This is a genomic window from Streptomyces sp. NPDC093109, assembly GCF_040701725.1.
GTDB lineage: Bacteria > Actinomycetota > Actinomycetes > Streptomycetales > Streptomycetaceae > Streptomyces.
This window is the reverse complement of sequence record NZ_JBFBEZ010000019.1, coordinates 1-57,671: the sequence shown is the minus strand read 5'-3', so window position 1 is coordinate 57,671 and position 57,671 is coordinate 1. Positions and strand designations below refer to the sequence as shown.

General features: G+C 71.6%; 47 protein-coding genes and 1 tRNA gene (1 of these 48 running past the window's edge). 17 read left to right on the top strand and 31 right to left on the bottom strand.

The features are described 5' to 3' along the window. Both pruA and AB0389_RS19710 read right to left on the bottom strand, forming a co-directional pair. On the bottom strand, positions 1-1,599 hold the 5' portion of the coding sequence (pruA, locus tag AB0389_RS19715) for an L-glutamate gamma-semialdehyde dehydrogenase (protein WP_366396796.1). It extends 3 nt beyond the left edge of the window; 1,599 of the gene's 1,602 nt are visible here — the first part of the coding sequence; the start codon lies at positions 1,597-1,599; its stop codon lies beyond the left edge, outside the window. Between the two features lie 203 nt (positions 1,600-1,802). Next, positions 1,803-2,543, bottom strand: coding sequence for a FadR/GntR family transcriptional regulator (locus tag AB0389_RS19710; RefSeq protein ID WP_366396706.1), 741 nt, complete (start codon positions 2,541-2,543; stop codon positions 1,803-1,805). 210 nt (positions 2,544-2,753) lie between these two features. On the opposite strand from AB0389_RS19710, the gene AB0389_RS19705 reads away from it, so the two are divergent. After that, the gene (locus AB0389_RS19705) at positions 2,754-3,641 is read left to right on the top strand and encodes a helix-turn-helix domain-containing protein (RefSeq protein ID WP_366396705.1); all 888 of its coding nucleotides are present in this window, start codon (positions 2,754-2,756) and stop codon (positions 3,639-3,641) included. 245 nt (positions 3,642-3,886) lie between these two features. Here the strand turns inward: AB0389_RS19705 and AB0389_RS19700 are convergent, their stop codons facing one another. Continuing rightward, entirely contained in the window at positions 3,887-5,284 is a 1,398-nt protein-coding gene (locus AB0389_RS19700; RefSeq protein WP_366396704.1) for a serine hydrolase domain-containing protein, read from the bottom strand. Positions 5,285-5,544: 260 nt separating this feature from the next. On the opposite strand from AB0389_RS19700, the gene AB0389_RS19695 reads away from it, so the two are divergent. After that, positions 5,545-6,972, top strand: a complete 1,428-nt coding sequence (locus AB0389_RS19695; protein ID WP_366396703.1) for a sensor domain-containing protein — start codon at positions 5,545-5,547, stop codon at positions 6,970-6,972. After that, the gene (locus AB0389_RS19690) at positions 6,957-7,601 is read left to right on the top strand and encodes a response regulator transcription factor (protein WP_366396702.1); all 645 of its coding nucleotides are present in this window, start codon (positions 6,957-6,959) and stop codon (positions 7,599-7,601) included. Before AB0389_RS19695 ends, AB0389_RS19690 begins: the two co-directional genes overlap by 16 nt. 75 nt (positions 7,602-7,676) lie before the next feature. On the opposite strand, the gene AB0389_RS19685 is transcribed toward AB0389_RS19690, so the two are convergent. From AB0389_RS19685 to bldG, 11 genes are all read right to left on the bottom strand, one after another. Beyond that, positions 7,677-7,750: transfer RNA gene (locus AB0389_RS19685), tRNA-Thr, on the bottom strand. A 120-nt stretch (positions 7,751-7,870) separates the two neighbouring features. Further along, positions 7,871-9,442, bottom strand: a complete 1,572-nt coding sequence (locus AB0389_RS19680; RefSeq protein WP_366396701.1) for an alpha/beta hydrolase — start codon at positions 9,440-9,442, stop codon at positions 7,871-7,873. Between the two features lie 145 nt (positions 9,443-9,587). Beyond that, positions 9,588-10,793, bottom strand: a complete 1,206-nt coding sequence (locus AB0389_RS19675) for a DNA polymerase III subunit delta' (RefSeq protein ID WP_366396700.1) — start codon at positions 10,791-10,793, stop codon at positions 9,588-9,590. 189 nt (positions 10,794-10,982) lie between these two features. After that, complete coding sequence (tmk, locus tag AB0389_RS19670; RefSeq protein ID WP_366396699.1) at positions 10,983-14,426, bottom strand: dTMP kinase; 3,444 nt, start codon at positions 14,424-14,426, stop codon at positions 10,983-10,985. A gap of 131 nt (positions 14,427-14,557) precedes the next feature. Further along, positions 14,558-17,413: a type I DNA topoisomerase gene (gene topA / locus AB0389_RS19665; RefSeq protein WP_366396698.1), complete on the bottom strand. Its 2,856-nt coding sequence runs from the start codon at positions 17,411-17,413 to the stop codon at positions 14,558-14,560. A gap of 400 nt (positions 17,414-17,813) precedes the next feature. Further along, on the bottom strand, positions 17,814-18,011 hold the full coding sequence (locus AB0389_RS19660; protein WP_114665113.1) for a hypothetical protein: 198 nt from the start codon (positions 18,009-18,011) through the stop codon (positions 17,814-17,816). A gap of 141 nt (positions 18,012-18,152) precedes the next feature. Next, positions 18,153-19,688, bottom strand: a complete 1,536-nt coding sequence (locus tag AB0389_RS19655; protein ID WP_366396697.1) for a methyltransferase — start codon at positions 19,686-19,688, stop codon at positions 18,153-18,155. 95 nt (positions 19,689-19,783) lie between these two features. Next, positions 19,784-20,380 carry a small secreted protein gene (locus tag AB0389_RS19650; RefSeq protein ID WP_366396696.1) on the bottom strand — a complete coding sequence of 199 codons (597 nt, stop codon included), beginning with the start codon at positions 20,378-20,380 and terminating at the stop codon, positions 19,784-19,786. Positions 20,381-20,562: 182 nt separating this feature from the next. After that, a complete protein-coding gene (locus AB0389_RS19645; protein WP_366396695.1) occupies positions 20,563-22,875 on the bottom strand; it encodes a sodium-translocating pyrophosphatase in 2,313 nt (770 codons plus the stop codon). Between the two features lie 162 nt (positions 22,876-23,037). Then, positions 23,038-23,484: an ATP-binding protein gene (locus AB0389_RS19640; protein ID WP_366396694.1), complete on the bottom strand. Its 447-nt coding sequence runs from the start codon at positions 23,482-23,484 to the stop codon at positions 23,038-23,040. Positions 23,485-23,581: 97 nt separating this feature from the next. Then, positions 23,582-23,923, bottom strand: a complete 342-nt coding sequence (gene bldG / locus AB0389_RS19635; RefSeq protein ID WP_366396693.1) for an anti-sigma factor antagonist BldG — start codon at positions 23,921-23,923, stop codon at positions 23,582-23,584. A gap of 79 nt (positions 23,924-24,002) precedes the next feature. Between bldG and AB0389_RS19630 the strand changes: the two genes are divergently transcribed. Beyond that, the gene (locus AB0389_RS19630) at positions 24,003-26,501 is read left to right on the top strand and encodes a DEAD/DEAH box helicase (protein ID WP_366396692.1); all 2,499 of its coding nucleotides are present in this window, start codon (positions 24,003-24,005) and stop codon (positions 26,499-26,501) included. Here AB0389_RS19630 and AB0389_RS19625 read toward each other — a convergent pair. The 7 genes from AB0389_RS19625 to ssd form a co-directional block, all read right to left on the bottom strand. After that, positions 26,434-26,814 carry an Rv3654c family TadE-like protein gene (locus AB0389_RS19625; protein WP_366396691.1) on the bottom strand — a complete coding sequence of 127 codons (381 nt, stop codon included), beginning with the start codon at positions 26,812-26,814 and terminating at the stop codon, positions 26,434-26,436. The two genes, AB0389_RS19630 and AB0389_RS19625, sit on opposite strands and share 68 nt — an antisense overlap. Beyond that, on the bottom strand, positions 26,799-27,197 hold the full coding sequence (locus AB0389_RS19620; RefSeq protein ID WP_366396690.1) for a TadE family type IV pilus minor pilin: 399 nt from the start codon (positions 27,195-27,197) through the stop codon (positions 26,799-26,801). Before AB0389_RS19620 ends, AB0389_RS19625 begins: the two co-directional genes overlap by 16 nt. After that, positions 27,184-27,396 carry a DUF4244 domain-containing protein gene (locus AB0389_RS19615; RefSeq protein ID WP_366396795.1) on the bottom strand — a complete coding sequence of 71 codons (213 nt, stop codon included), beginning with the start codon at positions 27,394-27,396 and terminating at the stop codon, positions 27,184-27,186. The genes AB0389_RS19620 and AB0389_RS19615 overlap by 14 nt, the downstream gene beginning before the upstream one ends. A 56-nt stretch (positions 27,397-27,452) precedes the next feature. After that, the gene (locus tag AB0389_RS19610) at positions 27,453-28,235 is read right to left on the bottom strand and encodes a type II secretion system F family protein (protein ID WP_366396689.1); all 783 of its coding nucleotides are present in this window, start codon (positions 28,233-28,235) and stop codon (positions 27,453-27,455) included. After that, positions 28,232-29,059 (bottom strand): type II secretion system F family protein, encoded by an 828-nt coding sequence (locus AB0389_RS19605; protein ID WP_366396794.1) that lies wholly within the window; start codon positions 29,057-29,059, stop codon positions 28,232-28,234. The genes AB0389_RS19610 and AB0389_RS19605 overlap by 4 nt, the downstream gene beginning before the upstream one ends. A 62-nt stretch (positions 29,060-29,121) precedes the next feature. Then, positions 29,122-30,285, bottom strand: a complete 1,164-nt coding sequence (locus AB0389_RS19600; protein ID WP_366396688.1) for a TadA family conjugal transfer-associated ATPase — start codon at positions 30,283-30,285, stop codon at positions 29,122-29,124. Next, a complete protein-coding gene (gene ssd, locus AB0389_RS19595; protein WP_366396687.1) occupies positions 30,282-31,379 on the bottom strand; it encodes a septum site-determining protein Ssd in 1,098 nt (365 codons plus the stop codon). The genes AB0389_RS19600 and ssd overlap by 4 nt, the downstream gene beginning before the upstream one ends. Positions 31,380-31,883: 504 nt before the next feature. On the opposite strand from ssd, the gene AB0389_RS19590 reads away from it, so the two are divergent. Then, the gene (locus AB0389_RS19590; RefSeq protein WP_366396686.1) at positions 31,884-32,732 is read left to right on the top strand and encodes an HAD-IB family hydrolase; all 849 of its coding nucleotides are present in this window, start codon (positions 31,884-31,886) and stop codon (positions 32,730-32,732) included. A gap of 188 nt (positions 32,733-32,920) precedes the next feature. After that, a complete protein-coding gene (locus tag AB0389_RS19585) occupies positions 32,921-33,109 on the top strand; it encodes a hypothetical protein (RefSeq protein WP_366396685.1) in 189 nt (62 codons plus the stop codon). Here the strand turns inward: AB0389_RS19585 and AB0389_RS19580 are convergent. After that, complete coding sequence (locus AB0389_RS19580) at positions 33,091-33,972, bottom strand: oxidoreductase (protein WP_366396684.1); 882 nt, start codon at positions 33,970-33,972, stop codon at positions 33,091-33,093. The two genes, AB0389_RS19585 and AB0389_RS19580, sit on opposite strands and share 19 nt — an antisense overlap. A gap of 102 nt (positions 33,973-34,074) precedes the next feature. Here AB0389_RS19580 and AB0389_RS19575 point away from each other — a divergent pair, with 102 nt between their 5' ends. Next, positions 34,075-35,061, top strand: a complete 987-nt coding sequence (locus tag AB0389_RS19575; RefSeq protein ID WP_366396683.1) for an ATP-binding protein — start codon at positions 34,075-34,077, stop codon at positions 35,059-35,061. 43 nt (positions 35,062-35,104) lie between these two features. On the opposite strand, the gene AB0389_RS19570 is transcribed toward AB0389_RS19575, so the two are convergent. Then, positions 35,105-36,364: a hypothetical protein gene (locus AB0389_RS19570; RefSeq protein WP_366396682.1), complete on the bottom strand. Its 1,260-nt coding sequence runs from the start codon at positions 36,362-36,364 to the stop codon at positions 35,105-35,107. Positions 36,365-36,669: 305 nt separating this feature from the next. Here AB0389_RS19570 and AB0389_RS19565 point away from each other — a divergent pair, with 305 nt between their 5' ends. From AB0389_RS19565 to AB0389_RS19540, 6 genes are all read left to right on the top strand, one after another. Then, positions 36,670-39,225 (top strand): SulP family inorganic anion transporter, encoded by a 2,556-nt coding sequence (locus AB0389_RS19565; protein ID WP_366396681.1) that lies wholly within the window; start codon positions 36,670-36,672, stop codon positions 39,223-39,225. A gap of 187 nt (positions 39,226-39,412) precedes the next feature. Next, on the top strand, positions 39,413-41,368 hold the full coding sequence (acs, locus tag AB0389_RS19560; RefSeq protein ID WP_366396680.1) for an acetate--CoA ligase: 1,956 nt from the start codon (positions 39,413-39,415) through the stop codon (positions 41,366-41,368). Between the two features lie 201 nt (positions 41,369-41,569). Next, entirely contained in the window at positions 41,570-42,994 is a 1,425-nt protein-coding gene (gene nhaA, locus AB0389_RS19555) for a Na+/H+ antiporter NhaA (RefSeq protein ID WP_366396679.1), read from the top strand. A 71-nt stretch (positions 42,995-43,065) separates the two neighbouring features. Further along, positions 43,066-43,560, top strand: coding sequence for a phage holin family protein (locus AB0389_RS19550; protein ID WP_366396678.1), 495 nt, complete (start codon positions 43,066-43,068; stop codon positions 43,558-43,560). Continuing rightward, on the top strand, positions 43,557-44,519 hold the full coding sequence (locus AB0389_RS19545; protein WP_366396677.1) for an alpha/beta hydrolase: 963 nt from the start codon (positions 43,557-43,559) through the stop codon (positions 44,517-44,519). Before AB0389_RS19550 ends, AB0389_RS19545 begins: the two co-directional genes overlap by 4 nt. Positions 44,520-44,635: 116 nt before the next feature. Further along, on the top strand, positions 44,636-44,815 hold the full coding sequence (locus AB0389_RS19540) for a hypothetical protein (RefSeq protein WP_366396676.1): 180 nt from the start codon (positions 44,636-44,638) through the stop codon (positions 44,813-44,815). Between the two features lie 226 nt (positions 44,816-45,041). Here AB0389_RS19540 and AB0389_RS19535 read toward each other — a convergent pair whose 3' ends face one another. From AB0389_RS19535 to nth, 3 genes are all read right to left on the bottom strand, one after another. Further along, positions 45,042-46,241 (bottom strand): MarP family serine protease, encoded by a 1,200-nt coding sequence (locus tag AB0389_RS19535; RefSeq protein ID WP_366396675.1) that lies wholly within the window; start codon positions 46,239-46,241, stop codon positions 45,042-45,044. Between the two features lie 97 nt (positions 46,242-46,338). Beyond that, entirely contained in the window at positions 46,339-47,043 is a 705-nt protein-coding gene (locus AB0389_RS19530; RefSeq protein ID WP_366396674.1) for a CoA pyrophosphatase, read from the bottom strand. A 135-nt stretch (positions 47,044-47,178) separates the two neighbouring features. Continuing rightward, entirely contained in the window at positions 47,179-47,988 is an 810-nt protein-coding gene (nth, locus tag AB0389_RS19525) for an endonuclease III (RefSeq protein ID WP_366396673.1), read from the bottom strand. 359 nt (positions 47,989-48,347) lie between these two features. On the opposite strand from nth, the gene AB0389_RS19520 reads away from it, so the two are divergent. Further along, positions 48,348-49,022: a Crp/Fnr family transcriptional regulator gene (locus tag AB0389_RS19520; RefSeq protein ID WP_015034542.1), complete on the top strand. Its 675-nt coding sequence runs from the start codon at positions 48,348-48,350 to the stop codon at positions 49,020-49,022. A 141-nt stretch (positions 49,023-49,163) separates the two neighbouring features. Here AB0389_RS19520 and AB0389_RS19515 read toward each other — a convergent pair whose 3' ends face one another. The 4 genes from AB0389_RS19515 to AB0389_RS19500 all read right to left on the bottom strand — a co-directional run bounded on the left by AB0389_RS19515 (position 49,164) and on the right by AB0389_RS19500 (position 51,694). Next, positions 49,164-49,994, bottom strand: coding sequence for an MBL fold metallo-hydrolase (locus tag AB0389_RS19515; protein ID WP_366396672.1), 831 nt, complete (start codon positions 49,992-49,994; stop codon positions 49,164-49,166). Next, on the bottom strand, positions 49,991-50,959 hold the full coding sequence (locus AB0389_RS19510) for an NUDIX hydrolase (RefSeq protein ID WP_366396671.1): 969 nt from the start codon (positions 50,957-50,959) through the stop codon (positions 49,991-49,993). Before AB0389_RS19510 ends, AB0389_RS19515 begins: the two co-directional genes overlap by 4 nt. A gap of 106 nt (positions 50,960-51,065) precedes the next feature. Beyond that, positions 51,066-51,536: a RidA family protein gene (locus tag AB0389_RS19505; protein WP_366396670.1), complete on the bottom strand. Its 471-nt coding sequence runs from the start codon at positions 51,534-51,536 to the stop codon at positions 51,066-51,068. After that, entirely contained in the window at positions 51,533-51,694 is a 162-nt protein-coding gene (locus AB0389_RS19500) for a DUF4177 domain-containing protein (protein WP_106965770.1), read from the bottom strand. The genes AB0389_RS19505 and AB0389_RS19500 overlap by 4 nt, the downstream gene beginning before the upstream one ends. 71 nt (positions 51,695-51,765) lie before the next feature. Here AB0389_RS19500 and AB0389_RS19495 point away from each other — a divergent pair, with 71 nt between their 5' ends. Together AB0389_RS19495 and AB0389_RS19490 are read left to right on the top strand one after the other, a co-directional pair. After that, entirely contained in the window at positions 51,766-52,731 is a 966-nt protein-coding gene (locus tag AB0389_RS19495) for an ArsA-related P-loop ATPase (RefSeq protein ID WP_366396669.1), read from the top strand. Continuing rightward, positions 52,728-54,140, top strand: coding sequence for an ArsA family ATPase (locus AB0389_RS19490; protein ID WP_366396668.1), 1,413 nt, complete (start codon positions 52,728-52,730; stop codon positions 54,138-54,140). The genes AB0389_RS19495 and AB0389_RS19490 overlap by 4 nt, the downstream gene beginning before the upstream one ends. Positions 54,141-54,474: 334 nt before the next feature. Here AB0389_RS19490 and AB0389_RS19485 read toward each other — a convergent pair whose 3' ends face one another. Next, complete coding sequence (locus AB0389_RS19485; RefSeq protein ID WP_030751176.1) at positions 54,475-54,819, bottom strand: WhiB family transcriptional regulator; 345 nt, start codon at positions 54,817-54,819, stop codon at positions 54,475-54,477. 408 nt (positions 54,820-55,227) lie between these two features. Here AB0389_RS19485 and AB0389_RS19480 point away from each other — a divergent pair, with 408 nt between their 5' ends. Continuing rightward, positions 55,228-57,495 (top strand): transglycosylase domain-containing protein, encoded by a 2,268-nt coding sequence (locus AB0389_RS19480; RefSeq protein ID WP_366396667.1) that lies wholly within the window; start codon positions 55,228-55,230, stop codon positions 57,493-57,495. Positions 57,496-57,671 lie beyond the last annotated feature (176 nt).

Sequence of the window (57,671 nt, the reverse complement as noted above, 5' to 3'; positions counted from 1 at the left end):
GGCGTCCAGGTGCGGGGAGCGGTAGTCGGTGGCCGGGAGGTGGTTCTCCTTCGTCGTACGGGGGCTGGCGAAGCGGATCAGGTTCCAGACCGTGCCGGCCTTGTCGTTGGTGCCGGAGGCGCGGGCGCCGCCGAAGGGCTGCCGGCCGACGACCGAGCCGGTGGGCTTGTCGTTGACGTAGAAGTTGCCGGCCGTGTAGCGCAGCGCGGCGTCGGCCTGTTCGACGGCGGCACGGTCCTGGGCGAACACCGCGCCGGTCAGGCCGTAGGGGGTGGAGCTGTCGACGAGTTCCAGGATCTCGGGCCACCGGGCGTGGTCGTACACGAACGCCGAGAGGACCGGGGCGAAGAGCTCCTCGGTGAGGAACGGCGAGTGGGGGTCGTCGACTTCGAGGATCGTGGGGTCGACGAACCAGCCGACGGATCCGTCCGTGCCGCCGCCGACGACCACCAGACCCTGCTCCCGCGCGCGGGCCAGCGCCTCGACGTGCTTGGCGTGCTTGGCGTGCTGGCGGGCGTTGATGACCGCGCCGACGTACGTCTCGGGCCGGGTCGGGTCCCCGACGACCATCGATTCGGTGAGCGCGACGAGCCGCTCCCTGAGCCCCGGCCACAGGCTGCGCGGGACGTAGAGCCGGCCGGCGGCCGAGCACTTCTGGCCCTGGAACTCGTACGCGCCGCGCACGCACGCGACGGCGAGGGTCTCCACGTCGGCGCTGGGATGGGCGAGGATGAAGTCCTTCCCGCCCGTCTCGCCCACCACACGCGGGTAGTTGCGGTAGCCGGCGACGTTCTCGCCGACCGTGCGCCAGATGTTCTGGAACGTGTACGTGGAGCCGGTGAAGTGGACGGCGGCCAGGTCGCGGTGGGTCAGGGCGGTCGGGCCGAGGTCGGGACCCGTGCCGTGCACGAGGTTGACGACCCCGTCGGGCAGGCCGGCCTCGCGCAGCAGCCGCAGCGAGAGGTGGGCGACCAGCGAGGCGCTCTCGGCGGGCTTCCAGACCACCGTGTTGCCCAACAGGGCGGGCCCGAAGGCCAGGTTGTTCATGCAGGTGAAGTTGAACGGGGTCACCGCGAACACGAAGCCTTCGAGCGGCCGGTACTCGACGCGGTTCCAGGCACCCGGGTCGGAGCCGGGCTGGACGTCGTACATGTCGAGCATGTTCTTGACGTTGGCGCGGATGAAATCGACCGTCTCGCAGGCGGCGTCGATGTCGGCCTGGTAGGTCGTCTTGGACAGCTCCAGCATCGTGGCGGCGTTCAGCCGGTCGCGCCACGGGCCGTACTCCAGCATGTCGGCGGCCCGCAGGAACGGGGCGGCGCGCTCCTCCCACGGCAGGCTCCCCCACCGGGCCGAGGCGCGGGTGGCCGCCTCGATCGCGTCCGCCATCTCGGCGGGACCGGCGTGGTGCACCCGGCCGAAGGAGTACGCGTGTTCGTGCGGGGTGACGATCGGGACCGTACGGCCGGTGCGGACCTCGCGGCCGTCGATCACGTTCGCGAGGTCGAAGTCCGCGGAGCGGATCTCCTTCAGGGCGGCGGCGACGCGCTCACGCTCCGGCGAGCCGGCGCCGAAGGACAGCGGGTCGGTCGGGCCGATGTTGTGGTCATCACTGCCTCCGAGCGATTCCGGGGACGGGCACGCCGGGGCACGTGCTCTGCGCGTGCCTGGCCCCGACGCTCGGAGAATCGCAGCGGAGTCCGCCACATGCCAATGGTTAGGCCATTGTGATCGTCACGGCCGATCGGTCGTCACGGCTGATCGGTCGTCACGGCTGATCGGTCGTCACGGCTGATCGGTCGTCACGGCCGGGGCGACCGGCGCGGCAGCGCCGACGGGTCGTCGACCCAGCGGTTCATGTGCTCCCGCATGGCCCGCCGCGCCGCGTCGGGGTCGCCGTCCAGGACCGCGGAGGCGACGGCGATCGTGTCGTCCCGCAGGATCTGGACGGACGACGGCTGCGGCTCGGTACGTTCGAAGACGCGCAGTACGGCGTCGTGGATGCCCTGCGAGATGGCGACGCGGACGGAGTTGGCGGAAGCCGCGGCGAGCAGTTCGTGGACGGTGAAGTCGATCTGCTCGACCTCCTTCCAGCGCTTCGCGGCACGCGCGGCCGTCAGCAGTTCGGCAAGCCTCTCCCTCTGTTCGGCGGTGATGCGCAGGGCCGCCAGCTCCGCGTTGTCCTGCTCGAAGGTGAAGCGGAACTCGGCGAGTTCGGCCTCCGTCGTGGCATGCAGGGTCAGCAGGGAGGAGAGCGCGAGGCCCATGATGTCGGGGCCCGGCTTGGCGGCGAAGGCACCACCGTGCGCCCCCAGCCGCACCCGTACGATGCCGGAGGCCTCCAGGACCCGGATCGCCTCCCGTACGGTCGCCCGGCTGACGCCGAACGTCTCGGCCAGCTCCCGCTCACTGGGCAGCCGGTCGCCGTCCGGGACGCGCCCGCTCAGCACGGCCTGGCGCAGCTGGGCCACGACATCGTCCACCGAGCGGGTGCGGGCGAGTTCCTTGAACAGTTCCCGGGCGGGCGTCCTTGGTGTAGTCACCCCGTCTTTCTAGCACCCTTCCCCTCGCCCGGATATTGGCCTTACCATTCGCGATGTGCGATCGGGAGACACTCCGCAGGCAGTGGTGGACTCGCCGGCGGCGCGCCTCGGACCTCTCCGTGCTGATCGAGGACGCGGGCTTCCACGCGCTCAGCTGGAGCGTCCAGACCGAGGTCGACGAGGTACGGCTGCACAGCATCCTGCGGCGCGGTGTCACCGCGGCGACGCTCCACGCGGTCGACCGGCTCGGACTCGCGCACGCCACCTCCCCCCGTCCGTACGCCCACCGTCCCCGAGGCGGGCATGGAGCAGCGCTGGTGCGTTCCCCTGCGCGTCGCCGAGCACCTGGTCGGCTACCTGTGGGTGCTCGATCCCCAGGACCGCGCCGGACCTGGCGCACTGCCCGCCCTGGCCGCCGCGGCCGGCCGCGCCACCAGCGTGATCGCCTCGGGGACCACGCCCGAGGACGACGACAGACAGCTCCCCGATCTCCTCGGCCGTCTCGAACGGGGCCCCGACGACGAAGCCGCGCGCAGGCTCACGGTCCTGGCCCGGCTGCCCGACGGCGCCCTGATCGCCGTCGACGAACACCCCCGGCGCGACGGCTGGCCCCTGTCCGGAGGGCTGACCGCCCTCCCGGCCGGGCCCGGCCACCGGGGAGCGACGAGCGGAGCGCCCCTTCCGCTGGTGGAACTGCACGAGGCGGTCAGGCGGGCGCGGCTGACCCTCCAGGCGCTGCGCGCGGGCGCCCTCCTGACCCGGCCGAGCTGGGACTGCCTGCGCGCGTGGCGGATGGTCGTCGAAGCGCCGCCGGAGCTGGACCCGTCGGAGATCCACCCCGGCGTGGCCGAACTGCACCGGCAGAAGACCCCCGACCTGCTGATCACCGCCCGGACACTGCTGGACCTCGGCGGGGACGTCCAGGCGACGGCGCACGCGCTCCACCTGCACCGCACCACGCTCTACTACCGCCTGGCCAGGATCAAGGTCCTGACCTCCGTCGACCTGCGCACCGGCCCCGACCGGCACGACCTCGACCTCGCCCTGCGCCTCGCGGCATTCCGCACGGCGGCCGTGGTCGGCGGACGGAGCCGCTGAGGTTCGCGCCCCGGACCCGGCGGGGCAGGGCCGCTCCGTCGGCGAGCCGGCCAGGCCGCGGAGTCCGAGGGTGCACAGGCCGATCAGCTCCGTACCGCTCCCGGCCCCGCCCCTCGGCCACGGAGCCGACGGCCCGGCCGCCGAGTTCCACCCGTAGATCCGTGTCCCGCGCGGCCTGCGCGGTGTCGACGGCCCGGGTGACGTCGGCGGCCGGTATCCGCTCGGAAGCGGCGCCTGCGCAGCGATCAGCCGGCCGGCGTCTCGGCCGGGGTCTCGGACGGGGTCTCGGACGGGGCGGGGATCGGCTTGTCGAGCATGGCGCACACCGCGGCGTTCACCAGGGCCTGCTGGGCGGCGTGGGCCTTCGGCGTTTTGAGACCGAAGATCGTGTTGGTGTAGACCGAGACGGTGCGGCGGCCGGCGGCGTCGGTGTAGTTCTCGCTGGAGTAGCCGGGGACCTCGCCGTTGTGGCCCCAGACGGTGCCACAGGGGGTGGCCACCTCCTCCAGACCGAGCCCGTAGCGGCGGTTCGGGAACTCGGACTCCTCGGCGCGGGTGGTACGCATCTCCTTCATCAGGGCGGACGGCAGGAGCTTGCCGGACATCAGCGCGCTGTTGAACAGGGCCCAGTCCCGCGCGGTGGAGACCATGCCGCCGGCGGCCCACGTCGTACTGGTGTTGACCCAGGTGGCGTCGACGTACCCCGCGGACCTGGCCGGCCCGTTGAACGCGGTCTCGGCGGGCAGGCCCGGGGGGAGCAACGGGGCGAGGTGGGCGGCGTCCGGCTCGTAACCGTGGGCGAGTACGGAATTCTTCCCGGTGCCGCTGCCGGTGTCCGTGTCGGCGCCGGTGACCAGATAGGTGTTCTTCAGGTGGAGCGGACCGGCGATCCGCTGCTGGATCAGGTCGCCCAGGGTCTGTCCGGTCACCTTCTCGGCGATCAGGCCGAGCACGGCGTAGTTGGTGTTGCTGTAGGAGTAGTCCGTGCCGGGGGCGAACATCGGGTCGTGCCGTACGCCGGCGGCGATCAGCTCCTCGGGCGTCCAGGCCCTGGTGTCCTGGCCGGTGAACGCCTTGAGCACGTCGGGGTCGAAGGTGTAGTTGAAGAGGCCGCTGGTGTGGTTGAGCAGCATGCGTACGGTGATCGCGCCCCCGTCGGGGACCAGGCCGGGCAGCACCTGCTCGACCGGGTCGCTCAGCTCGATCCGCTCCTCGGCGACCAGTTGCAGGATGACGGTGGCGACCATCGTCTTGGTGTTGGAGCCCATCCGGAACTCGTCGCTCGCGGCGAGGGCGCCGTCGGCCTCGGTCCAGGACGCCTGCCGGGTGATCTCGACCGGCCGCCCGCCGCCGTCGTCGACCCGGACGATCGTCCCGGGGGCTCCGGCTTCCACGACCTGCTGGGCCAACTGGGCCAGCCGGGCCTTCTTGTCCGTCTTGCCCTCCTGGGACACGGCCCCGCCGGTGGTAGTGACCGACGCGGAGTCGCCCTGCTCCTTGCCCTGCTCCTTGCCCGGCTTCTTGGCCGCCTCGTCGGCAGACGCCGCGTCGCAGGCGGTGAGGGTGCCGGTCAGCGCGACGGCCACGAGAAGCGCCAGGCCCGTACGGCGGCGGTGGCGCGGGGACAGCGTGGTACCGGTCATGGGGGTCTCCTGAATGAGAGGGCGTCGGTCTCGGGTAGTCCGACGCCGGCACACGGATGCGGGCCACTGGCCGGCGGCGGTGCTGCCCGTCGACGTCCTGCCTGCCTGCCCTCAGAGCCTCTCTGGACCGGGGCGGCGGAACACGGGTGCTGAGCCCCCAGGGGGGTGGAGTAAACCCCCCTGTGCGGACCCCTGCCACCCGGTCATGATCGATGCCGAAGGCCGGTGCCCCCGGCGCCGATGCACGATGATGGAGAGTGATGACCGATCCCGGCGAGACCCGCCTCCCCGGCGGCGCCCCGCCCCCGGGGACCCACCCGGTGCCCGCCGGCGGTCGCGCCTCGCGCCGCCGGGCCTCGCACCGCGGTCCCTCACGCCGCGGTCCCTCACGCCGCGGTCCCTCACGCCGCGGTCCCTCGCTGCGCTCCCGGTTGGCCCTGCGCGTGCACCTGCTGGGCTGGTCGCTGGTGCTGCTGCCGGGCGCGGCAGCGGGCGCCGCCCTGGCCACGCTCTGGATCACCGCGGTGCCGCTCGTCGCGCTCGGGGCCGGAATCCCGCTGGCCCTGCTCGCGACCGTCCTGATCCGCTGGTTCGCCGACCTGCACCGCCACTGGGCCGCCGGCCGGCTCGGCGAGCCGGTGCCCCGGCCCTACCTGCCGCCCCCGGACACCGGCCGGGGCTGGCCCGCGCGGCTGTGGGCGATCCTGCGCGACCCGGCGAGCTGGCGGGACTGGGCCTGGCTGGTGGCCAACTCGGTCACCGGATGGTTCACGTACGGGCTTTCGGTCCTGCTGTTCCTCGGCGGCGTCCTCTTTCTGGTCTATCCGCTCGTCTACCAGCTGACCCCGCCTCAAGTGTTCCGTACCCCTCTGGGCAACGGCTTCCGTCTGCACAGCGTCCAGGAGTCGTTCGCGCTGGTCCCGCTCGGCCCGGTGCTCCTCCTGCTCTGGTACGCCACCGCCGTACGCCTGGCACACCTCAACGCCGTGGTGATCCGTTCCCTGCTCGGCCCGACCGAGCAGGCGCGACTGCGGGCCCGCGTCCAGGAGTTGGCGGCCTCGCGAGCCGATACCGTCGACACCAGGGCCAGTGAACTGCGCCGCATCGAACGGGATCTGCACGACGGCGCGCAGGCCCGTCTGGCGTCACTGGGCATGAGCCTGGGCCTGGCCGAACAGATGCTGCCCAACGATCCGGCGGCCGTCCAGCGGCTGCTGGCCGAGGCCCGGGAGGCGACCGCCGACGCGCTGGCCGAACTGCGTGATCTGGTACGCGGTATCCATCCGCCGGTCCTGGCGGACCGCGGCCTGGACGGCGCGCTGAGGGCCCTGGCCCTGGTCAACCCCATTCCGACCACCGTGGTGACCGACCTGCCAGGACGGCTGCCCGCACCCGCCGAGTCGGCCGCCTACTTCGCCGTGGCCGAGGCCCTGTCGAACGCCATCAAGCACGCCGAGGCCCAACACGTCAGGATCGAGGTGGAGTTCACCCCCCACCCGGGCCGCGACGCGGGGGAACTGACGATGCGGGTGTGCGACGACGGCCGCGGGGGCGCCGCCCTCGACGCCGGCACCGGCCTGCGCGGCATCGCCCGCCGCCTCGCCGCCTTCGACGGCACCCTGACCGTCGACAGCCCGCCCGGCGGCCCCACCGAGATAAGGATGTCGTTGCCGTGCGCATTGTCGTAGCCGAGGATCTCGCCCTGCTCCGCGAGGGCCTGATCAGGATCCTCCAGGCCAACGGCTTCGAGGTCGTGGAGGCCGTCGACAACGGCCCCTCCCTGCTCCGGGCACTGACCACCCACCGCCCCGACGTCGCCATCGTCGACGTACGCCTGCCCCCGACCTTCACCGACGAGGGCCTGCGCGCCGCGATCGCCGCCCGCAAGCAGATCCCCGGCCTGCCCGTCATGGTGCTCTCGCAGTACGTCGAGCAGCTCTACGCCAGGGAGCTGATGTCGGACCGCGCCGGAGCGGTGGGCTATCTGCTCAAAGACCGGGTCATGGCCGTAGACCAGTTCGTCGCCAACGTCCGCCAGGTCGCCGCCAGCAGCACGATCATGGACCCCGACGTCGTCGCCGCCCTCCTGACCCACCGCTCGGCCGACCCCCACCTGCGAGCACTGACCCCACGCGAGCGGGAAGTCCTCGACCTGATGGCCCAGGGCCGCTCCAACGCCGCCATCGCCGCCCGGATGTTCGTCAGCGAGAAGACCGTCAGCAAACACAGCTACAACATCTTCACCAAGCTCGGCCTCGAACCGTCCAACGACGACAACCGCCGCATCCTGGCCGTCCTCGCCTACCTGGAAGGCTGAACCCCGCCGCCACACCGCACACCCAAAAAAGCAAAAGCCCCAGGTCACGGCGAGTGAGTCCTGGGGCTTCCACCGAGCCGCCTTCGGGATTCGAACCCGAGACCTACGCATTACGAGTGCGTTGCTCTGGCCAACTGAGCTAAGGCGGCGTTGCCGTGTGCACCATGGTGCGATCAGCGGCGCGGCCAAGTCTACACAGTTTTGAGGGGTGCTCCGTACCCGCCGGGAGAGAGGGGACGGGGAGGGACTTCCTGCAGGTCAGGAGGGGGTCAGGAGCACTTCTTGCCGGCGGTGGGGGGTGTGCCCTCCAGGAGGTAGGTGTTGATCGCCGTGTCGATGCAGTCGCTGCCCCGGCCGTAGGCGGTGTGGCCGTCGCCTTCGTAGGTGAGGAGCGTGCCGGAGGAGAGCTGGCCGGCCAGGGACTGGGCCCACTTGTAGGGGGTGGCCGGGTCGCGGGTGGTGCCGACCACGACGATCGGGGCCGCGCCCTCGGCCTCGATGCGGTGGGGGGCGCCGGTGGCCTTCGTGGGCCAGTAGGCGCAGTTCAGGGAGGCCCAGGCCAGGACCTTGCCGAAGACCGGGGACGCCTTCTCGAAGGAGGGGAGCGCCTTGGTGACCTGCTCGGGGCTGTCGAAGGCGGGCGGCAGGTCGAGACAGTTCACGGCGGAGTTGGCGAACATCAGGTTCTGGTACGAGCCGTCGCTGTCGCGCTCGTAGTACGAGTCGGCCAGGGCGAGCAGGGCCGCGCCGTCGCCGTCCATGGCGCCCGCGAGGGCGTCGCGGAGCTGGGGCCAGGCGGACTCGTCGTACATCGCGGCGATCACGCCGGTGGTGGCGAGGGATTCGCCGAGCTGTCGGCTCTCGCCGGTCGGGACGGGCTTGGTGTCCACGTCCGCGAAGAACGCCTTGAGCCGGGTCGAGACCTCGGCGGGCGACTTCGTGTCGAAGGGGCAGTCGGCCTGCTTGACGCAGTCCCGGGCGAAGGACTGGAAGGCGGTCTCGAAGCCGACGGTCTGGTCGCGGTTCAGCTCGCGGGCCGGGAGGGACGGGTCCATCGCGCCGTCGAGGACGAGCCGGCCGGTGCGCTCGGGGAACAGCTCCGCGTAGGTCGCGCCGAGGAAGGTGCCGTACGAGGCGCCGACGTACGACAGCTTCCGGTCGCCCAGTACGGCACGGAAGAGGTCCATGTCCCGGGCCGCCTCGACCGTGGAGACATGCGGAAGGATCGTGCCGGACCGCTTCTCGCAGCCCTGGGCGAACTTCTTGAAGGAGTCGGTGAGCAGCGTGGTCTCGGCCCGGTCGTCCGGCGTCTGGTCGACCTGGGTGTACGCGTCCATCTCCTTGCCGGTGAGGCACTCGATCGGCTCGCTGCGGGCGACACCGCGCGGGTCGACGGCCGCCATGTCGTACCGGGCGCGGACCTGCGCCGGATAGCCGATGCCCGCGTACCCCTGGAGGTAGCCGATGGCGGAGCCGCCGGGGCCGCCCGGGTTGACGAGCAGCGAGCCGAGCCGTTTGCCGGGGCCGGTGGCCTTCTTGCGGGACACGGCCAGGTCGATCTGCTTCCCGTCCGGCTTCGCGTAGTCCAGCGGCGCCTTCATCGTGGCGCACTGGAAGTCGGGGACCCCGCACGCCCGCCAGGTGACCTTCTGGTCGTAGTACTTCTTCAGCGCCGCCTGGTCGACGGACGCCGAACCCGACGCAGAACCCGCGCCCGAAGCCGAGGCGTCAGCGCCCGCTCCCGCGTCGGACGGTGAGCCGCCGGAGCTGCATCCGGAGATCAGCAGACCGGCCGCCACCAGTACGGCAGCGGAGATACGGAACGGGTGCCTGGAGTCCATTCACGGAGCCTAACCGCCCGGCAGAGCGCGGCGTACGTCCACACTCGTACGGGTGAGTCCCGGCCCGCGACGTCTCCTGGACGGGGTCCCCGGCCCGGTCTTCCCGGCCCGGTCTTCCCGGCCCTGGCTCCTCGGCCCGGCCCCCTCAGCCCGCCCTCACCGACACCGCCATCGCCTCGACCGCCAGCAGCGGCGCCACATTGCGGTCCAGCGCCTGCCGGCAGGCGCCGATCGCCTCTATCCGGCGCAGTGTCCGCTCCGGGGTGGAGTCACGGGCGACCCGCTCCAGCGCGTCCAATACATCCCCGTTGGCGAGCGCCACGCGCGACCTCATCTGGAGGGCGAGCACATCCCGGTAGAAGCCCGTCAGGTCGGTGAGCGCGAGGTCGAGGCTGTCGCGCTGCGTACGGGTGGAGCGGCGCTTCTGCCGGTCCTCCAGCTCCTTCATCACGCCTGCCGTCCCCCGGGGCATCCGGCCGCCCGCCGAGGCGCCGAGCGCGGCCTTCATGTCCTCCGTCTCCTTGGCATCGACGTCCTCCGCGACCTGTTTTGCGTCCTCCTTCGCCGCGTCGACCAGCTCCTGCGCCGCCTTGAGGCAGCCCCCGATGTCCGCCACCCGCAGCGGCATCTTGAGAACGCCGGCCCGGCGCGCCCTGGCCCGTTCGTCGGTGGCCAGCCGGCGGGCCCTGCCGATATGTCCCTGGGTGGCCTGGGCGGCGGCGTGGGCGGCCTGGGGCTCGATGCCGTCACGCCGGATCAGGACATCGGCGACGGCCGCGACGGGCGGGGTACGCAGGACGAGATGGCGGCAGCGGGAGCGGATGGTGGGCAGGACGTCCTCCAGCGAGGGCGCGCAGAGCAGCCAGACCGTCCGGGGCGCGGGCTCCTCCACCGCCTTCAGGAGGACGTTGCCGGCGCCCTCGGTGAGACGGTCGGCGTCCTCCATCACGATGACCTGCCAGCGGCCGACGGCCGGCGAGAGCTGGGCGCGGCGGACCAGCTCACGGGTCTCCTTGACGCCGATGGAGAGCAGATCCGTGCGGATCACGTCGACGTCCGCGTGCGTGCCGATCAGGCTCGTATGACAGCCGTCGCAGAACCCGCATCCCGGCTCCCCGCCCAGCGCCCGGTCCGGGCTGGTGCACTGAAGAGCGGCGGCGAAGGCGCGGGCCGCGGTGGAACGGCCCGATCCGGGCGGCCCGGTGAACAGCCAGGCATGGGTCATCTTCGACGCCTCGGGCGGCGCGGTGCCCGTCGCGTCGGCGGTGACCAGCGCGTCGGCGTCGCGGGCGGCGGCGGCCAGCGTCACCTGCACGCGGTCCTGTCCGACCAGTTCGTCCCATACGGTCATGCGCCGTCACCGCCTCCATCCTCGCCTGTCAGTCGTGCGTCGCGCCCGGATTCCCGTGCCCGGATTCCATTGTGGGGCCGGGGTCTGACATTCCGGCCCCACTGGCGACAACACGCCACAAATGTTCGAACGGGTCGTCACCGGGTAATGGTCACCCGCTACTGGTCGCCGGGAACCAACGGACGCGCCCTAGCGGCGCCGCCCGCCCTTGCCGCCGTCGCCGTCCCCGTCCTCGATCACGTCGCGCGAGCCGAACAGTTCGTCCGCCAGCGTCGGAAGGTCGTCCAGCGGGGTCTCCTCCGCCCAGTCCGAGCGGCGGCGCGGTCGCTCGCCGCCGCGCTCCGGCGCACGCCCCTGACCGGCGGCCTCCGGGTCGATCTGCGGCAGCTCCGCGGTCCGTTCGGCCGGGCGCTCCGCGGGCGCCGGAGGCGCCGGGGCGTCGTCGCGGAAGAAGCCGCGCGGCACCCGGTCGGCCGGAGCGGAGTCCCGTACGGCCGGGAGTACGGCGGTCTCGTCGGCCGCGCGGGCGTCCCGCGGCTCGTCCCGTACCGGCGGAAGCACCGTCGTCTCCGCCATGTCGGACGCGGCCCCGGAACCGGCACCAGCACCCGAACCGGCACCCGAGCCGGTCCCGGGCAGCGGCGGCTTCGGCCGCAGGTTCTCCGGACGTACCGCCGGGACCTGCTGGGTCACATCGTCAGGAGCGACCGTCTTCTTCTCGGGCTTTTGGAGATCGGCCGCCCGGACGACGGGCGTCGGCACCGTGAGCTCGTTCGGCGAAGCGACCGGGGGCTTCGAACGCTCCGCGGACGGAGCAGACGGAGCGGACGAAGCAGACGCTGCCGCCGCCGCCTCCGCCGCCTCCGCTGCCGCCGCCACCTCCGCGGCCCGCCGCACCTCCTCCGCCCTGACCAGGGCCTCCTCTGCCTTGCGCTGCTTCTCGCGGCGGCGCTCCTCGGCCTCCGCGCGGAGCCTGGCCTCCTCCTTGGCCTGCTTCCGCAGCCGCTCCTGCTCCGCCTCGTACACCCGCTCCTCGGCCTCGCGGCGCTTGCGCTCCTCCTCGGCCTTCCTGCGCTCCTCCTCGGCGCGCTGCCGGGCCTCCTCCGCCTGCCGTTCGGCCTCGCGGCGCTGCGCCTCCTCCAGCTCGCGCCGCTTGCGCTCCTCCTCCTCGGCGCGGAGCTTGGCGAGCTGCGCCTGGCGCTCGCGCTCCAGCCGCTCCTCCTCCGCCTTGCGCGCGGCCTCTTCCTCCGCCTTGCGCCGGGCCTCCTCGATCGCGGCCCTACGGGCTTCCTCGCGGGCCTCGATCTCGGCCTCGGAGAGCGGCAGCAGCTGGTCGAGCCGGTGCCGTACGACCGTGGTGACCTCTTCCGGCTCCTGTCCGGCGTCCACTACGAGATAGCGCGTCGGGTCGGCGGCGGCCAGGGTCAGGAAGCCGGTCCGCACCCGCTGGTGGAACTCGGCGGGCTCGGACTCCAGCCGGTCGGGTGCCTCGGTGAAGCGCTCGCGCGCCGTCTCCGGGGAGACGTCGAGCAGCACGGTCAGATGCGGTACGAGTCCGTCCGTGGCCCAGCGCGAGATACGGGCGATCTCGATCGGCGAGAGGTCACGGCCCGCACCCTGGTAGGCCACCGACGAGTCGATGTACCGGTCCGAGATGACGATCGCACCGCGCTCCAGCGCCGGCCGCACCACCGAGTCGACGTGCTCGGCGCGGTCGGCCGCGTACAGCAGCGCCTCGGCGCGGTTCGACAGACCGGCGCTCGACACGTCGAGCAGGATCGAGCGCAGCCGCTTGCCGACCGGGGTCGCTCCCGGCTCACGCGTGACCACCACTTCGTGGCCCTTGGCACGGATCCACTCCGCGAGCGCCTCCACCTGAGTGGACTTGCCCGCGCCGTCCCCGCCTTCCAGCACGAGGAAGAAGCCGGTCGCCGCCCGGGCCTGCGCCGGGTCGGCGCCGCCCCGCAGCGCGTCGCGCAGATCGCTCCGGAGCGGCACGCCGGAACGGTCGTCCGTCTTGGCGAGCACCACCGCCGCCAGAGGCAGCAGCAGCGCGCCCACCAGCATCAGTGTGAAGGCCGCTCCGTCGTGGGCGAAGACGAACGTGCCGCTCGCGAGGCGGTGCGGGCCGATGGCGGCCGCGACGAGGGGGGCGAGCACCACGCCGAGCGCGACAGAGACCCTGACTACCGCATGCAGATGTTCGGTTACTCGCTGTTTACGGTACTCCTCGATCTCCCCGTCGAGAAGAGCGTGTCCGGTATTCGCCACGACACCGGCCGAGAAGCCGGCGAACAGCGCGAGGAACAGCACCGTCGCCGTATCGGGTACGAGCCCCATGGCCAGCAGCGCGACGCCCGTGACCGCGATCGACAGCGCGAACAGCCGCCGCCGGGAGAGCGCCGGCAGCACCTTGGCGGCGCCGCGGATGCCCAGCGCCGTACCCCCGGTCAGCGCGAGAACGAGCAGGGCGAAGGCGACGGGACCGCCGCCGAGGTCCCTCGCCTGAAGGACGGAGACCGACACGACGGCCGCGATCGCGCCCGCGATGGCCCCGGACGCCAGTACGAGCAGCGGCAGCGCGCCCGTACGGCCCTTGTCCCGGCCTTCGCCGGAACCGCTCGCGCCGGAAGCACCCGCGCCGGCCGCACCGCCCGCGCCCGGGCTGCGCAGCCCCTCGATCGGCGACCGCGGCCTGGGCGTACGCCCGTCGGGCAGCTGCAGGAAGTACAGCGTCGAGACGGACGCCGCGAACAGCCCGGCCGCGACGTACGACCCCAGCGCCGCCTGGTGCAGCGAGAACCAGTCGATCCCCGTGCCCAGCAGATTGCCGATCAGCGTGGCCACGAGCAGGACGACCGCCGCCGCGGGCACGGAAAGGAACGTCGTGCGCAGGGAGAGCCGGCGCAGCGCGTCGAGATGGTCGGGCAGCGGACGCACCGCCGCGCCCTCCAGTGGCGGTGCGGGCAGCAGCGCGGGCGCGGCGCTCTCCTTGGCCACCGTCCAGAAGCGGTCGGCGACACCGAGGACGAAGACCGTACCGAGGAGGAACGGCAGCGCGCGGTCCGGGGTCCAGTCGAGCCACAGCGGCGCGACGATGAGCAGACCGAGCCGGAGTACGTCCGCGACGATCATCGTCCAGCGGCGGTCCAGCGGCCCGCCGTCCCGCTCCGGCTTCGCGCGCTTGAGCACCATCGTGGCCCCGCCCGGAACACCCGGCGCCTCGGGCGCACCGCTCGCGTCGGCCGACGTGGCGGGCTTGACCAGCCGCACCGGCTTGGCCGGCCGGGTCCCCGTGCTCGGCGCGACCAGCGCCGACACCGGACCGAGGAGCACCGCCCCGAAGAGCAGCGTCGCGAGGATCCGGACGCCGAACACGGCGGCCACGGCGAACGCCGCACCCCGGTATCCGGCGCCGAAGGAGCCCTCGGCGATCGCCGCTTGCAACGACAGCAGCAGAAGCACGAGTACGGCCAGTACGTCGCCGACCCCGCCGGCGAACTGGGCGCCCCACAACCGCCGCAGCGGGGGGAGGCGCAACAAGGAACGTAGGGCGCGCTCTCGTGAGTCCGCGGCAAGGGCGTCGGGGTCGGAGGGGGCGCTCACGACCGTTGGCTGCTCGGCTCGCGTCATCCGCCCAGCCTATCCGGCCCCACCGACAACCCCGCGCCGCGTCCGAACGTACGAACAGGGGTGAAGAGGCCCGGACCCGGCGCGCACACCGGACCCGGACCCGGACCCAGCATCTTTAAAGATGCCGACTTCTACTCGCCAGTACGCGAAGCCGCCGTCTTCTTCGCAGCGGTCTTCTTCGCGGCGGTCGCCGTGGTCGTCTTCTTGGCGGCCGTCTTCGTGGCGGCGGTCTTCGTGGCGGCGGTCTTCTTCACCGCGGTCTTCTTGGCGGCCGTCGCCGTCTTCTTCGCGGGCGCCTTCTTCACGGCCTTCTTGGCGGTCTTCTTCGCCGGGCTCTTCGCCCGCTTCTCCGCGAGCAGCTCGTAACCGCGCTCCGGCGTGATCGCCTCGACGCTGTCGTCGGTCCGCAGCGTGGCGTTCGTCTCGCCGTCCGTGACGTACGGGCCGAAGCGCCCGTCCTTCACCACCACAGGACGCTCGCTCACCGGGTCCGTGCCCAGCTCCTTCAGCGGCGGCTTGGCCGCGGCCCGGCCCCGCTGCTTGGGCTGCGCGTAGATCGCCAGCGCCTCGTCCAGCGTGATGTCGAAGAGCTGGTCCTCGCTCGTCAGCGAGCGCGAATCCGTGCCCTTCTTGAGATACGGGCCGTACCGGCCGTTCTGCGCGGTGATCTCGACGCCCTCGGCGTCCGCGCCCACCACCCGCGGCAGCGACATCAGCCGGAGCGCGTCCTCCAGCGTCACCGTGTCCAGGCTCATCGACTTGAAGAGCGAGGCGGTACGGGGCTTGACCGCGTTCTTGCCGGTCTTCGGCGTCCCGTCCGGAAGGATTTCGGTCACATACGGGCCGTACCGGCCATCCTTGGCCACGATCTGATGGCCCGTCCCCGGGTCGGCGCCCAGCTCGAAGTCGCCGCTCGGCTTGGCGAGCAGCTCCTCCGCGTACTCGACCGTCAGCTCGTCGGGTGCCAGTTCCTCGGGCACATCGGCGCGCTGATGGTTCTCCTCGTCCTTTTCGCCGCGCTCGACGTACGGGCCGTAACGCCCGACGCGGAGCATGATCCCGTCACCGACGGGGAACGAGGAGATCTCCTTGGCGTCGATCGCGCCGAGGTCCGTGACCAGTTCCTTGAGGCCGCCGAGGTGATCGCCGTCACCGTTGCCCGCGCCGGCGGCGGCGCCCGCGCGGTCGTCGCCCTCGCCGAAGTAGAAGCGCCTCAGCCACGGCACGGCCTGCGCCTCGCCCTGGGCGATCCGGTCGAGGTCGTCCTCCATCTTGGCCGTGAAGTCGTAGTCGACCAGCCGGCCGAAGTGCGTCTCCAGCAGATTGACCACGGCGAAGGAGAGGAAGGACGGGACGAGCGCCGTGCCCTTCTTGAAGACATAGCCGCGGTCGAGGATGGTGCCGATGATCGAGGCGTAGGTCGACGGGCGGCCGATCTCGCGCTCTTCCAGCTCCTTGACCAGCGAGGCCTCGGTGTAGCGGGCCGGCGGCTTGGTGGCGTGGCCGTCGACGGACAGCTCCTCGGCGGAGAGCGCGTCGCCCTCCGCGACCTGCGGCAGCCGGCGCTCGCGGTCGTCCAGCTCCGCGTTCGGGTCGTCGGCGCCCTCGACGTACGCCTTCATGAAGCCGTGGAAGGTGATCGTCTTGCCGGAGGCGGAGAATTCCGCGTCCCGGCCGTCGCTCGACGTGCCGCCGATCCGGACGGTGACGCTGTTGCCGACCGCGTCCTTCATCTGGGAGGCGACGGTCCGCTTCCAGATCAGCTCGTACAGCCGGAACTGGTCACCGGTCAGCCCGGTCTCCGCCGGGGTGCGGAAACGATCGCCCGAGGGCCTGATCGCCTCGTGCGCCTCCTGCGCGTTCTTGACCTTGCCGGCGTACGTACGCGGCTTCTCCGGCAGGTAGCTCGCCCCGTACAACTGCGTGACCTGCGCCCGGGCCGCCGAGATCGCGGTGTCGGAGAGGGTCGTGGAGTCCGTACGCATATAGGTGATGAAGCCGTTCTCGTACAGCTTCTGCGCGACCTGCATCGTCGACTTCGCCCCGAAGCCCAGCTTGCGCGAGGCCTCCTGCTGGAGGGTCGTCGTCCGGAAGGGCGCGTACGGGGAGCGGCGGTACGGCTTGGACTCGACCGAGCGGACGGCGAAGGAGGCGTCCGCCAGGGCGGCGGCCAGCGCCCGCGCGTTCGCCTCGTCCAGGTGGAGCACCTGGTCGGACTTGAGCCGGCCGTCCGGGCCGAAGTCGCGGCCCTGGGCGACACGCCGGCCGTCGACCGAGTTCAACCGGGCGACCAGCGAGGACGGGTCGGACGGGTCTCCGGCGCGGCCCGTGGAGAACGTGCCGGTCAGGTCCCAGTACTCGGCCGAGCGGAAGGCGATGCGCTCGCGCTCACGCTCAACGACCATGCGGGTCGCAACGGACTGGACACGGCCCGCCGAGAGGCCGCGCATGACCTTCTTCCACAGGACCGGCGAGACCTCGTACCCGTACAGGCGGTCGAGGATGCGGCGGGTCTCCTGGGCGTCGACCATGCGCGTGTTCAGCTCGCGCGGATTGGCGACTGCGGCCCTGATCGCGTCCTTGGTGATCTCGTGGAAGACCATCCGGTGGACCGGGACCTTGGGCTTGAGGACTTCCTGGAGGTGCCACGCGATGGCTTCGCCCTCGCGGTCCTCATCGGTGGCGAGGTAGAGCTCGTCGGATTCGGCCAGCAGCTCCTTGAGCTTTCTGACCTGGGACTTCTTGTCGGCGTTGACGACGTAGATCGGCTGGAAGTCGTTCTCGACGTCCACACCGAGGCGGCGCACCTCGCCGGTGTACTTCTCGGGCACCTCGGCGGCGCCGTTCGGGAGGTCACGGATGTGCCCGACGCTCGCCTCGACGACATAGCCAGGGCCGAGGTAGCCCTTGATCGTCTTCGCCTTGGCAGGCGACTCGACGATGACGAGTCGGCGGCCGCCGTGTGCGGTCTCGCTGGTCGGGGACAACTTCGCTCTTCTCTCCGGTCGACACTCGGTGGGCCCGTACGGGCGTACGGCAGCGTTACGGCAGGGTCGCGAGCGGCCCTGTGGTGACACTGCTTCGCTGCGGAGTGTGACGGTACAACCCGCCCCCGTGTCAAACGGCAAAAGACCGCAACGGCCCCTCGAACGGTAACCCGACTCCGGGCGTTCCTGCCGCCCGGACCCCCGGGCCCGTCGCGTCGCACCGGCTCGGCGGAGATTCCGCCGGGGGTCGTACAGGCGGCTCGCCGGCGGCTCGCGCCGACCCGTTCCGCGCAGGTCCGGCCCAGGTCCGACCCAGGTCCGGGGCCCTGGGGGCGGTGCCGGAAAGGTCGGTTCGATCATGGTCAGGAGGTTCCGGTACAGCTGTCCGGAAACGCGTGGATCACATACGTCCGAAGCACCAGAGGCCGAGAGCGAGAAAGACCACGCCCGAGAGTGTCGTGAGGGTGATGGCCGCTTTCGGCCGTACGCCGAGGGCCACGGGCGCCCGGTGCAGGACGCGGGCGCCCGTCCAGAGCAGCAGTCCGGCACCGAACAGCACGAAAACCGTTCCCGCGAAGACCGCAGGGCTGTTCTCCATACCCGCACCCCGTTCCGTCCGGGGCGCCGCCCGGGCGCCCCGGCCCGAGGCTGGCACCCCGGGGCGTCACCGGCGCGAACTCCGGGTGAACGCCGCACGCGCATTGCCGCTCTGCCGTGCGGAAGGTGTGCGGACGTTTGGTTACGCCAGGTCCGGGTCCAGGTCCGGGTCCAGGACCGGTTCCAGGAAGCCCTCCTCCACCAGCAGCCGGATCACCCGCGGCGTACGGTCGCGGAGCAGCACCGCGTCGTCCCCCGTCAGCTGGGCGATCGCGTCCAGGATCCGCCCGGCGCTCAGGCTCCCGTCGCAGACGCCCGCGAAGCCCGCGCCGACCGTGTCGACCTTCGTCGCCCTGCGCATGCCCCGGTGCTGACGCAGCACCACATGCTCCGGGTCCTCGGCGCCGGGCAGCCCCACCTGCTCCTGGACGACCTCCGGCGCGAGCGTGAAACGACCGGCGAGGAGCGCGGCGTCGTCGTGCGTCCGCAGATAGTCCTGCCGTTCGAAGTGGGCCCGTACGGTCGCGCCGAGGGGCTGCTCCACCGGGTGCGGCCACTCCTCCACGACGACCGAGGGGCGCTCGGCGGCCGTTTTCCTGAGCGTGATCCAGCCAAAGCCGACCGCCTTGGTCTTCCGGGCCTCGAACTCGTCCAGCCAGGCTTCGTACCGCTCGGCGTACGCGGCGGAGTCGCCGTGGTGGTCACCGCTGTCGCGCAGCCACAACTCGGCGTACTGCGTGACGTCCTGGACCTCGCGCTGCACGATCCAGGCGTCGCAGCCTCGCGGCACCCACGAGCGCAGCCGGTCCTGCCACTCCTCGCCCTCCACGTGCTGCCAGTTGGCGAGGAAGTGCGCGAATCCGCCCTCGTTCAGATGCTCCCCCGCGTGCTGGACGAGGGTGCGGCACAGGTCGTCCCCGCCCATCCCGCCGTCCCGGTAGGTGAGCCGGGCGCCGGGCGAGATGACGAACGGCGGGTTGGAGACGATCAGGTCGTACGTCTCGTCCGCGACCGGTTCGAAGAGCGAGCCCGCACGCAGCTCGGCGGGCGGCGCGTCCGAGAGGGCGAGGGTCAGCCGGGTGAAGCCGAGGGCCCGGGGGTTGAGGTCGGTGGCGGTGACCCGGGTGGCGTGCTGGGCGGCGTGCAGCGCCTGGATCCCGGAGCCGGCGCCGAGGTCGAGCGCGCTGGTGACCGGCGTACGGACCGTGAGCCCGGCCAGCGTCGTGGAGGCGCCGCCGACACCGAGCACCACCCCCTCGCCGTGGCCGCTCGCGCCGGACGCGCCACCGACGGCGCACCCCAGGTCGGAGACGATGAACCAGTCCTCGCCCTCGGGTCCGCCGTACGGCCGTACGTCCACGGTCGCGCGGACCGTGTCCCTGGTCCCGCCCTCGTCCCGCACGACCCAGCCGTCCGCGAGCGCCTCGGCCAGCGGGAGCGCCGCCTCGGCGGCGGCGGACGCCACCGGGCGCTGGAGGAGAAAGAGCCGCACGAGCGTTTCGAGCGGGGTGTCGCCGCGGGTGGCGCGCAGCGCGGGCACGGTCTCGCTGCGGGCCAGCGCGGCGTAGGCGGGCGCGCCGAGCAGGTCGAGCAGCCCGTCGGCGGTGAAGTCCGCGGCGAGCAGGGCCGCGCGGAGCGTGGACGAATGGTCGGGCACGGGAAAGCTGGTCGTACTCACCCGCCCATTGTGACGGCTCCCACTGACAACGGCCCGTGGCCCGGCCCCTCGTACGGGGCCGGGCCACGGATTTCAGCGGCGTACGTCACCGCCGGTCAGGACTCGCTGCCCGCGGCGGTCGGGGCGGCGGACCCGCCGGTGGCGGAGGGCTTCTGGCAGCCCGGCTGCTTCGCCATGGCCTTGCCCACATCACCGGACTGGAGCTGCCGCAGCGCCTTGTCGCCGCTGTTGCTGAGCTTGTCCAGCTCGTCCGCGACGTCCTTGAGGCCGTCGGCGAACTTCGCCTGGTCCTTGACGTCGAGCGCGTCGACCTTCGTCTTGAGGCCCGCGTACGCCGTCGAGGTGGCGTTCAGCTCCTTGACCGCCTCCTGCTGGGTCGTCTCGCCCTCCTTGCCGGGCGGGGCACCGGCGCTGCTCACGGCGGCGCCCAGCGACTTGTACGCCTCGGAGATGGACTGGAAGGCGGCGGAGTCGGTCTGCTGGACCTCGGCCGGCTTGCTGCTGTCCGAGGTCGCCTGCTGGATGGACGTGTTGGCGCCCGCGATCTTCGTCAGCTGTGGCTGCACCTGATCGCAGACCTTCTTGGCCCAGTCGTTCACCTTGCTGTCGCTGTCGTCGCTGCCACTGCAACCGGACAGCGCCATGAGCAGTACCGCACCGCCGGACAGCGCGGCCACAAGCTTCTTGTTCACCGGAGGGGTCCCTTCCAAGGCTCTCGGCCCCGGAACATACACGCCAGGGGGGTGGCAACCGCGAGGAGAGCGCCCGATCCGTACACCATTGCAGCCATTTGCACCAAGGGAGAGACACCTCACGGACACCGCGCGTTCCGCCCGGCGCGAACAGACGCCGGGCGGCAGGCGCGGTCCGCGCGTCAGTCCGCGCTCTCCGCGGCGCTCTCCACCGCGACCGAGCGCCGCTTGGAGACGTACACCGCCCCGACGATGACGAGGAGCGCGAGAACGGCCACCAGCGCCCTGACGCCGGCGTTGGCGTGGCTGCCGTAACTGAACCGCACGACGGCCGGGGCGATGAGCAGCGCCACCAGATTCATCACCTTGAGCAGCGGGTTGATGGCGGGGCCCGCCGTGTCCTTGAAGGGGTCGCCGACGGTGTCGCCGATGACCGTGGCGGCGTGGGCGGGGCTGCCCTTGCCGCCGTGGTGGCCGTCCTCGACGAGCTTCTTGGCGTTGTCCCAGGCGCCTCCGGAGTTGGCGAGGAAGACGGCCATCAGGGTGCCGGTGCCGATCGCGCCGGCCAGGAACGAGCCGAGCGCCCCGACCCCGAGCGTGAAGCCCACGGCGATGGGGGTGAGGACGGCGAGCAGCCCCGGGGTGGCCAGTTCGCGCAGCGCGTCCTTGGTACAGATGTCGACGACACGGCCGTACTCGGGCTTCTCGGTGTAGTCCATGATGCCGGGGTGCTCGCGGAACTGCCGCCGTACCTCGTAGACCACCGAACCGGCCGACCGGGACACCGCGTTGATCGCCAGCCCGGAGAAGAGGAAGACGACGGCGGAGCCGAGGATGAGCCCCACCAGGTTGTTGGGCTGGGAGATGTCCAGACTGAGCGTCACCTCGCCCGCCCTGGCGCCCACCTCCGCGACCGCCGTGGCGATGGCGTCGCGGTACGAGCCGAAGAGCGCCGCCGCGGCGAGGACGGCCGTCGCGATGGCGATGCCCTTCGTGATGGCCTTCGTGGTGTTGCCGACGGCGTCGAGTTCGGTGAGCACCTGCGCGCCCGCGCCCGTGACGTCGCCGGACATCTCGGCGATGCCCTGGGCGTTGTCGGAGACCGGGCCGAAGGTGTCCATGGCGACGATGACCCCGACGGTGGTGAGCAGGCCCGTGCCCGCCAGCGCCACGGCGAAGAGGGCGAGCATGATCGACGTACCGCCGAGCAGGAAAGCCCCGTACACCGCGAGTCCGATCAGCAGCGCGGTGTAGACGGCCGATTCGAGGCCGATGGCGATGCCCGCGAGCACGACGGTGGCGGGGCCGGTCAGGGCCGAGGCGCCGATGTCCCTGACGGGGCGCCGGGTGGTCTCGGTGAAGTAGCCGGTCAGCTGCTGGATCAGGGCCGCGAGCACGATGCCGATGGCGACCGCGAGGAGGGCCAGCACCCGGGGGTCGCCGCCGTGGTCGAGGATCGCCGGGTCGGTGACCCCGTTCAGCTCGGCGTACGTGGCCGGCAGATAGACGTAGGACGCGACGGCCACCAGCGCGAGCGAGATCACCGCGGAGAGGAAGAACCCGCGGTTGATGGCGCTCATCCCGCTGCGGTCGTGACGGCGCGGGGCGACGGCGAAGATGCCGATCATGGCGGTGATCACCCCGATCGCGGGAACGATCAGCGGGAAGGCGAGCCCGAAGTCCCCGAACGCCGCCTTGCCCAGGATGAGCGCGGCGACGAGCGTCACGGCGTACGACTCGAAGAGGTCGGCGGCCATCCCCGCGCAGTCGCCGACGTTGTCGCCCACGTTGTCCGCGATGGTGGCGGCGTTGCGCGGATCGTCCTCCGGGATGCCCTGTTCGACCTTGCCGACCAGGTCGGCGCCGACATCGGCGGCCTTGGTGAAGATGCCGCCGCCGACCCTCATGAACATGGCGATGAGCGCGGCGCCGAGGCCGAAGCCCTCCAGGACCTTGGGTGCGTCGGCGGCGTAGACGAGGACCACGCAGGAGGCGCCGAGCAGTCCGAGGCCGACCGTGATCATGCCGACCACGCCGCCCGTACGGAAGGCGATCCTCATCGCCCGGTGGGAGACCTCCGTCGGATCCTTCTCCGGCTCGCCCTCGGCCGGCGTCGCCTCCCGCGCGGCGGCGGCGACCCGCACATTGCTCCGTACCGCGAGACGCATTCCGATGTACCCGGTGGCCGCCGAGAAAACGGCACCCACCAGGAAGAACAGCGAACGTCCCGCGCGCTGCGACCAGTTGTCCGCCGGTAACAGCATCAGCAGAAAGAAGACCACGACGGCGAATACGCCGACGGTACGCAACTGCCGTGCCAGATAGGCATTCGCGCCTTCCTGTACAGCGGCGGCGATCTCCTTCATGGACGGGGTGCCCTCGTCGGCGGCCAGCACCTGGCGCGCCAGCAGTTGAGCGACGAACAGGGCCGCCAGGGCGACGGCCGCGATGACGATCACGATCAGCCGGTTGTCGTTCGTGAGTACCGGAGTCATTCGTCCTCCTTGACGCTCAGCGTTCAGGATGGACGGATTGTAGGGAGCGAAACCCGATCGAAACAGAGCACGCCACAGCCGAATTCGGGAAAAAAAGAAAGACCCTGCTCGGCAGGGTCTTTCTCAAGAATGGATCACGTAACGCATATCGATACGGCGCGGTCAGGGCGGAGTCGCGGCCGACCCGGTGGGCCAGCTCATCCGGATGACGCCGCCGTCGTCGCCCGACGTGACTTCCACGTCGTCGACGAGCCCGCTGATGACGGCGAGCCCCATCTCGTCCTCGCCCTCGGCATCGCTCTCGTGGAGGTCGCCCGAGGCGCTGCCACCCGGCCCGCCGGCGGCAGCCCCGCCGGAGCCGGGCACCCCGTCGCCGACCTCGATGGAGAAGCTCTTCTCCTCCTCGGTCAGCACGACTCTCACCGGGTCGGTGATGCCATGACCGCGGTGCAGCCCGACCGCACGGCTGCATGCCTCACCGACCGCGAGTCTGACCTCGTCCAACACAGCCTCGTCCACGCCCGCGCGACGAGCCACGGCAGCAGCCACCAGACGGGCCGTCCTGACGTGCTCGGGCTGGGCGCTGAAGCGGAGTTCAACGGTGGCCATGCGATCCCCCTCAACGTACGAGCGTGTGAATCCCACAGGCGGGGGCACCCGGGCATGCCGCCCGGTGCCCTGCCTCTTCCTCAGGAAGGCCGCGACCTCAGTCGGTGGCGTTCACGGCCTCGTCGACCGAGTTGTGGATCGGGAACACCTTGGTGAGACCGGTGATCCGGAAGATCTTGAGAATGCGCTCCTGGTTGCAGACCAGCCGCAGCGAGCCCTCATGGGCGCGCACCCGCTTCAGTCCGCCCACGAGCACGCCCAGACCGGTCGAGTCCAGGAAGTCCACGCCTTCCATGTCCACTACCAGGTGGTAGTTGCCGTCGTTCACCAACTCGACCAGCTGCTCGCGCAGCTTGGGCGCGGTATACACATCAATCTCGCCACCGACCTCGACAACCGTACGGTCGCCAACGATGCGAGTCGACAGGGACAGGTCCACGGATCCTCCAGCACCTTGCTATCGAGCGGTCGCCCCTCGGGTCTCCCCGACGGAGCCAGGGGACGTATCGCCAGCCGCGATGGCATTCAATCACTTACCAGCAGTCATGCACGACGCCTTCGGCCCATTGTCCGTCACACCAGTGACAGACTCGATGCCGATGGCAGCGAATCACCGACCCGGCGGACCCCCGGAGAGCGGGGCCGAGGGCCCCTCCCCCGGCACGGTCCTCGACCGGCTCGCCGCAGGGGCGGGCCGTGCTGCGCGCATCACCCATACGGAGCACCTGCCCCCGCGAGAGGGCAGCCATGCGGTCTGGCCCGATCGCATCCGTCCGGAAGTGATCAATGCCATTCAGCGGGCCGGGATCACCCATCCGTGGACCCATCAGGCGACTGCGGCCGAACACGCGCTCGACGGCGAGTCCGTCGTCATCGCCACGGGCACCGCGTCCGGCAAGTCCCTCGCCTATCTCGCGCCCGTGCTGTCCGCGCTCCTCGACGGCTCGGAAGCACCCAACGGCCGGGGTACGACGGCGCTGTACCTGGCCCCGACGAAGGCCCTCGCCGCCGACCAGCGCCGCTCCGTCAAGGCCCTCGCCACCCCGCTCGGCAACCGCGTACGCCCCGCCGTGTACGACGGGGACACTCCCGTCGAGGAACGCGAATGGGTCCGCCAGTACGCCAACTACGTCCTGACCAATCCGGACATGCTGCACCGGGGCATCCTCCCGTCCCACCCCCGCTGGGCCTCCTTCCTGCGCGCCCTGCGCTATGTCGTCATCGACGAATGCCACACCTACCGCGGCGTCTTCGGCTCGCACGTGGCCCAAGTGCTGCGCCGGCTCCGCCGCGTCTGCGCCCGCTACGGGGCACACCCCGTCTTCCTCCTCGCCTCCGCGACCGCCGCCGAGCCCGCCGTCACCGCGGGCCGGCTCACCGGGCTGCCCGTCCACGAGGTCGCCGACGACGCCTCCCCCCGCGGCGAACTGGTGTTCGCCCTCTGGGAACCGCCGCTCACCGACCTCCACGGCGAGAAGGGCGCCCCCGTCCGCCGTACCGCCACCGCGGAGACCGCCGACCTCCTCACCGACCTGACCCTCCAGGGAATCCGGACGGTCGCCTTCGTACGCTCCCGGCGCGGTGCCGAGCTCGTCGCGGTCATCGCCCAGGAACGCCTGGCCGAGGTCGACCGCTCACTGGCCCGCCGCGTCGCCGCCTACCGCGGCGGCTACCTCCCCGAGGAACGCCGTGCCCTGGAGAACGCCCTGCACTCCGGCGAACTCCTCGGCCTCGCCGCCACGACCGCCCTGGAGCTGGGCATCGACGTCTCCGGCCTGGGCGCCGTCATCATCTCCGGCTACCCCGGCACCCGCGCCTCGCTCTGGCAGCAGGCCGGCCGGGCGGGCCGCTCGGGGCAGGGCGCGCTGGCCGTCCTGGTCGCCCGGGACGATCCACTGGACACCTTCCTGGTGCACCACCCGGAGGCGCTGTTCCAGCAGCCCGTCGAGTCGACCGTCCTCGATCCCGACAACCCGTACGTCCTCGCCCCCCATCTCTGCGCAGCGGCCGCCGAACTCCCGCTCACCGAGGACGATCTGACGCTCTTCGGCCCCGCCGCGCCCGGACTGCTCCCGCAGCTGGAGACCGCGGGCCTGCTGCGGCGCCGTACCTCCGGCTGGTACTGGACCCGGCGTCAGCGGGCCGCCGACCTCGCCGACATCCGGGGCGAGGGCGGCCGTCCGGTCCAGATCGTGGAGGCGGGCACCGGCCGGCTGCTCGGCACGGTCGACGAGGCGGCCTCCCACACCGCCGTCCACGAAGGCGCCGTCCACCTCCACCAGGGCCGCACCTATCTGGTGCGCCGGCTCGACCTCACCGATTCGGTCGCCCTTGTGGAGGAGGCCACTCCGCCGTACTCCACCACCGCCCGCGACACCACCGCCATCTCCGTGCTCGAAACCGACACCGTGATCCCCTGGGGCGACGGCCGCCTGTGCTACGGCTCCGTCGAAGTCACCAACCAGGTCGTCTCCTTCCTGCGCCGCAGGCTCATCACCGGCGAAGTGCTCGGCGAGAGCAAGCTCGATCTGCCACCACGGACCCTGCGCACCCGGGCCGTGTGGTGGACGGTCACCGAGGACCAGCTCGACGCCGCCCGCGTCAACCCCGAGCAGCTGGGCGGCGCGCTGCACGCCGCCGAGCACGCCTCCATCGGGATGCTGCCGCTCTTCGCCACCTGCGACCGCTGGGACATCGGCGGCGTCTCCGTGCCCCTCCATCCCGACACGCTGCTCCCGACGGTCTTCGTGTACGACGGCCATCCGGGCGGCGCGGGATTCGCGGAGCGGGCCTTCCGGACGGCCCGTGAGTGGCTCACCGCCACCCGCGAGGCCATCGCCTCCTGCGAGTGCGAGGCGGGCTGTCCCTCCTGCGTCCAGTCCCCCAAGTGCGGCAACGGCAACGAACCCCTCCACAAACGCGGCGCCGTCCGGCTGCTGACCGAACTCCTCAGGCCGGCGCCCGGGACACCGCTTCCGGCGGAGCCGTCACCGGCGGCGGGCCCGCCCGGGCCCTGACCGTCGGCGCGTACGGTCCGAAGGCGGCCCGCGCCGTGACATCGGCGATCTCCCCGCTCAGCGCGCACCGCACCACCTCGGCACCCTGGGCCGCCGCCACCTCGGCCGCCCTGCGGCACGCCTCCGCCGGTCCGGCGAGCGCGCGGTCCGCCGCCGCGAGGGCCGCGAGATCGGCCACCGCGCCCGCCCGGTGCCGGGCGGCGACCGCCTGTCCGAGGCCCAGCACCACCGCGAACACCGCGCACATCGTGGTCGCCGCCATGGCCACCCACACCGTCGCCGAGCCCCGGTCCCCCGTCAGGCCTCCGGCCATGGAGCCACCCCCGCTCCCTGCGCCCCGTCGACATCCTCCGCCGCCGCGACAGCCTCGGCCGTGAGCGTCAGGGCGAGCGCGCCAGGACCCGGCGTCGGCGCCTCGACCCGTACCCGCCACAGATCGCCCGCGCGCCCCAGGGTGACCCGCGCCCCGGCGGGCGCCGCGGCGCGGGCGGCGTCCAGCGCCACCGCACTCGGCTCCGACCTGGCGACGGCACGCGCGCCCGCGCGCGCCGCGTCCACGCACCGGATCTGCGCGGCGGCGGCCGTCAGCGCCCAGACCAGCGCCATGGTGAGCGCCACCAGCGCCGGCACCGCCACGGCCGCCTCCGCCGTCACGGCCCCCCGGTCGCCCGGGAGGCCACGCTCAGAACTGCGCATCGAGCGCCTTCCCGATGAGCGACTGCAACGCCCCCATGACGGGCCCACTGGTCACCACCTTGTAGAGCACCGCCGCGAAGGCGCAGGCGGCGATCGTGCCGACCGCGTACTCCGACGTGGTCATCCCCGTATCGGCGCCGCCGGCCGCGCGCAGCCGCGCCCGCAGCGTCAGCCGCGTCCTCGTCCACATCCGTCGCATCCGCACTTCGGTCTCCTTCGTCCATCGGATCAGGTCGGTTCGGGTCTCGAAATCGATCAGTTGCCGGTCAGTAGCCCGCTCGCCAGGCCGATGACCACCGGAGCCACCCCCACCGCCAGGAAGGCGGGCAGAAAGCACAGCCCCACCGGCGCGGTGATCAGCACCTGGGCGCGCTGGGCCCTGGCCACCGCTGAGCGGGCACGCTCCGCCCGGAACTCCTCGGCCAGCCGGGCCACCGGCTCCGCCGCCGGGGCTCCCGTGGCCCCGGCCCGCTCCAGGCAGCCGGCCAGCGCGGCCGCGCCCGGTATCGCCCCGAGCCGCCCCCACGCCTCGGCCGGTTCACCGCCGAGGCGCAGCTCCGCCGCCGTGCGCGCCAGCCGGTCGCCGACCGGGCCGCCCAGCGACTCGCCCACGACTGCCGCCGCTTCGCGCGGCCCGGCGCCCGCGCCGAGGCAGGCAGCCAGCAGATCGGCGGCGAGCGGCAGCTGCCGCGCCACCTCGGCCGCCCGGTTCCGGTCCGCCCGGTGCGGGCCGCCGCGCCGGAGCAACCGCCGCACCGCATACGCGCCGACGAGTCCCACCGCCCAGCCGACCGCCCCGCCGACCAGAACCGCACCGGTGAGCACCGCGCCGAGCGGCGGCCCCCACCGCACCGCCCAGGTCCGCGCCGTCCCCCGCGGTACGGGGCCCGGCCGCGCGCAGGCGATGTTCAGCAGGGCCGCGAGCCGCTCGCGCGCCCTCCTCTCGCGCCGCCGCGCCGCCATCGCGAGCGCAAGACAGCACACGGCGGCGAGCAAGGGGGCCGCGGTCCACAGCCCGGTGACGAACTTCCCGGTCATGGCGCCTCCCCGGCCTGTACGACACGAGCGGCCCACCACAGGCCCGCGCTCTCCAGCAGCCCACCGGCGGCCAGACAGCCCAGGCCCGCCGGGGTATGGAGCAGCACCCGCAGCGGGTCGGCGCCCAGCGCCGTGCCCATCAGCAGCCCCACCACGGGCAGCAGCGCGAGCACCACCACCGTCGACCAGGCACCCGCCAACTGCGCCCGTAACCCCTCCCGCTGGTCCTTCTCCGCCCGGAGCGCGGCCTCCAGCCGGTCCAGCCCGGCGGCGAGCCCCGCGCCGCTGTCCACCGCCACCCGCCAGCACGCCGCGAACCCCACGAGCCCGTCCGCACCCGGCTCCCGCGCGGCCCGGCGCAGCGCACCGGGTACGTCCCCGCCGAACCGCGCCGCGGCCCGCACAGCGGCCTCCGCACCGCCCAGACCACCCGTGGGCCCCGCGGCGGCCAGCAGGGCCTGTACGGGCTGGGAACCGGCCCTCAGCTCGGCTGCCGTCACGCCGCAGAGCGCGAGGACCGCGTCGGCCCGCCGCTCCCGTGCCCGCCGCAGCGCCCGTGCCCTGAGCCGACGCCCCACCAGCGGCACCGCCACGGCGCCCCCGATCAGCGGCAGCACCGACTCGCCCCACACGGCGAGCAGGACCGCCGGCGGCAGACACCACCACTCCCGGCCCCGCCGCAGCGCCCAGCCGCGCGCCGCCGGCAGCCACCGCTCCCACGGAGGAGCGCCCGGCGCCCCGGCACCCGGCATCCCGGCACCCGGCGCCTCGCCTTCGGCGAGCAGCATCCGGGCCCTGCGCAGCCCCCGTTCATGACCGGCCATCAGCCAGGCCGCCGCACCGGCGCACACCGTCGCAGTGCAGTTGACGGCGATCGTCGCCACCGTCACAGCGCACCCCCGAGCAGCTCAAGGAGCCGCGCCCTGCCCCGCTCCGGCACGAACGCCTCCGTGCCCCAGCGCAGCGCGGGCACCGGCACCACCAGCCCCGCGGCGTCCCGTTCCAGCACATGCACCTCGGCGACCCTCCGGCGCCCGTCCCGGTCCCGTACGAGGTGGATCACGACCGACAGGGCCGCCGCCAACTGGCTGTGCAACGCGGCGCGGTCGAGCCCCGCGGCCGTCCCCAGGGCCTCCAGCCGGGCCGGCACGTCGGCCGCCGTATTGGCGTGGACCGTGCCGGACCCGCCTTCATGACCAGTGTTGAGCGCGGCCAGCAGTTCGGTGACCTCGGGGCCGCGGACCTCGCCGACGACCAGCCGGTCCGGCCGCATCCGCAGCGCTTGTCTGACCAGGTCCCGCAGCGTCACCAGGCCCGCGCCCTCCTGGTTCGCGGGCCGGCCCTCCAGCCGCACCACATGGGGATGGTCGGGCCTCAACTCCGCCGAATCCTCGGCCAGTACGATCCGCTCCCGCGCGCCGACCAGGCCGAGCAGGGTGGAGAGGAGCGTGGTCTTGCCCGTGCCCGTACCACCGCTGATCAGGAAGGAGAGCCGTGCCTCGATCAGCGCCCGCAGCAGCCGCTCCCCGCCGGGCGGCACCGTGCCCGCCCGGACCAGCTCGGCCAGGGAGAACGCCTTGGGCCGCACCACGCGCAGCGACAGACAGGTGGATCCGACCGCCACGGGCGGCAGAACCGCGTGCATCCGGGTCCCGTCGGGCAGCCGCGCGTCCACCCAGGGCCGGGCGTCGTCGAGCCGGCGCCCTGCCGCGGCGGCGAGCCGCTGCGCCAGCCTCCGTACGGAGGCCGCGTCCGCGAACGTCACCCCCGTCAGCCGCAGGCCGCCGCCGCGGTCCACCCACACCCGGTCGGGCGCGGAGACCAGCACGTCCGTCACCGAAGGATCGGCGAGCAGCGGCTCCAGCGGGCCGGTCCCCACCAGCTCGCAGCGCAACTCCTCGGCGGCGCCCAGCACTTCCGTATCGCCCAGCAGCCGTCCCTGCGCCCGGAGCGCCGCGGCCACCCTGGCGGGCGTCGGATCGGCCCCGCTCTCCGCGAGCCGCTGCCGTACGGCGTCCAGCAGCCCCCCCGCCGTCGTCCCCGCGCTCATGACGGCACGCTCTCTTCCCCGGCGAGCGCCCGCTCCCAGAAGGCCGCGCAGAACGCGGCCAGTGGCCCACGGATATGGGAGCCCGGCGGCGCTCCGGTGTCCTGCGCCTGCGACAGGCCCGGTTCCACCGGGAGTTCGCCCGCGAGCGGGAGGCGCAGCACGTCTGCGATCCACTGTTCGTCCAGTCCGGCCGCGTACGGGCCCCGGACCACGACGCGCAGGTCCGGGAGGACCATGCTCACCATTGAGGCGACCCGGCCCGCCGCCGCGACGGCGCGCAGTCCGCCGGGGACCACCAGCAGCCCGAGATCCAGCTGGGCGAGGGCCTCCGCCACGGCCTCGTCCACCCGGCGCGGCAGGTCCACCACCACGATGCCGCCGCGCCTGCGGGCGGCGGCGAGCACCGACCGCATGGCCTCCGGCCGGACCAGCACGGAGTCCCCCCGGTCCCAGCTGAGCACCCGCAGCCCGTGGAGTCGCGGCAGCGACTCCTCCAGCGCGCCGCCCGCGACCCGTCCTTTGGAGGCCGCGAAGTCGGGCCATCGTCTGCCTTCGGTCTGCTCTCCGCCGAGCAGTACGTCGAGCCCGCCGCCGAGCGGATCCCCGTCGATCAGCATCGTGCGCCGACGGGCCCGCGCCGCGGTGACGGCCAGGGCGCAGGCCAGCGTCGAGGCGCCGGCGCCACCGCATCCGCCGATCACCCCGATGGTGAGCGCCTGCCGTCCCGCGCCCTCGGCCGCGTCCGCGATCCGGTCGACCAGCCAGCTCTCCGCGTCGGGCAGCCGCAGCACGCAGTCGGCGCCGATCTCCACCGCCCACCGCCATACGTCCGGGTTGTCCTGGTCCCGCCCGACGAGCATGACGCCCCGCCGGCGGGGCGCGCCGTGGCACCGGGCCGCCGCGTCGTCCCCGACGAGGACCAGCGGCGCGTCCTCCCAGTCCCCCTTCCGCTCCGGCACCGAGTGGTGCACCTCCGGCTCGACGCCGGCGGCCGCGCACAGCCGCAGCAGGTCGTCGAGCAGTTCCACGTCCTCGGTGACGATCAGCGGTCGCGCCCCGCGCTCCCCGGCCACCGGTGACCGATCGGATGTCATGGATCCAGCCACGATCCCCGCCCCCTGTCTCTGCCTTGCTCCGGTATCCGCGAGTCGTTCTTCGAGCGATCTCGCGACGATCCGGTATCCGTGATTCCGGCTTTCCGCGAACTTCGCGGCTGGAATCACCGTGCAGGGCAACAGGAAATCGTGTGGATCTTGCTTGAAAACTGTGGACAACTCACGAGTTGTGAATATCCCGGTAGCTCATACCGGTGACTTCCGGAGAGCTGCGCATTGGCTACACACAGTGACGGGCAAGCTCCCTGCGACAGCGATGACACGCGGAGGAACAGAGAGGGAGGGCCGTGCGATGCGAGAGCCGAAAAGGGGTCCGGACATGCGACGACCCCCGCCGGGGGGGGAGAGCGGGGGTCGTCCCCACGGCCGACTCGGGGGGGGGGAGGAGCCGGACCGGGTTAGCACGGTCGCGAACGATCCGTGACTTCCATGGTGTACCCGAGAGCCTTCTCGGGCAAACCCACGCGCCATACCTTACGCCGAATGGTGGGCGCATATGCTCAACCCGTGGAAAACCACTCCTTGCCGCGTACAGCAGCCTTCTTCGACCTGGACAAGACGGTCATTGCGAAGTCATCGACGTTGACCTTCAGCAAGTCCTTCTACCAAGGCGGTCTGATCAACCGCCGCGCCGTGTTGCGCACCGCATATGCACAGTTCGTCTTCCTCGCCGGAGGCGCCGACCACGACCAGATGGAGCGCATGCGGGAGTACCTCTCCGCGCTCTGCAAGGGCTGGAACGTCCAGCAGGTCAGGGAGATCGTCGCCGAGACTCTGCACGACCTGATCGACCCGATCATCTACGACGAGGCGGCGTCCCTCATCGAGGACCACCACACGGCGGGACGCGACGTGGTGATCGTCTCCACCTCGGGCGCGGAGGTCGTCGAGCCGATCGGTGAGCTGCTCGGCGCGGACCGGGTCGTCGCCACCCGGATGGTGGTCGGCGCGGACGGCTGCTTCACCGGCGAGGTGGAGTACTACGCGTACGGGCCGACCAAGGCCGAGGCGGTCAAGGCGCTCGCCGCGTCCGAGGGGTACGACCTGTCGCGCTGCTACGCGTACAGCGACTCCATCACCGATGTCCCCATGCTCGAATCGGTCGGCAATCCGTTCGCGGTCAACCCGGACCGCGCGTTGCGCCGTGAAGCGACGGCCCGCGCCTGGCCGATTCTGGTGTTCAGCCGGCCCGTTCGCCTCAAGCAGCGGCTGCCCGCCTTCTCGATGCCGCCACGCCCCGCACTGGTCGCGGCAGCGGCGGTGGGCGCTGCCGCCGCGACGGCGGGGCTGGTCTGGTATGCGAGCCGACGTCGGCAGTCAGCTCAGGGCTGATCCGTTGGCCGCCCCCTCCACCCCCTCCCCACCTGCGCTCTTTGCCCTTATTTGAAGGCAAAAGTAAAGAAGTGGGGCCAGGGGTTCCGCATCCTTCCGCACAGGAGTACAAAGGATTCAACGGCCCGCGAGACCAAGGACATCCGAGAGGATCACCTGTTTACGCACCAGGCCCCACGGACCGAAACATGAAAACCGGGCACCCACGCGACGTCGACCCGTCGATTACGGGCCAGCCGCACCAGGCGACGGGCGAAGTACCCGACCTGATGGGCGAATTCACGAGGACGCTTGGTAACCCGGTGGACATGCAGCGGCGGCGCCGGTACGGCGTCGCCGCAACGCTGTCCGCGACGGTTCAGGCCGCGCCGCGCTGAAGCGCCTCACAGACGGCCGTCGACTCCCGCACCCCCAGCTCGATCGCGCGCCCGCAGTGCGTGATCCACGCCGCCATACCGTCCGGAGTCCCGGACAGATAGCCGTCGAAGGCCGCCGCGTACGCCGCGCGCCCCAGCTCCGCGTGGCCCACCTCGGCCGGACAGATCGACTTGGGGTCGAGACCGCTGGCGATCAGCACGATCCGCTCGGCCGCCCGTGCGACCAGGCCGTTGTACGAGCCGAACGGGCGCAGCGCCAGCAGCTCACCGTGCACCACCGCGGCCGTCACCAGCGCGGGCGCGGAACTCGTGGCGAGCACCAGCCGCGCCAGCCCGTCCAGCCGCCCCGCGACCTCGTCCGCGCCCGGCAGCGGCGCCTCCGCCGGCGACCCGGCTCCCGCCGCTGATCCGGGCATCTCCACGACCGGCTCGCCGGCCAGCCGGGGCCGTCCGACCGTCCCGTCGGGCACCCCCGTACCGCCCGCGGCCACCAGATGGAGCCGGGCCAGCACCCGTACCGGTGACTGCGCCCAGATGGAAAGGAGTTGACCCGCCTCGGCGTTCAGCCGAAGCGCCGCGCCGACCGTACGGGCCTCGGCGTCGGAGCCGAAGTCGGTGCGCCGGCGCACCTCTTCGAGCGCCCAGTCCGCGCCGGACAGCGCGGCGGAACCACGCGCGGCCCGCAGGGCGGCTTCCGAGGTGATCTCGTTGCTCCGCCGCCGCATGACGCGGTGCCCGTAGACCCGGTCGACGGCCTTGCGTACGGAATCCACCGCGTCCGGCACCCCCGGAAGCGCGGCCAGCACGACCAGGGGGTCCGCCGATCGCGGCGCGGAAGAGGCGTCAGAGGCTGTCGTACTCATAGGTAAGGAGGCTACGCGCCCTGAGCACATGCCCCACCTTGGAGTGGTCTTCCTCACGGAAGTTCATCACCATCAGCAAGAGTGCTACTACGCTACGTGAACATGAAGATCGCTTTCGTGGGCAAGGGCGGCAGTGGCAAAACCACGCTGTCCTCGCTCTTCATCCGTCATCTGACCGCCAACGAGGCCACCGTCGTCGCGGTGGACGCCGATATCAACCAGCACCTCGGGGCCGCGCTCGGCCTCGACGAGGCGCAGACCGCCGCACTGCCCGCCATGGGCGCGCACCTCGGCCTGATCAAGGACTATCTGCGGGGCGACAATCCGCGGATCGCCTCCGCCGACGCGATGATCAAGACCACTCCGCCCGGCGAGGGATCGCGGCTGCTCAGGGTCGGCGAGAACAACCCGGTGTACGAGGCCTGCGCCCGGAGCGTACGGCTCGACGACGGCGAGATCCGGCTGATGGCCACGGGCCCGTTCACCGAGTCGGACCTCGGGGTCGCCTGCTACCACTCCAAGGTCGGCGCGGTCGAACTCTGCCTCAACCACCTGGTGGACGGGCCGGACGAGTACGTGGTGGTCGACATGACGGCCGGCTCCGACTCGTTCGCCTCGGGAATGTTCACCCGGTTCGACATGACGTTCCTGGTCGCCGAGCCGACCCGCAAGGGGGTGTCCGTCTACCGCCAGTACAAGGAGTACGCGCGGGACTACGGCGTCGCGCTCAAGGTCGTCGGCAACAAGGTGCAGGGCCGGGACGACCTGGACTTCCTCCGCGACGAGGTGGGCGACGACCTGCTCGTGACCGTGGGCCACTCCGACTGGGTCCGCGCCATGGAGAAGGGCCGCCCCGACCGCTTCGAGCTGCTGGAGGCGGACAACCGCTGCGCGCTCCAGGTCCTCCAGGACGCCGCCGAGGACTCGTACGAGCACCGCGACTGGGAGAGGTACACGCGCCAGATGGTGCACTTCCACCTCAGGAACGCCGAGAGCTGGGGCAACGCGAAGACGGGTATCGATCTGGCCGCCCAGGTCGATCCCGCCTTCGTGCTCAGCGAGGAACTCGCCGTACCTCAGCCCTCCTGATACGCCCGGAGCCCGGACGGCGCCCCCGGCGCCTTCCGGGTGGTCAGTGCTTCTCGGTGCGGCCCGCCGGGGCGCCCGCCGCCGCGGCGGTGAAGGCCGGCCAGCCGGTCCTGGGCGCCTCGCCGACCTTCAGATCGCGCAGCTTCTCCAGCGTCGCCGGGTCCTGCACGTCGAGCCAGTCGGCGAGTTCACGGAACGTCACACACCGGACGTCCTTCTGCACGCAGACCGTCTTGATCGTGTCCTCGACGGCGCGCATGTACGTACCGCCGTTCCACGACTCGAAGTGGTTGCCGATGATCAGCGGCGCGCGGTTCCCCTCGTAGGCACGGTCGAACGCCTGGAGCAGGCCGTCCCGCATCTGGTTGCCCCAGTACTCGTGCTCGTCCGGGTCGCCGCTGGTCGTTCCGGACTGGTTGTACATGAAGTTGTAGTCCATCGAGAGCGTCTCGAAGTCCCGGCCCGGAACGGGGACGAGCTGGAGCGGCAGGTCCCACAGGCCGTCGGTCTTCTTCGGCCAGATCTGGTTGCCGATGCCGCTGGAGTCGTAGCGGAAGCCCATCGTCCGGGCCGCCGCCATCATGTTCTTCTGCCCCTCCAGACAGGGCGTACGGCCGCCGACGACTTCCTTGTCGTAGTCGAAGGGCAGCGGCGCCTCGCCGGTCAGGCCGGCGTTGGTCTTCCAGTTCTTCACAAAGGACTTGGCCTGGTTGATCTCGCTCTTCCACTCCTCGACGGACCAGGTGCCGACACCGCCGTCCTTGCCGCAGAAGTGCCCGTTGAAGTGGGTACCGATCTCGCTGCCCTCGTGCCACGCGGCCCGCAGCTCACGCAGGGTGTCCTTGATCCCCTGGGTGTCGTTGAAGCCGATGTCCGAGCTGCCGGCGTTGTGCTTCGGCGGGTCGTACAGCTTGGCCTTCTCCTCGGGGAGCAGATAGACACCGCTCAGGAAGTACGTCATCTTCGCGTCGTACTTCTTGGCCACCTGCCGGAAGTGCGAGAAGAGCTTCTGGCTGTCCTCACCGGCGCCGTCCCAGGAGAACACCACGAACTGCGGTGGCTTCTCCCCCGGCTTCAGGCGCTGTGGCGTGGTGATGTTCGGCTGGACTCCGGTGAACGCGGTCGAGCCGTCGCCGATGAGCCGCACCGCGTTCTCCGGGGCCGCGGCCTTCTTCGCGCCGGGGGCACCCTTCGTGCCCGCCTCCTTGGCTTCCGGCGCTCCGGATCCGGAGCATCCGGCGAGACCGACGGCGAACGCCATGACGGCGGCACCGAAGGCGACTCTCTTTGTGGCGGCCAGCATCCGCCCACCCTCTTCCCTCAGGTTTCGTACGGAAGTGCCGCGCGGCGACTGCCGGCACGGCGCCGAGCGCCGACAACCTCGCATGAGGGTTGAAGATATGAATAAACGACAAGCCGAACAAAATGACCAATCACCACTGCGGGTGAATCATTGCCCCATTTACCCCAAAAGTCATGTCCGATTCTTTACTCTGCATTACGATCCATTTACTGAGAGTTGAGATAACGCATCCCGCCACTGCATGCCGTGACCCACGGCCGCGACCCACGTTCCGCGACCGCGCTGCCCCGGAGGAGACGGGAACCATGACTGCTGATGCCCCCACTCGCGCCACCCCCACTGTCCACAAACCCCCCGGCCCACCACCCGGTGGCCGCAGGTTCCGGATCGCCGGAGCCGACCTGTCCGCGTCCGTCTCCGTCTTCCTGATCGCGCTGCCGCTCTCGCTCGGCATCGCACTCGCCACCGGCGCGCCCCTTCAGGCGGGCCTGGTGGCCGCCGCCGTCGGCGGTCTTGTGGTGGGCCGGCTGGGCGGGGCTCCGCTCCAGGTCAGCGGCCCGGCCGCCGGACTCACCGTGGTCACGGCCGACCTGATCCAGCGGTACGGCTGGCGCACCACCTGTGCCATCACCATCTGCGCGGGACTGGCCCAACTGGGCCTCGCCGCACTCCGGGTGGCCCGCTCGGCGCTCGCCGTCAGCCCGGCGATCGTGCACGGCATGCTCGCCGGCATCGGCGCCACGATCGCCCTCGCCCAACTCCATATCGTGCTCGGCGGTACGCCGCAGAGCTCCGCCGTCGACAACGTACGCGGGCTGCCCGCCCAGTTGGCCAACCCGCATCCGGGCGCGCTCTCCGTCAGCGCCCTGACCGTGGCAGTGCTCCTGCTCTGGCCACGGATTCCCGGCCGCGCGGGCCGGATCATGCGCAGGCTCCCGGCGGCGCTCGCCGCCGTGGCGCTCGCGACGGCGGCGGCCGCCCTCGCCGGAATCCGCCTCGAACGCGTCGACCTGCCCTCCTGGAGCAGCCATGCCCTGCCCGAGCTGCCCGAGGGGCCGGTACTCGGACTGCTCGCCGCCGTACTGACCGTCACCCTGGTCGCCAGTGTCGAATCACTGCTGTCGGCGGTCGCCGTGGACAAACTGACGGCCGCGCGCGAGGACCGCGCCCGGATCCCGCGTGCCCGCCTCGACCGGGAGCTGGCCGGGCAGGGCGCGGGGAATGTCGTCTCCGGCGCGCTCGGCGGACTGCCCGTCACCGGGGTCGCCGTGCGCAGCGCCGCCAATGTCGCGGCGGGAGGCGCCAGCCGGAACTCGACGATGCTGCACGGGCTGTGGGTCGCGATCGCGGCCCTGCTGCTGGTGCCCGTGCTCGATCTGATCCCGCTGGCGGCCCTGGCCGCGCTGGTGATGGTGGTGGGCGTCCAGATGGTGAGCCTCACCCATATGCGCAGCGTCCGGCGGAACCGCGAACTGCTGGTGTACGTGGTGACGCTGGCCGCCGTCGTACTCACCGGCGTGCTGGAGGGCGTGCTAATCGGGATCGCCGTGGGGGTCGCGGTGGCGCTGCACCGGCTGACCAGGACCCGGATCACCGTGGAGGAGAAGGAAGGAGTGCATCGCGTGCGTGCCCGGGGGCAGTTGACGTTCCTCGCCGTGCCGAGGCTCAGCCGGCTGCTGCACCAGGTGCCGCGAGGCGCCGCCAGTGTGGTGGAGCTGGACGGGTCCTTCATGGACCACGCGGCGCACGAGGCGCTGCACGACTGGCGGGCCGCGCATATCGCGCAGGGCGGTACGGCCGAGTTCACCGGCCGGGCGGGCCGCCGTATCAGCGAGCCCGCCACCGTCGAGGCCCACGCCTGCTGCCGGCCCTGGACGCCCTGGCGCAATCACCACTGCGGCACGCATCCCGCCGCGGAGACACCTCTGTCCGGGGCGTCCGCCATCACCTCCGCCGCCGCGCCACCGGGGCCGGAGACCAGCGCCGTACCCACGGTCGCGGGACAGGTCGCGGGACCGCGAGCCGACGCGCCCCCGGGCACGAGCGCCGGCACGGTCGCCGGCAGGGGCGTCGTTACGGGGGTGGGGGCGGCGCCGATGGTGGCCCGGCCGGTCGGTGGCGACGGACCCGGCGGCGCGCTCCGTTCGGCGGGCGGCCGGCAACTGGCCAGCGGGCTCAGCTCCTTCCAGCGCAACACGGCCCCCCTGGTCCGCGGCGAGCTGGCGCGGCTGGCCCGTGAGGGCCAGCGTCCCTCGCAGCTCTTCCTCACCTGCGCGGACTCCCGGCTGGTGACCAGCATGATCACGTCCAGCGGTCCGGGAGATCTCTTCACCGTGCGGAACGTGGGCAATCTCGTTCCCCTGCCGGAGGCGGACAGCGCGGACGACTCGGTGGCCGCGGCGATCGAGTACGCCGTGGACGTGCTGCGGGTCGCGTCCATCACCATCTGCGGCCACTCGGGCTGCGGCGCCATGCAGGCCCTGCTGAACACGCCCGAGGGCGGCGAGGCGCCCCGTACCCCGCTGCGGCGCTGGCTGCGCCACGGACAGCCCAGCCTGGAGCGGATGAGGAGCCGTCACCACTCCTGGGCCAGGATCTCCGGGCGGCTGCCGGCCGACGCCGTCGAACAGCTCTGTCTGACCAATGTGGTGCAGCAGCTGGACCATCTCCGGGCGCACGAGGCGGTAGCGCGCCGGCTGGCCGACGGCACGCTGGAGCTGCACGGCATGTACTTCCATGTCGGCGAGGCCCAGGCGTATCTGCTGGCGGACGGTGTGGGGAGCCTCGGCAGTGGGGTGGGCGGGGACGAGGAGGTGTTCAACCGGGTGGCACCGACCGCCTTCGAGGAGTCGCGTGTCTGACGGCCGGTCTGAACCTCTCCCGCGCCGCATCCGTGGGAGTGTGTGGCCCCTTCTTTCCGTCCGCTCCGGGAGGGAGGGGCACCACACCGGTCTCGACCAATCTCCCGGAATGCCCCTTGTCACCCGGGCGCCCGGCTGATGAGCTAGGGCCGGGACACCTAGGACGCCCTGGGAAAGGAAGAAGTCGTTGAGCAACGAGAGCCTGGCCAACCTGCTCAAGGAAGAGCGGCGATTCGCACCGCCGGCCGAGCTGGCCGCGCACGCCAATGTGACGGCGGACGCGTACGAGCGGGCCGCGGCGGACAGGCTTGGCTTCTGGGCCGAGCAGGCGAAGCGGCTCACCTGGAGCACCGAGCCGACCGAGACACTGGACTGGTCGAATCCGCCCTTCGCGAAGTGGTTCGCGGACGGCGAGCTGAATGTCGCCTACAACTGCGTCGACCGGCATGTGGAGGCCGGGCACGGCGACCGCGTCGCGATCCACTTCGAGGGTGAGCCGGGCGACAGCCGCGCGATCACCTACGCGGAGCTGAAGGACGAGGTGTCGCGGGCCGCCAACGCCCTCACCGAGCTGGGTGTCCGCGCGGGTGACCGCGTCGCCGTGTATCTGCCGATGATCCCCGAGGCCGCGATCGCCATGCTGGCCTGCGCCCGGATCGGGGCCGCGCACTCCGTCGTCTTCGGCGGCTTCTCCGCCGACGCCGTCGCCTCCCGTATCCAGGACGCCGATGCCCGGCTGGTCATCACCGCCGACGGCGGCTACCGGCGCGGGAAGCCCGCCGCGCTCAAGCCGGCCATCGACGCGGCGGTCGCCAAGTGCCCGCAGGTCGAGCACGTTCTCGTGGTGCGCCGTACGGGCCAGGACACCGCGTTCGACGACTCCCGGGACGTGTGGTGGCACGACATCGTCGCCCGCCAGTCCGCCGAGCACACCCCGCAGCCGTTCGGCGCCGAGCACCCGCTCTTCATCCTCTACACCTCGGGGACCACGGGGAAGCCGAAGGGCATCCTGCACACCTCGGGCGGCTACCTCACCCAGGCCGCCTACACCCACCATGCCGTCTTCGACCTCAAGCCCGAGACGGACGTGTACTGGTGCACGGCCGACATCGGCTGGGTGACCGGCCACTCCTACATCGTCTACGGCCCGCTGGCCAACGGCGCGACCCAGGTGATGTACGAGGGCACCCCCGACACCCCGCACCAGGGGCGCTTCTGGGAGATCGTGCAGAAGTACGGGGTGACGATCCTCTACACCGCGCCGACGGCGATCCGTACGTTCATGAAGTGGGGCGACGACATCCCCGCGAAGTTCGACCTCTCCTCCCTGCGGGTGCTGGGCTCGGTCGGCGAGCCGATCAACCCCGAGGCGTGGATCTGGTACCGGGAGCACATCGGCGCGGGCCGGACGCCGATCGTGGACACCTGGTGGCAGACCGAGACCGGCGCCATGATGATCGCCCCGCTGCCCGGCGTGACCGAGACCAAGCCTGGCTCCGCCCAGCGGGCCCTGCCGGGCATCTCCGCGACCGTCGTGGACGACGACGCCCGTGAGGTGCCCAACGGCGGCGGCGGTTACCTCGTCCTCACCGAACCCTGGCCGTCCATGCTGCGCACCATCTGGGGCGACGACCAGCGGTTCATCGACACCTACTGGTCGCGCTTCGAGGGCAAGTACTTCGCCGGGGACGGTGCCAAGAAGGACGACGACGGCGACATCTGGCTGCTCGGCCGGGTCGACGACGTGATGCTGGTCTCCGGCCACAACATCTCCACCACCGAGGTGGAGTCCGCGCTCGTCTCCCACCCCAAGGTCGCCGAGGCCGCCGTCGTCGGCGCCAACGACGCGACCACCGGGCAGGCCATCGTCGCGTTCGTCATCCTGCGCGGTACGGCCAGCGTCGACGACGGTCTGGTGGCCGAGCTGCGCAACCATGTCGGGACGACGCTCGGCCCGATCGCCAAGCCCAAACGGGTCCTGCCGGTCGCGGAGCTGCCCAAGACCCGCTCCGGCAAGATCATGCGCCGGCTGCTGCGGGACGTCGCCGAGAACCGGCAGCTGGGGGATGTCACCACCCTCACGGACTCGTCCGTCATGGACCTGATCCAGACTCAGCTGCCCGGCGCGGCCAGCGAGGACTGAGGCTGCCCGGGCCGGGCGGGGTGAGGCGGGGTGAGGCGGGGCGGGGCGGAATCGCGCGCCTCCCCCGTACCCCGCCCGTCCGGGTAGTGTGGGCGACGCGTCAGCAGACGCGTCCACAACAGAACACGCTTTTCCAGGTGCGCCGGGAAGTCTGGTCGGCAGGTAGTTCGCCATGCCCGCCGAAGAACCGGAGACGCCCCCGTGCCCGCGCCCACCCCGAACCCCCGTCCGAACCCCGCTCCCCCGCGCCGTACGTTCCTCGGGCGGCTCTCCCTTCCCGAGCGGAACTACCTCACCGACGCGCTGCGCACCGAGACCGTCGGCGGGGTGCTGCTGCTGGTCGCAGCCATCGTTGCCCTGCTCTGGGCGAACACCCCGCTGAGCGGCGGTTACGCGTCCGTACGCGACTTCCATCTCGGCCCCGCCGCGCTCGGCCTCGATCTCTCCGTACAGCACTGGGCCGCCGACGGGCTGCTCGCCGTCTTCTTCTTCGTCGCGGGGATCGAGCTGAAGCGGGAGCTGGTCGCCGGGGAGCTGCGCGATCCCAGGGCCGCCGCGCTGCCCGTCATCGCCGCGCTCTCCGGGATGGCCGTGCCGGCCCTGGTGTACGTCCTGGTCAACACGGTCGGCGGCGGATCGCTGGACGGCTGGGCCGTGCCCGTGGCGACGGACATCGCCTTCGCGCTCGCCGTCCTCGCCGTCCTTGGCACGTCGCTGCCGTCCGCCCTGCGCGCGTTCCTGCTGACCCTCGCCGTCGTCGACGACCTCTTCGCCATCCTGATCATCGCGGTCTTCTTCACCGGCGACCTGAACTTCCCGGCGCTGGGCGGCGCCGCGGCCGGGCTCGTGGTCTTCTGGCTGCTGCTGCGCAAGGGCGTGCGCGGCTGGTACGTATATGTGCCGCTGGCCCTGGTCGTCTGGGGGCTGATGTACAACAGCGGCATCCACGCCACGATCGCCGGCGTCGCGATGGGGCTGATGCTGCGCTGCACCAGGAACGAGGGCGAGGAGCGGTCCCCCGGCGAGCGCGTCGAGCATCTGGTGCGCCCCCTCTCGGCGGGGCTGGCCGTGCCGCTGTTCGCCCTCTTCTCCGCGGGCGTCTCGGTCTCGGGCGGCGCCCTCGGCAAGGTCTTCACCCAGCCGGAGACCCTCGGGGTGGTCCTGGGGCTGGTGGTGGGCAAGACGATCGGCATCTTCGGCGGCACATGGCTGGCCGCGCGCTTCACCAGGGCCGAGCTGAACGAGGATCTCGCCTGGCCGGACGTCTTCGCGGTCGCCGCGCTCGCCGGCATCGGCTTCACCGTCTCGCTGCTCATCGGCGAGCTGGCGTTCGCGACGGACCAGGGGCTCGCCGACGAGGTGAAGGCCGCGGTGCTGACGGGCTCGGTGATCGCCGCCGTCTTCTCGGGCGTCCTGCTGAAGCTCCGGGTCCGTACGTACCGGGCCCTGTACGAGGAGGAGGAACGGGACGAGGATCGGGACGGTGTCCCCGACGTCTACGAGCAGGACGATCCGGAGTACCACCTGCGCATGGCCGAGCTGTACGAGGCGAAGGCCGCCGAACACCGGAGACTGGCCGCCGAACACGCGGGGGCAACGCGCGCGGACGGCGGCGGTCCGGCATGATCGGCACAACGAGTCCGTAGCCGCGAAGTCCGCGAAGTCCGCGAAGTCCGCGACGGAAGAGGGAGTCACCGATGAGCGACACCGGCACGCAGACCGCCCACGTTGTCCGGACCGGCACCGTTGTCGGGGCGGGCAACGCCGACCGGAGTATCGGGCAGTTGGTCGCCGCGGCGACCGCCGAGATGTCCGCGCTGGTGCACGACGAGATCGCCCTGGCCAAGGCGGAGGTCAGGGAGGACGTCAAGCGCGGCGTCATGGGCAGCGCCGCCGCCGTCATCGCGGGGGTGTTCGCCCTGTTCTCGCTGCCGGTGCTGAGCTTCGCGGCGGCGTACGGCATCCACAATCTGGGCCTCGGCCTCGCCTGGTCGTTCCTGATCGTGGGGGTGGCGTTCCTGCTGCTGGCCGGGGTGCTGATCCTGCTCGCGCTCCGGAAGTTCAAGAAGGTGAAGCCGCCGGAGAAGTCCATCGCCTCGGCCAAGGAGACGGCGGCCATTCTCCAGAACGTGAAGCCCCACCCCCGCGAGACCGGGGAAAGCCTGAAGTCTGTGGCACGCTCGACTGCATGACCCCACCCGCTTCCGGCCCCGGCGGCAGCCCCGGCCCCGGCCCGCACCCCGTCGCGTCCGCCGTACGGCTCGACGGCCCCTGGACCCATCGCGATGTGGCGGCCAACGGCGCGCGTTTCCACATCGCCGAAATGGGCGAAGGACCACTGGTGCTGCTGCTGCACGGCTTCCCGCAGTTCTGGTGGACCTGGCGCCATCAGCTGACGGCGCTGGCGGAGGCCGGCTATCGCGCGGTGGCCATGGATCTGCGGGGCGTGGGCGGCAGCGACCGTACGCCCCGGGGCTACGACCCGGCCAATCTGGCCCTCGACATCACCGGGGTGGTGCGCTCGCTCGGCGAGCCGGACGCCGCGCTGGTGGGTCATGATCTGGGCGGTTATCTCGCCTGGACCGCGGCGGTGATGCGGCCGAAGCTGGTGCGCAGGCTCGCGGTGTCCTCGATGCCGCATCCGCGCCGCTGGCGCTCGGCGATGCTCTCCGACTTCTCGCAGGGCCGGGCCGGCTCGTACATCTGGGGGTTCCAGCGGCCCTGGCTGCCGGAGCGTCAGCTCGTCGCGGACGACGCGGCGCTGGTGGGGCGGCTGATCCGGGACTGGTCGGGGCCGCGACAGCCCGACGACAAGGCGATCGAGGTCTACCGGCGGGCGATGACCATCCCGTCGACGGCGCACTGCGCGATCGAGCCGTACCGCTGGATGGTGCGGTCGATGGCCCGTCCCGACGGTATCCAGTTCAACCGGCGGATGAAGCGCCCGGTGCGGGTGCCGACGCTGCAACTGCACGGCTCGCTCGATCCGGCGATGCGGACGCGGTCCACGGCGGGGTCGGCGGAGTATGTGGAAGCGCCCTACCGCTGGCGGCTGTTCGACGGACTCGGGCACTTCCCGCACGAGGAGGATCCGGCGGCGTTCTCCTCGGAGCTGATCAACTGGCTCAAGGACCCCGAGCCGGACCGCTGACAGGTCGCCTCACCCATTGAACACTTGTCCTACGAAAAGCCAATTGCCGCGCGCATAGGCCAATTGGCCCTCTCCCGGGCGGTTACCGACCATGGGGCACGGGCAAAATTCGCGGTATGGGCTGGACGCACGACTACGGTGACGCCGCACGCAACCGCCGCTCGGCCGCTGTGCCGATCATTCGCAGAAGGGGCGGCTCCGAAGATCAGGGCCATGATCCCCGGCTCGGCATTCCCCGCATCCTGCGCCGCAGGGCCCGCTGGGTCTCGGCCCGGCTGCGCCATCAACGCGGCTAGGGCCTGTGTGGGGTTGTGATCTGGATCAGGGAGCGGGGCGTGGTGCGTGCGATCGCAAGGCGCCGAGAGGCCCTCGTAGCGGGGCTACTAGGGCATTTCGGCAACGCCGCGAGCGTGCGTGCCACGCCCCGCGAGCCCAGATCACAACCCCACACAGGCCCTAGTGCCCCTCCCGGCACTGGGCGCCCGTTTCCGGGCCCCGTCCCCACGTTCACGTACGTACCGGCTACAGGGCGCACGCCTGCGTGTCGACCTGCTGGTTCACGGTCCTGCCGAGCGTGATGTCCTCGCGGATCTCATCGACCGTCAGGGCGTAGCCGGTCTGCGCGTCGTCGAGCGACCTGGCGAAGATGACCCCGTAGACCTCGCCCGTCGGGGTGAGCAGCGGGCCGCCGGAGTTGCCCTGGCGTACGGTCGCGTAGAGCGAGTAGACGCCTCGCCGGACCTCGCCGCGGCGGTAGATGTCGGGGCCGTTGGCCTCGATACGGCCGCGGACGCGCGCTGAGCGCACGTCGTACGCGCCGTTCTCCGGGAAGCCCGCGACGATCGCGCCGTCGTTGATCTTCGCGTCCCGGTCGGCGAACTGGAGAGGCGTCGCCGGGAGGCCGGGGACGTCCAGTACGGCGATGTCGCGCGCCCAGTCGTAGAGGACGACCTTCGCGTCGTAGAGCCTGCCCTCACCGCCTATCTGGACCGTGGGCTCCTCCACGCCGCCGACCACGTGTGCGTTGGTCATCACGCGGCCGTCGGCGAAGACGAAGCCGGAGCCTTCGAGGACCTTGCCGCAGCTGGGCGCCGTACCGACGACCTTGACGATGGAGCTCTTGGCGCGGGCCGCGACCCCGCTGCCCGCGAGCGCCGGGTCGGGCGGGCTGACTTCGGGGATGTTCTCGTTGGCGAACGGGCTGAAGACCTGCGGGAAGCCGTTCTGCGCGAGGACGGACGAGAAGTCCGTGAACCAGGTCGATGCCTGCGACGGCATCACCTCGGAGATCTCGCGCATCACCTTCGAACCGCGGACCTCCTTGCCGAGCGTCGGCAGCGAGGTGCCCGCCAGGGCGGAGCCGATCAGCCACGCGACCAGCAGCATGGCCACGACATTGACCAGCGCGCCGCCGCTCGCGTCGAGCGCGCGCGCGGGCTGCCAGGTGATGTGGTTGCGCAGCCGGTTGCCGAGGTGGGTGGTGAACGCCTGGCCCACTGAGGCGCAGACGATCACTATGACGACCGCGATGACCGCGGCGGTGGTGGAGACCTCGGCGTCGGAGGTGAGCTTCGCCCACACCACCGGGAGGAGGTAGACGGCGACGAGACCGCCGCCGAGGAAGCCGATCACCGAGAGGATGCCGACGACGAAGCCCTGGCGGTATCCGACGACGGCGAACCAGACGGCGGCGAGCAGCAGCAGGATGTCCAGCACGTTCACCGTCAGTAGCCTCGCTTGCTCGCAGATACGTCTCCGGTCCCCCGGGTGGGGTAGCGCCGGGGGCACAGCTCGTGGGTCAGCCTGTCACGCGCGCCTGTCAGGCGCGCCAGTCGAGCGGAACCAGCCGGGAGGAGTCCCACGGCAGCTCCCAGCCCGCGAAGTGCAGGATGCGGTCGATGACCCCGGCCGTGAAACCCCAGACCAGGGCGGACTCGACCAGAAACGCCGGGCCCTGGTAGCCGCTGGGGTGGCGGGCCGTCGCGCGGTTGGCCGGGTCCGTGAGATCGGCCACGGGCACGGTGAAGACGCGGGCGGTCTCGGCGGGGTCCACGGCATCGACCGGGGTGGGGCGGCGCCACCAGCCGAGGACGGGCGTCACGACGAAGCCGCTCACCGGGATGTAGAGCCGGGGCAGCACCCCGAAGAGCTGGACGCCCGACGGATCGAGGCCGGTCTCCTCCTCGGCCTCCCGCAGCGCGGCCCGCAGCGGTCCCGTGGTGGCCGGGTCGCCGTCCTCGGGGTCGAGGGCCCCGCCGGGGAAGGCGGGCTGGCCCGGATGCGAGCGCAGACTGCCGGCCCGCTCCATGAGCAGCAGTTCGGGCCCTCCGGTGCTCTCGCCGAAGAGGACGAGCACGGCGGACTGGCGCCCGGCGCCGCTCGCGGGCGGCAGGAAGCGGCTGAGCTGCTCCGGCGCGACGGTCTCGGCGGCCCGGACGACGGGCGCGAGCCAGTCCGGCAGCCCGTCGGTGGTGACGGTGATCCCGGTCATCGGACCACCGTAGGTCTCTTTAGCGTGCGTCATGGGCACCCCCGTCGTAACAACGCCTGTCGTCGGCCGGATCGTTCCGCCGCGGGTGTTCCGCCCGCGCCCGGCCCCTCCGCTCTCCGCGCTCCGCTCCTCCGCCGCTCGTCCCTCATACGGTCCGGTCCGCCCCGGCTACTCAGCGCGGGCCGGGGCGGGCGTGCCGGGATAGCCGGCGGGCGGGTTGAGCCGCTGGCCCGGATAGCCGCCCATCTCGTACTTGAGGAGTTTGCGCGCCTTCTCCGGGTCGGTCTCGCCCTCTCCGTAGGAAGGGCACAGGTGCGCGATCGGGCAGGCACCGCAGGCCGGTTTACGGGAGTGGCAGACCCGGCGGCCGTGGAAGATCACCCGGTGCGAGAGCATCGTCCACTCGCTCCGCGGGAAGATCTCGGCGATCTCGGCCTCGACCTTCTCCGGGTCCTCCTGCTCGGTCCACCTCCAGCGGCGGACCAGCCGGCCGAAGTGTGTGTCGACGGTCAGGCCCGGGACGCCGAAGGCGTTGCCGAGCACGACGTTGGCCGTCTTGCGGCCGACGCCGGGCAGCGTCACGAGGTCGTCGAGCCGTCCGGGGACCTCGCCGCCGAAGTGGTCGCGCAGGGCGGTCGACAGGCCGATGAGGGATCGCGTCTTGGCCCGGAAGAAGCCGGTGGGGCGGACCAGCTCCTCCATCTCCTCCGGCACGGCCGCGGCCATGTCCTCGGGGGTCGGGTACTTCGCGAAGAGCGCGGGCGTGGTCTGGTTCACCCGGAGGTCGGTGGTCTGGGCGGAGAGGACCGTCGCGACCAGCAGTTCGAACGGGTTCCGGAAGTCGAGCTCCGGATGGGCGTACGGATAGACCTCCGCCAGCTCGCGGTTCGTCCGGCGGGCCCGGCGGACCATGGCCAGCCGCGACTCCGGCGCGGCGGGTTTGACCTGTGCCTCTTTTGCGGCTTTTTTCGGTTTCACCGAAGGCTGTTCGCCCACAGCGGAATTACGCTCCACGGACACTCTCCCAGCCCCCTTCGGCCTGTGCTGTCACCGGCGAGTTGAACACCCGGCCAGCGTAGAGCCCGGCACTGACATCCGCCCCGGCCATGGCCGATCACCACCCGAATCGGCCCCCCTGGCACGGATGGGCACGCCCGTACGTCAAACTTGTGATTGATCGCACGGTTTCGAACAACCGGAATTCGGGAGGGTGCGGGAAAGCCCGGCGATGCCGAGCCACCCGAGAAGAAGCGGCACGTACGGCATCATGGGGACCACGGTTCCTGAGCAGGTGGGGACCCCCCGGTCCCCTGAGCAGGTCGACAAGGAGAGAACACGTGGACGACGTTCTGCGGCGTGCCCCGCTCTTCGCGGCGCTCGATGACGAGCAGGCGGCAGAGCTGCGCGCCTCGATGAGTGAAGCGACGCTCGCGCGCGGTGACGCGCTCTTCCACGAGGGCGACCCGGGCGACCGGCTCTATGTGGTCACCGAGGGCAAGGTCAAGCTCCACCGCACCTCCCCCGACGGCCGCGAGAACATGCTGGCCGTGCTCGGCCCCGGCGAGCTGATCGGTGAGCTGTCGCTCTTCGACCCCGGCCCGCGCACCGCGACCGCCACGGCGCTCACCGAGGTCAAGCTCCTCGGCCTGGGCCACGGCGATCTCCAGCCCTGGCTGAACGCGCGCCCGGAGGTGGCCACGGCCCTGCTGCGCGCCGTCGCCCGCCGCCTGCGCAAGACGAACGACCAGATGTCCGACCTGGTCTTCTCCGACGTACCCGGCCGGGTGGCCCGCGCCCTCCTCGACCTGTCGCGCCGCTTCGGCGTGCAGTCGGAGGAAGGCATCCACGTGGTCCACGACCTGACCCAGGAGGAGCTGGCCCAACTGGTCGGCGCCTCCCGCGAGACGGTCAACAAGGCCCTCGCCGACTTCGCCCAGCGCGGCTGGCTCCGCCTTGAGGCGCGCGCCGTGATCCTGCTGGACGTGGAGCGCCTCGCGAAGCGCTCGCGCTGACCGACCGCGCCACCGTAAAAGCTGTCTGTACGTTCGAAGGGCCCCGCCTCCGCGTTCCGGAGGCGGGGCCCTTCGGCGTTCGGCGACCCGTTGTCAGTGGGGCGCGCTACCGTACGAACACGGAAAGTAACCGGCCGTCGGTCAGATCAGTCCGTGGTCGCGCAGGTACTCCAGCTGCGCGCGTACGGAGAGTTCGGCGGCCGGCCAGAGGGAGCGGTCCACGTCCGCGTAGACGTGGGCCACGACGTCGGGAGGTGTGCGATGGCCGTTCTCCACAGCGGTCTCGATCTGGGCGAGCCGGCCGGCCCGGTGCGCCAGATAGAACTCGACCGCGCCCTGGGCGTCGTCGAGGACCGGACCGTGCCCGGGCAGGACGGTGTGGACTCCGTCGTCGACCGTGAGGGAGCGGAGCCGGCGCAGGGAGTCGAGATAGTCGCCGAGCCGGCCGTCCGGGTGCGCGACGAGGGTCGTCCCGCGGCCGAGGACGGTATCGCCGGTGAGCACGGCGCGGTCGGCCGGGAGATGGAAGCAGAGGGAGTCGGAGGTGTGTCCCGGGCTCGGTACGACCCGCAGCTCCAGGCCGCCGGTGGTGATGACGTCGCCGCCGGCCAGCCCCTCGTCGCCGAGCCGCAGGGCCGGATCCAGGGCCCGTACCGGGGTGTTCGTCAGCGCCGCGAAGCGGGCCGCGCCCTCCGCGTGGTCGGCGTGGCCGTGGGTGAGCAGGGTCAGCGCGACCCGCTTCCCGGCCCGCGCGGCCGTATCGACGACGGCCTTGAGGTGGCCGTCGTCGAGCGGCCCGGGATCGATGACGACCGCCAGCTCGGAGCCGGGCTCCGAGACGATCCAGGTGTTGGTGCCGTCCAGGGTCATCGCCGAGGCGTTGGGCGCGAGGACGTTGACGGCGCGGGCGGTGGCGGCGCCGGACAGCACACCGCCGCGCGGCCGGCCGGGAAGGGCGGCGGCATCGGTCATCGGGGGCCTCCGCTCGGGCTGCTCTGCTCACGCGGACGGCCGGGGGCGGTGGCCGGGTCCGCCGGGGCGATCCGCTTCGTGAACTCGTCGTGTCCCGGCCAGCTGAGCACCAGCTCCCCGTCCACCAGCCGAGCCCTGGCCAGCACGGGCGTCATATCGCGCTCCGCGGCCCCGGCGAGCGCCTCGGCGGCCGTGCCGTACGGCTGGAGCTGACGCAGTGTCGAGACGGTCGGCGGCATCATCAGCAGCTCGCCCTTGTCGTACGCCGCGGTGGCCTCGCCCGGGCCGATCCACACCGTACGGTCGGCCTCCGTGGAGGCGTTCCTGGCCCGCTGGCCGGGCGGGAGCACGGCGACGAAGAACCAGGTGTCGTAGCGGCGCGCCTCGAACTCCGGGGTGATCCAGCGGGCCCACGCGCCCAGCAGGTCGCTGCGCAGCAGCAGCCCGCGCCGGTCCAGGAAGTCCGCGAAGGACAGTTCGCGGCCGACCAGGTCCTTACGGTCGGCCTCCCAGCCGGCGCCGGTCGTGTCGGCCACCACCGTCCCGGCGCTGCCGCCGGCGAGCAGGACGCCGGTCTCCTCGTACGTCTCGCGTACCGCCGCGCAGACGATGGCCTGCGCGGACGCGGTGTCGACGCCGAGCCGGCGCGCCCAGGTGTCGCGGGTCGGTCCGGCCCAGCCGATGAGCCGGTCGTGGTCCCGCGGGTCGACCCCGCCGCCGGGGTAGGCGTAGGCGCCGGCGGCGAAGGCCATGGAGGCCCGGCGCCGCAGCATGTGGACGGCAGGGCCGGTGGAGCCGGCCGGACCGGCGGATCGGGCCCCGTCATGGTCCGGAGCGCCGCCCGCGCGGTCGCGCAGGAGCATCACGGTCGCCGCCCGCCGGGGGGCCACGGGCGTCAGCTCACCGGCGGCGAGAGCGCGGATCCGCTCGGGCCATTCGGGCGGGTACCACTGACCATTGGGCATGGCCGGATGCTATGCGCTGGGGCGTCGATGTTCGAGGGCACATGCGCCGCATGTGCCCTCGGTCAGTCCTCGGTCAGCCCTCGGTAAGTCCCTGGCCGGTCCCCGGTCAGTCCTCGGTCAGCTCGACCTGGACCTCGACCTCGACCGGCGCGTCCAGCGGAAGCACCGCCACACCGACGGCGCTGCGCGCGTGCAGGCCCTTGTCTCCGAGGACCTGGCCGAGCAGCTCGCTGGCGCCGTTGATGACGCCCGGCTGCCCGGTGAAGTCGGCGGCCGAGGCGACGAAGCCGGTGACCTTGACCACGCGCGCGATCCGGTCCAGATCGCCGATGACCGACTTCACGGCGGCCAGGGCGTTCAGCGCGCAGATGCGCGCCAGCTCCTTGGCCTCCTCCGCGGTGACCTCGGCGCCGACCTTGCCGGTGACCGGAAGCTTGCCGTCCACCATCGGGACCTGGCCCGAGGTGTAGACGTACGCCCCGGACCGTACGGCCGGCTGGTACGCGGCCAGCGGCGGTACGACCTTGGGCAGCGTCAGGCCCAGTTCGGCGAGGGCTGCCTCGACTGCTCCGCTCATGCGCCCTTCTCCCGCTTCAGATAGGCGACGAGCTGCTCCGGGTTGTTCGGCCCGGGCACGACCTGGACCAGCTCCCAGCCGTCCTCGCCCCAGGTGTCCAGAATCTGCTTGGTCGCGTGCACGAGAAGAGGCACAGTCGCGTATTCCCACTTGGTCATGGAGCGACTGTAGTCGTACCGCGTGGCAGCCTCGTGCGTAGCCCGCGGCCTTACTGGTTAGGCTCGAATACGTGAGCAGGCTCCAGGTCGTCAGCGGCAAGGGCGGTACCGGTAAGACGACGGTCGCCGCCGCACTCGCGCTCGCCCTCGCGACCGAGGGCAAGCGCACTCTCCTCGTCGAGGTCGAGGGCAGACAAGGAATCGCACGGCTTTTCGAGACCGAGGCACTTCCGTACGAAGAGCGGAAGATCGCCGTCGCTTCGGGCGGCGGTGAGGTGTACGCACTGGCGATCGACGCCGAGCGCGCGCTCCTCGACTACCTCCAGATGTTCTACAAGCTCGGCAGTGCGGGCCGCGCCCTCAAGAAGCTCGGCGCGATCGACTTCGCTACGACGATCGCCCCCGGCGTACGGGACGTCCTGCTGACCGGCAAAGCATGCGAAGCCGTACGCCGACGGGACAAGCAGGGACGTTTCGCCTACGACTATGTGGTGATGGACGCGCCGCCCACCGGCCGCGTCACCCGCTTCCTGAACGTGAACGACGAAGTGGCCGGGCTCGCGAAGATCGGCCCCATATACAACCAGGCGCAAGCCGTGATGCGCGTCCTGAAGTCCCCAGGAACGGCCGTGCACATGGTCACGCTCCTGGAGGAGATGCCCGTCCAGGAGACGGCGGACGGCATCACCGAACTGAAGGCCGCCGAACTGCCGGTCGGCAAGGTGATCGTCAATCAGGTGCGGCCCCACCTGCTGGACGAGGCGGCCGTACGGGCCGCCGCCGGAGACCGCCGCGAGGAGGTCGCCGCCTCACTCGCGACGGCCGGGCTGGCCGCGCCGGCGAAGCTCGTCGGGCCGCTCCTCGACCAGGCGGCCGAGCACGCGCAACGCGTCGAGCTGGAGCGCGAGCAGCGGGCCGTCCTGGCGCGGCTCGGGTTGCCCACGTACGAACTCCCCTTCATCGGGGAGGGGCTGGACCTCGCCGGTCTCTACCGGCTGGCGGGCGAGCTACGGCACCTCGGGGAGGTCTTCGCATGACCCTGGACTCCGCGGCGGCGCCGCTCGACATCGACCCGCTGATCGACGACCGCGCCACCCGCATCATCGTGTGCTGCGGCTCCGGGGGCGTCGGCAAGACGACGACCGCGGCGGCGCTCGGCGTACGGGCCGCGGAGCGCGGTCGCAAGGTCGTCGTCCTGACCATCGACCCGGCGCGCAGGCTCGCCCAGTCCATGGGCATCGACTCGCTCGACAACACACCGCGGCGGGTCAAGGGTGTCGAGGGCCCCGGCGAACTGCACGCCATGATGCTCGACATGAAGCGGACCTTCGACGAGATCGTCGAGGCGCACGCGGACGAGGAGCGGGCCCGCTCCATCCTGGACAACCCCTTCTACCAGTCCCTGTCGGCCGGCTTCGCGGGCACGCAGGAGTACATGGCGATGGAGAAGCTGGGGCAGCTGCGGGCGCGTGACGAGTGGGACCTGATCATCGTCGACACCCCGCCGTCCCGCTCCGCGCTGGACTTCCTGGACGCGCCGAAGCGGCTCGGGTCCTTTCTGGACGGGAAGTTCATCAGGCTGCTGATGGCCCCGGCGAAGATGGGCGGCCGGGCCGGGATGAAGTTCCTGAATGTCGGCATGTCGATGATGACGGGCACGCTCGGGAAGCTGCTCGGCGGTCAGTTCCTGCGCGACGTGCAGACGTTCGTGAGCGCGATGGACACGATGTTCGGCGGTTTCCGTACGCGCGCGGACGCGACGTACCGGCTGCTCCAGGCGCCGGGCACGGCCTTCCTGGTCGTCGCGGCGCCGGAGCGTGACGCGCTGCGGGAGGCCGCGTACTTCGTACAGCGCCTGGCGGAGGAGGAGATGCCGCTGGCCGGGCTGGTCCTCAACCGGGTGCACGGCAGCGGGGCGGCGCGGCTGTCGGCGGAGCGGGCGCTGGCCGCCGCGGAAAATCTTGAAGAGGGCCGCATGGCGGATCGGGAAGCGGGGAATGCTTCCGGACGAGGCACTGCAGCACCGGCCGACTCCTCTCCCGAAGCCGCCGGGGCGCACGAGCCCACCCCCTCGCCGCACGAAGCAGAAGCAGAAGCCGCGGAATCCGCCACCGAGGCTTCCGGGGCCCCCGAGGGCCGCCACCCTCGATCAGCCATGTCCGATCCGTCCGACCTGCCAGGACCATCCGCATCCGCACCGGCATCGGAGTCCACCGCCGCGCCCGCTTCTGTCACAAGTGTGGAACAGCTGACGGCCGGTCTGCTGCGTCTGCACGCCGAGCGGATGCACGTGGTCGCGCGTGAGCAGCGCACGCGTGATCGCTTCACCGCGCTCCATCCCGAGGTGGCGGTGACCGAGGTGGCCGCCCTGCCGGGTGATGTCCATGACCTCGCCGGGCTCAGGGCCATCGGCGACCGTCTCGCGTCGGCGCGTACGGACGCGTAGCGCGCCGGCTCTCCACGCACGCGAATCGCGACAAGGCCGCGACAAGGCGCGACGGCACACGGCGCTCACGGCCCGGGGCGACGGCGCGTCCGGGGCTACGTGCGCCCAGGGCGACGCGCGGCCGGGGCGGACAGCGGCTTCGGCACGCGCGTACGACATACGCCTGCCTCGACAAGCACCCGCGTCGACCTGTACCTGCGTCGACACGCGCGTACGCGCCGAAGCGCTTTCCGCCCCACCCCACGCCATGGCGGGAGCCGTTACCCGGGGCGGGCCCCCGGGTGCCCCCGGATCGGTGCCCCCGGATCAGTGCTCCCGGATCGCCGCGCCCGGGCTACCCCACCGCCGCGTACGTCTCGTACGTCTCGTCGTCCTCCAAGCCCACGGGCAGCAGGCCCGCGCCGCGCTCGTACTCCGTGCGCGCCGTCTCCAGCAGCCGCCGCCACGAAGTGACGGTGGGACGCCTGCGCAGCAGTGCGCGGCGCTCCCGCTCCGTCATCCCACCCCACACGCCGAATTCGACGCGATTGTCCAACGCGTCGGCCAGGCACTCGGTCCGCACCGGGCATCCGGTGCACACCGCCTTGGCCCTGTTCTGCGCCGCGCCCTGTACGAACAGTTCATCTGGATCGGTAGTGCGGCATGCTGCCTGCGCACTCCAGTCGGTTACCCAGCCCATGCTGGCGCCGTCCTCTCCCGAATCGAGGCTCCCCCACGGCGGCAGCGGCATATTCACCGTTGCCAGTTGAGGACGTTACGGAAGGCGGGCACAGCGCAACACCCCCTTCGGGCCCAATCTTGAATGGCCCGAACGGACTATGCGTACGCGGCAGATCACCCAGAGGAGTGACCCAGGGGCATATGCGACTGGTCCGACAGAGTCGGAAATTTCAGGGCCACCACAGAGGACATCCGGCGACAGACATTAACGATTCGGGCATCGGCACGGACATGGCTTTCCATGTTTCGGGTTCACGGAAAGTTCATCGGCGGGTCTTGATGCGGGACCGCACTGCTGTGACAGTTGAGGACAGCTTAGGCCAGAGCCTTGACGCGTGTCCGGCGATTGAGAACGTAGGCTGCCCCCATGCCAAAATCGCGCTCCGGCGGGGGTCTGTCCGGGACCCAGCAGGCCGCCAAATTCCTCGGTGTCAGCGTGCTCGCGGGGGCTGTGCTGGCGGGCATCGCCCTGCCGGCCTTCGGGGCACTGGGACTGGCGGCCAAGGGAACGGTCGAAGGATTCGACGAGATCCCCGCCAACCTCAAGACTCCGCCCCTGAGCCAGCGCACCACCATCCTGGACTCCAAGGGCGGCAAGATCGCCACGGTGTACTCGCGTGACCGCACGGTCGTGCCCCTGACGGACATCTCCCCGTACATGCAGAAGGCGATCGTCGCGATCGAGGACTCGCGCTTCTACGAGCACGGGGCCATCGACCTCAAGGGTGTGCTGCGCGCGGTCAACCGCAACGCGCAGTCGGGCGGTGTCGCGCAGGGCGCCTCGACCCTGACGCAGCAGTACGTGAAGAACGTGTTCGTGGAGGAGGCAGGCGACGACCCGGACAAGGTCGCGCAGGCCACCCAGCAGACCCTGGGCCGCAAGATCCAGGAGCTGAAGTACGCGATCCAGGTCGAGGAGGAGCTGGGCAAGAAGAAGATCCTCGAGAACTATCTGAACATCACCTTCTTCGGGCAGCAGGCCTACGGCATCGAGGCCGCCGCCCAGCGCTACTTCTCCAAGCCGGCCAAGGACCTGACGCTCCCCGAGGCGGCCATGCTGGCGGGCATCGTCCAGTCGCCGAGCCGGTACGACCCGGTCAACGACGAGGAGGAGGCGACCAAGCGGCGCAACACCGTGATCCAGCGGATGGCCGCCGTCGGCGCCGTCTCGCAGGAGGAGGCGGACAAGGCCAAGGCCGAGCCGATCGCGCTGAAGGTGAGCCGCCCCAAGAACGGCTGCATCACGGCGGTGAGCGGCGCGGGCTTCTTCTGCGACTACGTGCGCAACGTGTTCCTGACCGACCCGGCCTTCGGCAAGACGCGCGAAGAGCGGGGCAAGGTCTGGAACCAGGGCGGTCTCACGATCCGTACGACGCTCGACCCGCAGGCGCAGAACTCGGCGCAGGAGTCGATCAAGAAGCACGTCTACAAGAGCGACGCGGTCGCCACGGCGCTCACCATCGTCCAGCCGGGCACCGGCAAGATCCTCGCGATGGGCCAGTCCAGGCCGTACGGCTTCGACAAGCACGAGACGCAGATCAACCTGTCCGTCGACCAGAAGATGGGCGGCGGCGCCGGGTACCAGCCGGGCTCGACCTTCAAGCCGATCGTCGCCGCGGCGGCGCTGGAGCGGGGCATCTCGCCGACGCAGGCGTACTCGTCGCCGTACCAGATGGACTACCCGAGCCCGATCTCGACGTGCGCCGGCAACTACGTGAACACCAGCGGCGAGAAGCTGGAGAACGAGGACGAGTCCGAGGTCGGTCCGTACGCGATGAAGGAGGCGATGGCCAAGTCGGTCAACACCTACTTCGTCCAGATGATCGCTCAGACCGGCACCTGCGCCGTCACCGAGCTGGCCGGCAAGCTCGGCGTCAACCGCGCCGACGGTTCGAAGCTGGGGACCGGTCCGGCCATAGCGCTGGGCACGGAGGAGATGTCGCCGCTGACGATGGCGCAGGCGTACGCGACCTTCGCCTCCCGGGGCACGCGGTGCGAGCCGATCGCGATCGAGTCGATCACCGGCCCGGACAAGAAGTCGATCCCGGTGCCGAAGAAGTCCTGCGCTCGGGTGATGTCGGAGAACACGGCCGACACCATCACCGCGCTGCTGAAGGGCGTGGTCGAGGACGGTACGGGCCAGCAGGCGGGCCTCAGTGACCGGCCGAGCGCGGGCAAGACCGGTACGACGGACGGCCGTTACGCGGCCTGGTTCACCGGCTACACGCCGAACATGGCGACCGCGGTGTGGGTCGGCGACCCGGCGCACGCCAAGCGCATGATCGACATCTCCATCGGCGGCCAGTACCACGACAAGGTGTACGGCGGCGACACGCCGGGGCCGATCTGGCGCGACGCGATGAGCGGCGCGCTGTCGGGCCGGCCCGTGGAGCAGTTCAACGACATCGTGATCCCGGACCCGCCGAAGAACAAGGACCGGGACAAGCAGGACGACAACCAGAACGACGACTCGAACGACTCCAACGACCAGAGCGCGCAGGGCGGCGTCTCCGCGGGCAACACGTCGACGGGCAACAACGGCGGCAACGAGAACAACAACAGCGGCGGCTTCGGCGGCTTCCCCGGCGGCAACAGCAACCAGGGCGGCGGCTTCGGGGGCGGCCGGGGCAGGTAGTACGACCGGCAGGTAGTACGGCCGGCGGTAGTACAGCGGTAGGAAGTACGGCTTGTACGTGCTGACGGCGGCGGGGGGGGGGACGGGACACCCCCCCCCCCCCGGCGGTTTTGGGGCACCAAACCCCCCCACAATTAAATGGGGCCCCCCCCCCCCCAGATAATATCCCCCGTTTT

Bases quoted from the DNA above. Each gene is read 5' to 3' on its own strand.
- AB0389_RS19630 (WP_366396692.1), top strand. From the start codon at position 24,003: ATGGCATTCAATCACTTACCAGCAGTCATGCACGACGCCTTCGGCCCA.
- AB0389_RS19480 (WP_366396667.1), top strand. From the start codon at position 55,228: ATGCCAAAATCGCGCTCCGGCGGGGGTCTGTCCGGGACCCAGCAGGCC.
- AB0389_RS19570 (WP_366396682.1), bottom strand. From the start codon at position 36,364: ATGCTGGCCGCCACAAAGAGAGTCGCCTTCGGTGCCGCCGTCATGGCG.
- AB0389_RS19645 (WP_366396695.1), bottom strand. From the start codon at position 22,875: ATGACTCCGGTACTCACGAACGACAACCGGCTGATCGTGATCGTCATC.
- AB0389_RS19700 (WP_366396704.1), bottom strand. From the start codon at position 5,284: ATGACCGGTACCACGCTGTCCCCGCGCCACCGCCGCCGTACGGGCCTG.
- AB0389_RS19675 (WP_366396700.1), bottom strand. From the start codon at position 10,793: ATGACCGTATGGGACGAACTGGTCGGACAGGACCGCGTGCAGGTGACG.
- AB0389_RS19615 (WP_366396795.1), bottom strand. From the start codon at position 27,396: ATGCGACGGATGTGGACGAGGACGCGGCTGACGCTGCGGGCGCGGCTG.
- AB0389_RS19580 (WP_366396684.1), bottom strand. From the start codon at position 33,972: ATGAGTACGACAGCCTCTGACGCCTCTTCCGCGCCGCGATCGGCGGAC.
- AB0389_RS19485 (WP_030751176.1), bottom strand. From the start codon at position 54,819: ATGGGCTGGGTAACCGACTGGAGTGCGCAGGCAGCATGCCGCACTACC.
- AB0389_RS19625 (WP_366396691.1), bottom strand. From the start codon at position 26,814: ATGGCCGGAGGCCTGACGGGGGACCGGGGCTCGGCGACGGTGTGGGTG.
- AB0389_RS19605 (WP_366396794.1), bottom strand. From the start codon at position 29,059: ATGGCCGGTCATGAACGGGGGCTGCGCAGGGCCCGGATGCTGCTCGCC.
- AB0389_RS19660 (WP_114665113.1), bottom strand. From the start codon at position 18,011: ATGGAGAACAGCCCTGCGGTCTTCGCGGGAACGGTTTTCGTGCTGTTC.
- AB0389_RS19610 (WP_366396689.1), bottom strand. From the start codon at position 28,235: ATGACCGGGAAGTTCGTCACCGGGCTGTGGACCGCGGCCCCCTTGCTC.
- AB0389_RS19545 (WP_366396677.1), top strand. From the start codon at position 43,557: ATGACCCCACCCGCTTCCGGCCCCGGCGGCAGCCCCGGCCCCGGCCCG.
- AB0389_RS19680 (WP_366396701.1), bottom strand. From the start codon at position 9,442: ATGGACTCCAGGCACCCGTTCCGTATCTCCGCTGCCGTACTGGTGGCG.
- AB0389_RS19540 (WP_366396676.1), top strand. From the start codon at position 44,636: ATGGGCTGGACGCACGACTACGGTGACGCCGCACGCAACCGCCGCTCG.
- AB0389_RS19550 (WP_366396678.1), top strand. From the start codon at position 43,066: ATGAGCGACACCGGCACGCAGACCGCCCACGTTGTCCGGACCGGCACC.
- ssd (WP_366396687.1), bottom strand. From the start codon at position 31,379: ATGACATCCGATCGGTCACCGGTGGCCGGGGAGCGCGGGGCGCGACCG.
- AB0389_RS19575 (WP_366396683.1), top strand. From the start codon at position 34,075: ATGAAGATCGCTTTCGTGGGCAAGGGCGGCAGTGGCAAAACCACGCTG.
- AB0389_RS19500 (WP_106965770.1), bottom strand. From the start codon at position 51,694: ATGACCAAGTGGGAATACGCGACTGTGCCTCTTCTCGTGCACGCGACC.
- AB0389_RS19585 (WP_366396685.1), top strand. From the start codon at position 32,921: ATGAAAACCGGGCACCCACGCGACGTCGACCCGTCGATTACGGGCCAG.
- AB0389_RS19590 (WP_366396686.1), top strand. From the start codon at position 31,884: ATGGTGGGCGCATATGCTCAACCCGTGGAAAACCACTCCTTGCCGCGT.
- AB0389_RS19515 (WP_366396672.1), bottom strand. From the start codon at position 49,994: ATGACCGATGCCGCCGCCCTTCCCGGCCGGCCGCGCGGCGGTGTGCTG.
- AB0389_RS19695 (WP_366396703.1), top strand. From the start codon at position 5,545: ATGACCGATCCCGGCGAGACCCGCCTCCCCGGCGGCGCCCCGCCCCCG.
- AB0389_RS19505 (WP_366396670.1), bottom strand. From the start codon at position 51,536: ATGAGCGGAGCAGTCGAGGCAGCCCTCGCCGAACTGGGCCTGACGCTG.
- tmk (WP_366396699.1), bottom strand. From the start codon at position 14,426: ATGACGCGAGCCGAGCAGCCAACGGTCGTGAGCGCCCCCTCCGACCCC.
- AB0389_RS19565 (WP_366396681.1), top strand. From the start codon at position 36,670: ATGACTGCTGATGCCCCCACTCGCGCCACCCCCACTGTCCACAAACCC.
- AB0389_RS19600 (WP_366396688.1), bottom strand. From the start codon at position 30,285: ATGAGCGCGGGGACGACGGCGGGGGGGCTGCTGGACGCCGTACGGCAG.
- AB0389_RS19620 (WP_366396690.1), bottom strand. From the start codon at position 27,197: ATGCGCAGTTCTGAGCGTGGCCTCCCGGGCGACCGGGGGGCCGTGACG.
- AB0389_RS19490 (WP_366396668.1), top strand. From the start codon at position 52,728: ATGACCCTGGACTCCGCGGCGGCGCCGCTCGACATCGACCCGCTGATC.
- AB0389_RS19530 (WP_366396674.1), bottom strand. From the start codon at position 47,043: ATGACGCACGCTAAAGAGACCTACGGTGGTCCGATGACCGGGATCACC.
- AB0389_RS19510 (WP_366396671.1), bottom strand. From the start codon at position 50,959: ATGCCCAATGGTCAGTGGTACCCGCCCGAATGGCCCGAGCGGATCCGC.
- AB0389_RS19640 (WP_366396694.1), bottom strand. From the start codon at position 23,484: ATGGCCACCGTTGAACTCCGCTTCAGCGCCCAGCCCGAGCACGTCAGG.